This window comes from Pseudomonas sp. ADAK13 (assembly GCF_012935715.1).
Taxonomy (GTDB): Bacteria; Pseudomonadota; Gammaproteobacteria; order Pseudomonadales; family Pseudomonadaceae; genus Aquipseudomonas.
Map to the genome: position 1 here is coordinate 6,327,871 of NZ_CP052860.1, position 57,671 is coordinate 6,385,541.

Sequence of the window (57,671 nt, forward strand, 5' to 3'; positions counted from 1 at the left end):
ACGTGGGACACGTGCGCGGCGTGGCCGCGCGGCACTTGCTGAACAACGGCGCGCGCTGGATTTCCTGCACCGACGCCGACAGCCGCGTGGCTCCCGATTGGCTGGTGGCGCAACTGGCCCTGGGGGTGGACGCGGTGTGTGGCACGGTGACGGTGAACGCCTGGAGCGAAGGCTTCGACCCGGCGGCACAGATCCGCTATCACCAGGCCTATGAGGCGCGGGACGGGCATCGGCATATTCATGGCGCCAACCTCGGCGTGAGCGCTGGTGCGTACGTGCGAGCCGGCGGTTTCGAACCCCTGCCGTGCCATGAAGACGTCGAGCTGGTGCGCCAGCTGGAGCGCTGCGGCGCGTCCATTGCCTGGAGCCACTCGCCCCAGGTGATCACCAGCGCCCGCCTGGATTGCCGCGCCCAGGGCGGCTTTGGGGATTACCTCAAGAGCCTGATGCAGGCCTCCTGAAAAAATAGCGACATCCGGCTATGTAAAAGCGACGATTCGTAACTATCATCAGTATTCCTTGCACGGCAATCCAGGGTTGGAACGCCGTCGCGCCGCAAGCGTCGGTTGCCCGACCCTTGTGTATCAACAAGAGCCGTCCCGACAACGGGGTACGGCCTGCACTACCGATGAACAAGGACGTGACACCCATGAAACCTGCACCGTTAACCGACAGCCGCCGGGGCCCCGCGCAAATCTGGAACAGCGCCCCGCAACTCGCGCAAATCCCTGCTATCAACCCCGCAACCCTGGTGCCCGAAGGCAGCCGCGTAGTCGTCATCGCCCCGCATCCCGGCGACGAAGTGATCGCCTGTGGCGGCCTGCTGCAATTGCTCAGCACCCGCGAATACGCCCTGCAACTGATCTCCATCACCGACGGCAGTGCCAGCCATCCGGGCTCTACCGTGTGGCCGGCCAAGCGCTTGAGCGTGGTCCGTCCCCAGGAAAGTGTCGAGGCGCTGCGACGGCTCGGTGTGCCCCTGCACAGCCTGAAATGGATTCGCGGCGGCTTTGCCGACAACGCCCTGGCCGCGCGGGAACAGCAAATGAGCCAGTTCATTGCGCGCTACCTGCAACCCGGCGACGTGGTGTTCACTACCTGGCGCAACGACGGCAACGACGACCATGACGCCGTCGGCCGCGCCGCCGCCAAAGCCTGCGCGGTCAAGGGCGTGCACCTGCACGAGCTGCCGATCTGGGCGTGGCACTGGCCGGTCCGGGAAACTGCCGCCATCCCCTGGCAACGCGCCCGCAAGGTCAGGCTCGACACCTGGAGCGTCGCCCGCAAGCTGCATGCTGCCCACGCCTATGCCAGCCAATTGGCCGGTGACCCGGAAATCGGCCTGGCGCCGATCCTCGCGCAGGTGCTGCTGGAACGGATGCGCGAACCGTACGAGATCGTGTTCCTGTAGCTGCGGCCTACTCGTCTGTACCTGTTACTTTTCACAGTAGCGGCAATGCCCGTGCGGCGAGGTGGGGTACAACCGGAACCTGGACAGCCATTCGCTCAAGGGGCGGGAGGGCACGATTGGGCTGAAAGTCGATTTCTAAGAAACAACAAATCCTCTATGTGGGAGCCGGGCTTGCTGTGGTGAGCCCGACGGGGGACAAGCCCCCTCACCACAACAAGCCAGCTCCCAAATTTAGCCTTTATCGTCTGGGCATCAGCCTTCCGGCCGCAGGATCAACACACCCAACGGAGGCAGGTTCAACGACAGCGACAACGGCTGCCCATGCTTGGGCTCATCCTCCGTAAACGCCCCGCCACCATTGCCGAAGTTGGAACCGGCATAGGTATCGGCGTCGCTGTTGATCACCTCGCTCCAGCGCCCGGCAAACGGCACGCCGACCTTGTAGGCCTCGCGCGGCACCGGTGTGAAGTTGGCCACCACCAGCACCGGCCGGCCGTCCTTGCTCCAGCGCAGCCAGGCGTAGACGCTGTTGATGGCGTCATCCCCGATCAGCCACTGGAAGCCTTGAGGCGCGTCGTCCTGGTCGTGCAACGCGGGCTCTTCGCGGTACAGGCGGTTGAGGTCGCCCACCAGTTTCTGCACGCCCCGGTGTTCCGGGTATTGCAGCAGGTACCAGTCCAGTTGCTGATCGTGGTTCCATTCACGCCATTGGCCAAACTCGCAGCCCATGAACAGCAGCTTCTTGCCCGGGTGCATCCACATGAAGCTCAGGTAGGCCCGCAGGTTGGCAAATTTCTGCCAGCGGTCACCGGGCATCTTGTCGATCAGCGAGTGTTTGCCGTGCACCACTTCGTCGTGGGAAATCGGCAGGATAAAGCGCTCGGACCACGCATACACCAAACCGAAACTCAGCTCGTTGTGATGATGGGCGCGGTACACCGGGTCTTGCTGGATGTAGTGCAGCGAATCGTGCATCCAGCCCATGTTCCACTTGTAGTTGAAACCCAGGCCGCCCTGTTGGGTTGGCTGGCTCACGCCCGGCCACGCAGTGGATTCCTCGGCGATCACCAGGGCGCCGGGGGCTTCCAGGGCCACCACGTCGTTGAGGTGACGCAGGAAGTCGATGGCTTCGAGGTTCTCCCGCCCGCCATGGCGGTTCGGCACCCATTCGCCGGCCTTGCGCGAATAGTCGCGATACAGCATCGACGCCACGGCATCCACCCGCAGGCCGTCGATATGGAAATGCTTGAGCCAGTGCAACGCCGACGCCAGCATGAAGCCGTGGACTTCGGTGCGGCCGAGGTTGTAGATCAGGGTGTCCCAATCCTGGTGGAAGCCTTCCAGCGGGTTGGCGTATTCGTACAGCGCAGTGCCGTCGAACTGCGCCAGGCCGTGGGTATCGGTCGGGAAATGCGCCGGTACCCAGTCGAGGATCACGCCAATATCAGCCTGATGGCAGGCGTTGACGAAGAACGCGAAATCATCCGGCGAGCCGAAGCGCGCCGTCGGGGCAAATTGCGAGAGGGCCTGGTAACCCCAGGAGCCGCCGAACGGGTGCTCCATGATCGGCATCAGTTCGATATGGGTGAAGCCCAGTTGCTGCACATAGGGAATCAACCGCTCGGCCAGCTCGCGCCACGTGTACTGGCGGGCCACTTCGCCGACTTCATCCAGTTCGCACTGCCAGGAGCCGGGATGCAGCTCGTAGATCGACAACGGCGCGCTGGGCTTTTGCCGCTCGCCACGGGACTGCATCCAGTCGTGGTCCTGCCAGTCGACTTGCAGCGGCGAAGCGACTTTGGAGGCGGTGTCCGGCGGCATCTGCGTGGCGAGGGCCATCGGGTCGGCCTTGAGCGGCAGAATCCCGTGAGCCCCGAGGATTTCGTATTTGTAAGCGGCGCCCGGTTGCAGGCGCGGGATAAAGATTTCCCAGACCCCGGACGGGTGGCGCAGGCGCATCGGATGACGGCGCCCGTCCCAGACGTTGAAGTCACCCACCACCGACACCCGGCGGGCATTCGGTGCCCACACCGCAAAGCGCACGCCCTGGACGCCGTCGACGCTGGTCACCTGTGCACCGAGGCAACTGCTGAGGTCGCGGTGATTACCTTCGGCGAACAGGTACAGGTCCATCTCGCCCAGCAACAGCTGGCTGAAGCTGTAAGGGTCTTCGGTGATCTGTTCACCGCCGGCCCACTGGATCTTCAGCAGGTACGCCTGGCGGCTGCCGAAATGCCCGACAAACAGGCCTGGCACTTGAGTCGCGTCGAGGCTGCCGATGTGCTCGCCGCTGTCCTTGGCCAGTACCTGGACACTCAAGGCTTCAGGCAGGAAGGCGCGAATGAATTGGCCGCCCTGCTCGTCATCATGGGGCCCGAGGATTGAAAACGGGTCATGGTGCTCTGCGCGCACCAGCGCCTCGATGTCCTTGGACGCCGGCATCGCAGTCAACTTTGGCTGCAGCGGTTCTTTGCTTGTAAAACTCATGACGTCTCCCCACCGCGTGCAGTTTTCGACATTGGTTTCAACCCGCTGAGCAGCCCGTGCAAACCTTGCAACGGCACCGGCAACCAGCTCGGGCGATTCTCTGCTTCGTAGGCCACTTCGTACGCGGCCTTCTCCAGGCTGAACAACGCCAGCGCTGCGTCCTGGCCTTTGGCATCCTGCCAGTCATGGCCCAGTGTAGTCGTGGCCGCGTGGTAGGCCTGGATAAATGCCTGTCTGGCCTCATGCAAATAGCGATCCGCGACCCGCTGCCGGGACGCATTGGCTTCAGGCGACTGGTCGACGCCCTGCACATTCACCGCCATGGCCGCCGCGTAATCAAACGAGCGCAGCACACCGCTCACGTCCTTGTACGGGCTGTGTTTGCCGCGACGTTCATGCAGCGGTCGCGCCGGTTCGCCCTCGAAGTCGATCAGGTAGGCATCGCCCTTGACCACCAGTACCTGGCCCAGGTGCAGGTCGCCATGCACGCGAATGCGCAACCCGCCCACCGTGGCTTTCGCCAGGTCCTGAACATGACTGGCAATCGCCTTTTTCTGCTCCAGTAAAGCACTGACCAATGCCTGGTCAGCAGGGTTCAACTGGGTTTGATGCTGTTTGAGCAACTGAAGTGCGCGGTCGATTTGTGCACCCACGTGCCTGGCCCAGCCCTGGCTATCCTTGAGGGAAGTAACCTCGGGTTTGAAGGCCTTGTTAGTGGTCGGCGCGGCCAGCACCTGGTGCATTTCACCCAGGCGCTGGCCGAGCAAGCCGGCGAAGTCCGCCAGTTCGCCAAGAGCGTTGTAGTGCTGCTCCTGCTCGGACATGGCTTCTGCCAGTTCGTCGCGAATCGCCCGCTCCAGGTTGTTCTGGGTCCAGCCCCAGGCATCGCCCTGGTTGCTCAGGTAACCCTGGGCAATCATCAGCAGGTTGTCCTGGCCATCGGCGTCGTGGCGTATCACCGAGCCCAGCAGCGGCGAGATATGTTCGTAGCCGGCTTCCGTCAGGTAGGCGCCCATTTCCAGCTCCGGGTGCACACCCGCGCTGACTTTGCGGATCAGCTTGAGCACCAGGCTGCCGCCCACTACCACCGAACTGTTGGACTGTTCGGCGGCGAGGTAACGCACTTCCGATTCGTCGTTCAATTCCAGTTTGGCCAACTGCGCCGTGGGCTCGAAGCGAATCTCGCCGTCGGTGGAACTGAGCACGGTGTTGGCCTGCAAGCCCTGGATCACCGCGCGGATATAGGTGTCGAGGCTGAACGCGTCCGTCACCAAACCGACCTGGCGCACCCGCCGCACACGTGCAAGCGCCAGTTGTTGCGGCAAGGCGCTGGTGAACTGGTCTTCACCCAGGAAGCCGAATGGCAACTGATAACGGCTGACCTGCCCGGCACTGGTGACTTCAATCTCACTGAGCAACACCGGGTGCTGCGGGTCGCCAAAACGCACGCCGTAGGCGATGTGCACGCTATCAATCGCCGTGTCCTTGCTGGCAAACCAGCGGCGCTTGGGCAGCCACGCCGGCAAGGCATTTTGTTCCAGGGTAGTACGGCATGGCGCTTCGAGCAGTTCTTCCAGGCGCTTTTTCAGCACCAGGGTGGTGAAGTCCGGGATGCTTTGCGCCGGCTCCACGTGCCAGCTCGGCATCTGGTTTTCCGCCGCGAGCACGAACCAGTAGAAGCCATACGGCGCCAGGGTCAGCAGGAAATTCAGCTGGCCAATGGGCGGGAATGCGTTGCCGCCGAGCATCTCTACCGGGACCATGCCGGCGAACGCCGAGAGGTCCAGCTCCGCCGCCTGGGCGCTGCGGGACACGTTGGCCACGCAGAGGATGATCTCGCTCTTGCCATCGGCGCCCGTGTATTCACGGGTATAGGCCAGGATCCGGCGATTGCTCGGCGAGAGCATTTTCAGGCTGCCGCGACCAAAGGCCTTGGACTGTTTGCGCACCGCCAACATGCGCCGGGTCCAGTTCAGCAACGAGTGCGGGTCCTGGGTCTGGGTTTCGACGTTGACCGATTGGTAGCCGTATTGCGGGTCCATGATCGGCGGCAACACCAGGCTCGCCGGGTCGGCGCGGGAGAAGCCGCCGTTGCGGTCGATGGACCATTGCATCGGGGTGCGCACGCCGTCGCGGTCGCCAAGGTAGATGTTGTCGCCCATGCCGATTTCATCACCGTAGTACAGGGTCGGCGTGCCCGGCATCGACAGCAGCAGGCTGTTGAGCAGCTCGATACGTCGGCGGTCACGCTCCATCAACGGCGCGAGGCGGCGGCGAATTCCCAGGTTGATCCGCGCGCGGCGGTCGGCGGCGTAATAATTCCAGAGGTAGTCACGTTCTTTGTCGGTGACCATTTCCAGGGTCAGTTCATCGTGGTTGCGCAGGAAGATTGCCCACTGGCAATTGGCCGGAATTTCCGGGGTCTGGCGCAGAATGTCGGTGATCGGGAAACGGTCTTCCTGGGCCAGCGCCATGTACATGCGCGGCATCAGTGGGAAGTGGAAGGCCATGTGGCATTCGTCGCCGTCGTCGCCCTTCTTGTCACCGAAGTACAGTTGAGTGTCTTCCGGCCACTGGTTGGCTTCGGCCAGCAGCATGCGGTCCGGGTAGTTGGCGTCGATCTCGGCGCGGATCTGCTTGAGGACGTCGTGGGTTTCCGGGAGGTTTTCGTTGTTGGTGCCGTCGCGTTCGATCAAGTACGGGATGGCGTCCAGGCGCAGGCCGTCAATGCCCATGTCGAGCCAGTAGCGCATCACCGACAGCACAGCTTTCATCACCTGCGGGTTGTCGAAGTTGAGGTCCGGCTGGTGGGAATAAAAGCGGTGCCAGAAGTACTGGCCGGCGACCGGGTCCCAGGTCCAGTTGGACTTTTCGGTGTCGAGGAAAATGATCCGGGTGCCGTCGTATTTCTGGTCATCATCGGACCACACGTAGAAGTCCCGCGCGGCCGAGCCGGGCTTGGCTTTGCGCGCACGCTGGAACCACGGGTGCTGGTCCGAGGTGTGGTTGATGACCAGTTCGGTGATCACCCGCAGCCCGCGTTTGTGGGCTTCGGCGATAAAGCGCTTGGCGTCGGCCATGGTCCCGTAGTCGCTGTGCACGCCACGGTATTCGGCGATGTCGTAGCCGTCGTCGCGGCGTGGCGAGGGATAAAACGGCAGCAACCAGATGGTGTTCACGCCGAGGTCGGCGATGTAGTCGAGCTTGGCGATCAACCCGGGAAAGTCACCGATACCGTCGTTGTTGGAGTCGAAATAGGATTTGACGTGAACCTGATAAATCACCGCGTCCTTGTACCAGAGCGGGTCTTTGATAAAGGTGGCAGCCTTGGGTTTCTTCGCCATTGGAAACTCCTGGAAAATTCGTGGGGTCGCTGATCGTTCCCACGCTCTGCGTGGGAATGCCTGTTGCGACGCTCCGCGTCACGCTTGGGGACGCAGAGCGTCCGGGGCTGCATTCCCACGCGGAGCGTGGGAACGATCTCAATCAGCTTCAGGAAACGGTAATGCGCCAGATACCAAACGGCTGGTGCCACGGTTCGATCCGCATCCACTGGGTCTTGCCGTACCAGGTCCAACGGTGGCCGGTCATCAAATCCTCGCCCTGAGTCTGGGCGTCGTCCGGCAAGCCCATCTCCCACAGCGGCAACTCGAAATTGGCCTCCTGGGCGTTGAACGGGTCGAGGCTCACGGCAACCAGAATACAGTTGCTGCCGTCCTCGCTGCGTTTGCCGAAGTACAGGATGTTGTCGTTCCACGCGTTGTAGAGCGTCAGCCCGAGGTGCGTCTGCAGCGCCGGATTTTGTCGGCGGATGCGGTTGAGCTGGGCGATCTCGGCAATGATGTTGCCCGGCGCCGTGAAGTCCCGTGGGCGGATCTCGTATTTCTCCGAGTCCAGGTACTCTTCCTTGCCTGGCACCGGGGCCGCTTCGCACAGTTCAAAGCCGGAATACATGCCCCACAGGCCGGAACCCATGGTGGCCAGCGCGGCACGGATCAAGAAGCCAGCGCGGCCGGACTCATGCAGGAAACCCGGGTTGATGTCCGGCGTATTGACGAAGAAGTTCGGCCGGAAGCACTCGCGCCACGGGGATTCGTTCAGTTCGCTCAGGTACTCGCTCAACTCGGCCTTGGTGTTGCGCCAGGTGAAGTAGGTGTAGCTCTGGGAGTAACCGACCTTGCCCAGGCGCGCCATCATCGCCGGGGTGGTGAAGGCTTCGGCGAGGAAGATCACCTCCGGGTACTTGGAACGCACATCGCTGATCAGCCATTGCCAGAACGGCAGCGGCTTGGTGTGGGGGTTGTCGACGCGAAAGGTCTTCACGCCCTCTTCCACCCAGCCGACCACGATGTCGCGCAATTCGACCCACAGGCTGGGGATAGCGTCCGCGGCGTAGAAGTCGACGTTGACGATGTCCTGGTACTTCTTCGGCGGGTTCTCGGCGTATTTGATCGTGCCGTCGGGCCGCCAGTTGAACCAGCCCGGATGCTGCTTGAGCCAAGGGTGGTCCTGAGAGCACTGGATGGCAAAATCCAGGGCGATTTCCAGGCCATGTTCGGCTGCGGCCTTGACCAGGTTACGGAAGTCTTCGCGGGTGCCCAGTTGCGAATGGATGGCCTCGTGGCCGCCTTCTTCGCTGCCGATGGCGTACGGGCTGCCCGGATCATCCGGCCCGGCGGTCAGGGAATTGTTCTTACCTTTTCGATGGCTGCGGCCGATGGGATGAATCGGCGGGAAATACAGCACGTCAAAGCCCATGTCATGGATCATCGACAGCCGTGAGTGCACATCGTTAAAGGTGCCATGGCGCGCAGGATCGTCGGTGATCGAGCGGGGAAACAGCTCGTACCAGCTGGCAAACTGCGCCGCCTCGCGCTCTACATCAATCGGGTATACGGCACTGATGCTCAAATAGGCGCGGTGGTCGGCCTGGGTCATCAGGTGTGCACTGTCTTCGTGCAGGAACAGCGCGACTTGCTCGGTTTCCAGCAGGCCGGAGAGTTCGTGGTGCAGCAGCATCAGGCGGTCGCGCAATTCGTTGTCGCTGCGCTCGGCGGCTTGCAGCACCTGGCTGCGGCCTTCCTGCAATTCCAGGCTGACGGGCACACCGGCCTCGTGTTTCTTGCTCAATTCGTAGCGGAAGCTGGCAAACGTGTCGATCCAGGCTTCGATGCAATACTCATGCGGGCCCTGGGTGGTCACGGTGAACGCACCTTCCCAGCCGTTGTTGCCAACATCGGTCATTACCACGCTGTGCCAGCTTTCTTCACTGCGCGGGCGCCAGCGGATCAGCACCGCGAGCTTGTCGTGGCCGTCGGCAAACACCTTGCTGGCGACCTGGACGCGCTGGCCGACCACAGCCTTGACGGCAAACTCGCCGCCATCGATGACCGGGGTGGTGCTTTCAATCGCAATCCTTGGCAGCAACAGTGCCTGGGACAGCGGTAACGTAGAGGTTGAATCATCGTGCGTCAGTGTTTCAGCAGTCATCGAGCATCTCCCCTTAACGCCCAGTGGACGCTCTTGTGCCTGATCCAAATTCTGAAACGGCACCGCTCTCCCTGAGCAGGGCCGTATAGGTTCCGAGCGTGCCGGCGGATGAAAAGTTCAGGTGGATATGTCGCCATCGGGCGGGGAATCAAATCCGTCGCCCGATTGTCCACCGATAGAGCAAAGCACAAAGGAGGCCACACCGATGAATATCCCGATCCCGGCTGAAACCCCGGACCCGAACATTGACACGCCCACCCTGCCACCGACCGAACCGGACCCGATTCCCGAGCAGGAACCGCCTGGCACTCAGCCACCACCGGTGGAGGAACCGCCGACGACCATGCCACCGGTGATTGTGTAAACCCTGGTATGAACCACAGGGGAGCGCCATGCTCCAGAGGGCTGGCAGCATGGCAAACCCTCCCCACCTCACCTGATATACGAAACTTCCCACACCTCACAGGGACACTTCTTAGTGCTCCCCCGCTCTACGGACATCAGTCTTGTCACGCAATGGCCCCGGTACCTGGCGGCCTGGCAACCCTTAACGCGAGACAAGACCATGTCGATAAGCACAACTCAGCCGTCCGGCAGTACGGCATACCAACAAATCGAAGACTTTAAGCACCGGGATGATCGCGGGGGCGACATAGAGCGTAATGGCTTGAAGTCCAAGACCTCGGAGCAAGCGACCCAGACGTTGACGCGTTCGCATAAGGGCTTTAATGACAAGAACAGCGATGGCACGACACGGGTCACTTATTCATTTGTGCCTGCATCCAAAAAGCCTCAGGGCGAACAAGGCAACTATCAGGGCGTTAGCAACATCGATGAAAAACAGCAAACCCAGACCCGGGATGCTTTGAATACTTGGTCAGATGTCACCAACCTCAAGTTTGTCGAAGGGCCCAAAGACAAGGACAGTGAAGGCCACATTGCCTTTGGCAGTTTTAACAAGACGAAAATCAACAAAGAGTTCAAGCCGTTTGCCCCCCATACCGTCCACCCGAATGCCAGCGACCCGAATGCCCAAATCTGGACAAAACCCAAGGACACCGAAGGCCCCGCCGGCAAAGCCATCCTGATCCACGAGATCGGTCACGCAATAGGCCTCGACCACCCAGGCAACTATGGCAAGGAGTACCGGGAGAAAAAGCTCGGTTATAAGGAAGATTCAAAAACCCACTCCATCATGAGCACCTATCACCACGGCAATCCGCCGCAGACACCGATGATTGACGACATCGCGGCCATGCAGGGCAAATACGGCGCCAATTACGAAACCCGCAAAGACGACACGACCTACGGTTTCAACTCAAATGCCAATCGCGCCGCCTTCAGGCTCAACTCGGAAAAGGACACGATGAGGGTCGCCATTTGGGACGGCGGTGGCAAAGACACGCTGGACTTCTCCGGCTACAAGACAGACCAGAAGATCAACCTCAACGAAGGTACTTTTTCCAATGTAGGCGGGGCGGATCGAAACGTGGGGATCGCTTATGGCGCGGTCATCGAAAATGCCACAGGTGGCCAGGGCAACGACTTGATACTCGGCAACGACGTTGCCAATGAACTCCATGGCGGCGCCGGCGATGACGTGATAGCGGGCGGCAAAGGGGCCGACACGTTATGGGGCGGCAAAGGTTCCGATGTCTTTGTCTATGGCAACGTAAGCGAATCGAGTTGGCCCACGGACCCCGACCAGATCATGGACTTCGAGAGCGGCAAAGACAAAGTGGATATATCGGGCATTCGCCAGGAGCTGGGGTTGCCGCTCAGGCAGGTGGAAGTGCAGGCTGGCACTTTATACGCCGGAGAATATTCCATTGCGTACGACCCGAAAGAAGACATCAGCACATTGCGCGTGCGCGGCAAGCACGCGGGAGAGAGCCTGATGGTGCATGTCCATGGGCGATTGCAACCTGGCGATATCGTGACCTGAACCAAGGCGACGGATTGAGCCAGAGCAACCTCAACGCAAGGCCGGGCTCCAGCTAATCCTTCTCCAGCAACCTGACGATCCTTGGCATCACGCTGAACACCATCAGCGCCAGCACCGTACTCAACACCGCCGTCGACTCACGCCCCATCCCGGCCGCGACGCCAATGGCGGCGGTCATCCAAAGGCCGGCGGCGGTGGTCAGGCCTTTGACGTGCTGGCCCTCCTCGTCTTCCTTGCCCTTGAGGATGGTACCGGCGCCGAGAAAACCAATGCCCGCAATCACACCTTGCAACACGCGGCTCATGGCGTCGGCCTGGGAGCCGGACAAATTCGGCACCAACACGAACAGCGCTGCCCCCATGGCCACCAGCATATGGGTGCGCACCCCGGCGGCCTTGCCCTTCTGTTCACGTTCAAAACCCAGAATGCCGCCCAGAATGGCCGCAATCAGCAACCGCACGGTGATCTGTGTCAGTTGCCGGGCATCGCCAATGTCGGCAAATTCAGCTTGCAGGGTTTGCCAGACTTCATGCCACCAGGCGTCCATGGTCGTGTCCTTTCAAGGGTCGATACGGGATGGACAACGCCGACCGTCAGTCAGTTGCGCAGAACCATTCATCCACGGGCAACGCCTAACCCTCAATATCCCTGGAAAAGGACAGCACCATGCCCGTACGTATCGAAAACCAGACCTGTTACTTCAAGGTCGATGAGCACGGCGACGAACAAAGCCTCCCCGCCACCGATGTCACGGTGATTACCGACAGCGCCAAGTCCATGTCAGCCGTGGAGTTGAACGGCGATCGCGTCTACATCACCGAAGCAGAAGCCGACGCATTGACCGTCGCAGGTGCCACCGACGGCCGTAAGCATCTGAAGGCCACCGACGGTGATTCGGTGATTTGATTGACCTGGATCATCCCCCCCGCAAAAGTGCTGCACCCCACGCGCCACAGGGTGCAGCACATTGTCGCAGGCGCGCATCAAAGGCCCATCTGATCCGCTTTTAATCGCCATACCTGAGCCTGTTATGCAAACAGAGCGCCGGTCATAGTTCATCTGCCTGATGGAGGCTGATGAGCGAAAGACCATGAGCGATAGAATCCCCGTCCGAACCGTAGAAATGTATGAGCCTGCGCATCCAAAGAAGATGAAGGCCACCTCCAGCGACAACCTGATTCACACCCGCAGCTTCACGGGCCTGTTCCGAACCTTGCGCGTGGTGGGCGCGGGCTTCCTGTTCCTGGCGTTTTTCGGCACCGTGTGGCTGAACTGGGGCGGACGCCAGGCCGTTCTGTGGGACCTGGCTGAAAGCAAATTCCACATTTTTGGCGCCACGTTCTGGCCCCAGGACTTCATCCTGCTGTCGGCGCTGTTGATCATCTGTGCGTTCGGCCTGTTCGCGATCACGGTGTTCGCAGGCCGCGTGTGGTGCGGCTATACCTGCCCGCAAAGCTCGTTTACCTGGCTGTTCATGTGGTGCGAAAAAGTCACCGAAGGCGAGCGCAACCAGCGCATCAAGCTGCAAGCCGCGCCCTGGAGCTTGAACAAGCTGGCCAGGCGTTCGGCCAAGCACACCCTGTGGCTGGGCATCAGCGTGCTGACCGGCCTGACGTTTGTCGGCTACTTCACGCCGATCCGCCCCTTGGCCGAAGAACTGCTGACCTGGCAGATGGGCGGCGTGAGCCTGTTCTGGGTGCTGTTTTTTACCGGCGCCACCTACCTCAACGCCGGCTGGCTGCGCGAAGCAGTGTGCATGCACATGTGCCCGTATGCGCGGTTCCAGAGTGTGATGTTCGACAAGGACACCCTGACCATTTCCTATGACGTGGCCCGTGGCGAGCACCGCGGCCCGCGCAAACGTGATGTGCAACCGGCGGACGTCGGCCTGGGTGACTGCATCGACTGCCAACTGTGCGTGCAGGTATGCCCCACCGGCATCGACATCCGCGACGGCCTGCAAATGGAATGCATCGGCTGCGCCGCGTGCATCGACGCCTGTGATTCGATCATGGACAAAATGGGCTATGCCCGCGGCCTGGTCAGCTATACCTCGGAGCATCAGTTGCAAGGGGGCAAGACCCATCTGCTCAGGCCGCGACTGATCGGCTACAGTGCCGTGTTGCTGGTGATGATCGGGGCGTTGGTGGTGGCCCTGGTCGTACGGCCGATGGTGTCGCTGGACGTCACCAAGGACCGCGGGATGTTCCGCGAGAACAGTGAAGGCCTGATCGAGAATATCTACAGCCTCAAGGTCATCAACAAGACCCAGCAGCGCCAGGATTACCGCCTGGAGCTGGTAGATGCAGACGGCTTCCAGTTGCAGGGCAAGACCGACATCAGCCTGGCGCCCGGGGAAATCACCGATGTGCCGGTGTCGGTGGCGATGACCGCAGAGAAGCCGGTCAGCAGTTCCCAGACCATCCGTTTCAAGGTAACGGACGTGGATGAGCCATGGGTTTACAGCGCGGCGGATAGCCGGTTTGTGGCGCCGTTGAATCGTTAAAAACCGGGTTTCAGAAACACTGGAGATCAAATGTGGGAGCGAGCAAGCCCACTCCCACCTTTTGATCTGTGTTCAATCAGCAAAATCTGTTCAAAGCACTAGGCCCCAATGAAACGCTACGAAAAATTCGCCGACGACATCGCAGAACTGATCCGCTCCGGCGTCCTCGGCCCGGGCCAGCGCGTGCCTTCGGTGCGCTACGCCAGCCAGACCTATGGCGTCAGCCCGTCCACGGTGTTCCAGGCCTACTACCTGTTGGAGCGTCGCGGGCTGATCCGCGCCCGGCCACGCTCCGGGTACTTCGTCAACACCCATGCGCCGAGCCCGTTTTCCGAGCCGGCGGTGAGTGCCCACGTGCACGAGACCACCGAAGTGGACGTCAGCGAACTGGTGTTCTCGGTGCTCGACTCCATCAAAGACCCGCAAACCGTGCCGTTCGGCTCGGCGTTCCCCAGCCCGACGCTGTTCCCGCTGCAGCGCCTGGCCCGCTCACTGGCCAGCGCCAGCCGGGAAATGGACCCACGCATGGTGGTCACCGACATGTCGCCGGGCAACCCGCAGCTGCGCCGGCAAATCGCCCTGCGTTACATGGTCGGCGGGCTGATGCTGCCGATGGAAGAACTGTTGATCACCAACGGCGCCCTTGAGGCGCTGAACCTGTGCCTGCAAGCCGTGACCGAACCGGGCGACCTGGTAGCCATCGAAGCACCGGCGTTCTATGCCAGCCTGCAAATACTGGAACGCCTGAAACTCAAGGCGGTGGAAATTCCCGTGCACCCGCGCGACGGCATTGACCTCAAGGTGCTCGCCCAAAGCCTGGAACGCTACCCGATCAAGGCCTGCTGGTGCATGACCAGCTTCCAGAACCCCATGGGCGCAACCATGCCCGAGGCAAAAAAACAGGAACTGGTGGAATTGCTGCGCAGCCATCAGGTGCCGCTGATCGAAGACGACGTGTACGCCGAGTTGTACTACGGCCAACAGGCTCCGAAACCGGCCAAGGCGTTCGACACCGAAGGCCTGGTAATGCATTGCGGCTCTTTCGCCAAAAGCCTGGCCCCCGGCTACCGCATTGGCTGGGTCGCCGCCGGGCGTTACGCACAGAAGATCGAGCGCCTGAAGCTGATGACCTCGCTGTGCGCCTCAATGCCGGCCCAGGCGGCGATTGCCGATTACCTGCAACACGGCGGCTACGACCGGCACCTGCGCAAGTTGCGGTATGCGCTGGAGGAGCAGCAAAGCGCCATGCTCGCCGCCATCGCGCGCTATTTCCCGGCGCAGACACGGGTCAGCCAGCCGGCAGGCGGTTATTTCCTGTGGCTGGAGTTGCCGGAGCAGACCGACTCATTGAAGTTGTTCCAGATGGCGTTGGCCCAGGGCATCAGCATCGCGCCGGGACCGATTTTTTCGCCGACGCAGCGCTTCAGGAACTGCATTCGTCTGAATTACGGCAGCCCTTGGGATGAGTCGTGTGAAAAGGCGATGGAAACGCTGGGGAAGATTGTACGTTCGTTTTAAAGCCTTGGAACCAAACAGGGTGCCGGACCACACAGGAGCGCGGCATTTCGTTGAACAGGAAATGTCCGTTCTCTGGTTCAAATCAAAGGTAATCGATGAAGATCTCCCCTCCAGCCGGCCTGAGGCTGCTACCGATCCCTCCCAACTACATGCGTGCCGCAGAACAAGGCCAGGTACGTGAGATGACCGGCCCAATGGGTCTGCCTGTCGGCGACCTTCGTTCGGCAGAAAGGATCATCGAACAGAGTCTGGTGCTAAGCGGTTTCCTTCGGCGTTACGATCACCTGGCCATAGGCGATGACCTCAAACGGCAAGTCGGCGACTGGACCGAAGCCAATCCGGATCCAGACTCACGCGCCGATGCCGCCTACAACCTGGACAAAGTGCTGCGGTTCATTGACAACCTCGACGACCGCAAGCTGAACGCCAGTCACACTCGAAACGGGGTGGTAGATGGCTTTTCTGACTCAGGCTATAGCACCCAGGACAACTCGGAGGCCAGGCTACTCAGCGAGTTCTCGAACAGGGGCTACACAGTGCTGCGTTGGGCCGGCTACTGAGCTACTGAGCGTGTGGCAAGGGCTTGCCCCTGCCACAACGAGCCCAGACCTAGCGACCGCCCGCCAGGTCAATAAAGGTCCCGGTGGCATAGGACGCCTTGTCCGACAGCAGCCAGATAATCCCTTCCGCGACTTCTTCAGCACGCCCGCCACGGGCCATGGGAATCCCGGGCTCCAGCTTGCTGACCCGGTCCGGGTCGCCGCTCAGGGCATGGAAGTCGGTGAAGATGAAGCCGGGACGCACACCATTGACCCGAATCCCCTCACCCGCCACTTCCTTGGATAACCCGAGGGTGAAGGTGTCGAGCGCGCCCTTGGAAGCGGCGTAGTCGACATATTCCCCCGGCGAACCCAGACGCGCGGCGGCCGACGACACGTTGACGATGCTGCCGCCCTGCCCGCCATGCTTGGGCGACATGCGCAACAGCGCATGCTTGGCACACAGAATCGGCCCCAACACGTTGGTTCTGAGGGTTTTCAGGATGCGGAACTCGGACATCTCATCGACCCGCGACTTGTGCCCGACGGTACCGGCGTTGTTGACCAGCGCGGTCACCCGGCCCAATTCGGTATCGACCCGGTGGAACAAGCCGATCACTTCGTCTTCGATGCTGACATCGGCCCGTACCGCAATGGCCTGGGCGCCGAGGGCGCGCACTTGCTCAAGTACGCGGTGGGCAGCGTCCTCATCGGCCTGGTAGTTGATGCAGATGCGGTAGCCCTGGGCAGCGGCCAGCAACGCCGTGGCAGCGCCAATCCCACGACTGCCGCCGGTGATGACGACGACTTTATCCATGTGTAAGGTCTCCTGATTCAACGTGAGCTGATGGATCCAATACTACCTGCGCCCCGCAGGTTTTGCATGGGCTCACGTCACCGAATGCGCACGCACCACCTGCTCGGCACTCTGGATGTCGGCCATGAACCCCTCGGCCGGCAACGGATGCCCCAGCAGATACCCCTGCAACGAATCGCAGCCCAGCCGTGTGAGGAAACTCTGCTGTACGTCGGTCTCCACGCCTTCGGCCACAATGCGCAGGCCCAGGGCCTGGCCGAGGGCGACGATGGCCGAGACAATCGCCGCGTCGTCGCTGTCGTGCTCGAGGTCGCGGACAAACCCTCGGTCGATTTTCAGCTCATTGGCCGGCAGGCGCTTGAGGTACATCAGGCTCGAATAGCCGGTGCCAAAGTCATCGATGGACAGGTCGACGCCCATGTCCGAAAGCTTCTGCAACACTGTCATGCTCGCATCGGCATCGCTCATGGCGGTGGTTTCGGTGATTTCCAGGGTCAGGCTGTTGGCCGGCAACCGGTGACGCTCCAGGGCATTGGCAACGCTCTTCACCAACCCGGCATGGCAGAACTGCAACGCCGACAGATTCACTGCAATGCGCCAATCGTGGTAGCCCTGGGCGTACCACACCTGCATCTGGCGACAGGCTTCGTTGAGCACCCATTCGCCGATGGGGATGATCAGCCCGGTCTTTTCCGCCAGTTCGATAAACTTGTCCGGCAACAACAGGCCCTGTTGCGGGTGTTCCCAGCGCAGCAGCGCTTCGGCACCGACCGGGCGGCCGCTGATGGCGTCGAACTTGGGCTGGTAGTACAACCGGAACTGCTCGTGCTCCACAGCGTTGCGCAAATCCTGCAGCAGTTGCAGTTGCTTGCGCGCGTTGGTGTTCATCGAGACGTCGAAAAAGCTGTAGCCGTTCTTGCCCATGCCCTTGGCGTGATACATCGCCGCGTCGGCGTTCATCAGCAGTTCCTGAGGCGTGGCGCCGTTGCCGGGGAATAGGGCGATGCCGATGCTGGCGGAGATTTTCAGCTCGTGCTCGGCGACGCGGAACGACTGGTTGATCAAGCCCACCTGGCGCTCGGCCAGGCGCAACGCATCGTCAGGCTGACCCAATTGCACCAGCAACACGAACTCGTCACCGCCGATACGGGCCAGGGTGTCCTGGCTGCGCAAGTCTTCCCGCAGACGCAGGCCCACTTGCTGCAACAACTGGTCGCCCATGTGGTGACCGAAAGCGTCGTTGACCGGTTTAAAGCCGTCCAGGTCGATAAACATCAGCGCGAAGCAACCGCCCTCTTCGTTCACCCGCTGTATCGCTTGTTGAATCCGGTCGGCAAGCAAGGTGCGGTTGGGCAAACCGGTGAGCATGTCGTGCAGGGCCAGGTGGGTCAGTTCCTGGTTGGCTTGGGTCAGCGAGTCCGCCAACACTGCGGTGCGGGCTTCCAGGCGTGCGTCCAGCAGAGACGTCAGCAGCGCAATGATCAAGACCGCCAGGGTGGTCACCAGCACCAGGTTGTCCAGGCCCTTGCCACTCAAGCCGTTCAGGGCCGCGCCGCAAAAACTGCCATCGGCGAAACGCGCAGCCGCCATGCCGGTGTAGTGCATGCCAACGATCGCCACGCCCATCACCATCGCCGCGCCGCCCCGGGCCAAACGCACGTAAGGCGTGTTGCGCCGCAGGTTGAAGGCAATCCACAAGGCCGCCGCCGAAGCCCCCACGGCAATCAGCAACGAGGCGGTGAACAGCGTGGGGTCGTAGTCGATACCGGGCGTCATGCGCATGGCGGCCATCCCGGTGTAGTGCATGGCGCTGATGCCGGCGCCCATGATCAAGGCGCCAAACCCGAGCTGCCAGGCCGGCAAACGCGGTTGACTGACCAGCCACAGGGCAAAACCGCTGGAAAGGATTGCGATCAGCAATGACAGCGCCGTGATCTCGATGTCATAACCCAGGCTGATCGGCAGGCGAAAGGCGAGCATGCCGATAAAGTGCATCGACCAGATACCCACCCCCATCGCCAGCGCGCCACCGCCCATCCACAGGTAGACGGCACGCCCTTTGGCCGTGGCAATGCGGCCGGTCAGGTCCAGCGCGGTATAAGACGCAAGGATCGCGACAAACAGGGAAATCAGGACGAGGGCGGGGGAATAACTACCGGTGAGCATGGGACTTCTCGTGACCAATGGGCCGAACGGCATCCGTGCCGGGCTGAAAAGTCAGGGATTGTAGCGAGATTAATTCTTGTACACCTGAAATATTGTCGTATAGCCATCATTCAAAATTTGACGCCAATCGGCTGGCTCAAAAACAGCGTAAAACCCTGTGGGAGCGGGCTTTCTCGCGAAGGCGCAGTGCCAGTCAACGATGTATCAACCGACCCACCGCTTTCGCGAGCAAGCCCGCTCCCACACAAGCCCGAACACCTGCCAGACCGGTGCCTATTTCTTGTCGCTCAACTGCATCTGCCCATCCCAGCCACCGCCCAATGCAGCGATCAGTTGCACACTGGCAACCAGCCGGGTTTGCAGCAGGGTCAGCACCGTGCGCTCGTTGCTCAGGGCCGTGGCTTGCACGGTGACCACATCGAGATACGCGATCAAACCGGCCTTGTATTGGTTCTGGGTCAGGCGCAGGGATTCCCGGGCGGCGTCGAGGGCCTCGTTACTGACCACCGCCTCGTCTTCCAGGACCTTGAGCTGGACCATGTAGTTTTCCACCTCGCGAAAACCGTCGAGTACGGTCTGGCGGTACTTGGCCACGGTTTCGTCATAGGACGCTTCGGCGCGGTCGACTTCGGCCGAACGCTGGCCACCGTCAAACAAGGTCATGGCGAGTTTCGGCCCCACTGACCAGAAGCGGTTCGGCAGGCTGATCCAGTCGGCGTAGGTGCTGCTGGAATACCCACCGGCCAGGCTCAGGGTCAGGTCCGGGTAGTAGGCGGTCTTGGCCACGCCGATATTGGCGTTGGCGGCAATCACCGAGCGCTCAGCCTGGGCGATGTCCGGGCGGCGCTCCAAGAGTTGCGACGGCAGGCTCACCGGAATCTGCGGCAGGGCCGGAATGTCCTTGCTCACCGCCAGGTTGAAGTTGGCCGGCGGCACACCGATCAGCACGGCGATCGCGTTTTCCAGCTGCGCGCGCTGCCAGATCAGGTCGATCATGCTGGCCTGGGTGCTTTTCAGCTGGGTCTGGGCCTGGGCGATGGCGTCCTTGCCCGAGACACCGGCGCGGTATTGGTTCTGGGTCATTTGCAGGGAGCGCTGGTAGGTGTCTACCGTGGCTTGCAGCAAACGGGTCTGTTCGTCCATGACCCGCAGTTGCAGGTAATCCTGCACCAGTTCCGACTGCTGGCTCAGGCGCATTGCCGCCAGGTCCGCGGCGCTGGCTTCGGCACTGGCTTCATTGGCTTCCAGGCCCCGGCGCAATTTGCCCCAGATATCGGCTTCCCAGCTCACGCCCAATTGGGTGTTCAGGGTGTCGCGGATACCGCTGCTGGAACTGCTCAGGCTGGCGTTACTGCTGCCAGTGCCCTGGCTGGCCCGGGTTTTGGTGGCACTGAGGTCGACGGTCGGGAAGAACGCCCCACGGGCACTGCGCACCTGAGATGCAGCCTGGCGATAGCGCGCCTCGGCCTGGGCTACGGTCTGGTTGGAACTGTTGAGTTTTTCTACCAGCTCATTCAACTGCCGGTCGCCGTACAACTCCCACCAGGCGCCACGGGCCAACGAGTCGCTGGGGGCTGCCTGACGCCAGCCCTGGGCTTCCTTGTACTGGGCCGGCTCGGTCAACTCGGGGCGTTTGTAATCCGGGCCGACGGCGCAGGCGCTGAGCATCACGCCGCACAGGGCCAGGCTCAGCAGCTTGGAGCCGCGCGTCAAGGCCAGGCGTTGCACAGCGGGAAACGTTGAATCGGTCATAGCGCAGTGTCCAGGGCAGCATCGGTACGCACTCCGCGCCAACCGTTGAAACGGTGGCGCAGGCGGTCGAGATAAAGGTAAACCACAGGCGTGGTGTAAAGGGTCAGGATCTGGCTCACCACCAGGCCGCCGATAATCGTCAGGCCCAGGGGCTGGCGCATTTCCGCGCCTTCGGCGGTGCTCAGCAGCAGTGGCAAGGCGCCGAGGATCGCGGCCAGGGTGGTCATCAGGATCGGCCGCAACCGCACGAGGCAGGCCGCGCGAATCGACTCCAGCGGGCTCATGCCGTCGTGGCGCTCCAGTTGCAGCGCGAGGTCGATCATCAGGATCGCGTTTTTCTTCACCACCCCGATCAACAGGAACAACCCCAACAGCGAGATCAGGCTGAACTCGCCCCCCAGCACGTAGATCGACAGCAGTGCACCCACACCTGCCGAAGGCAAGGTCGAGAGAATGGTCAGCGGGTGGATGTAGCTCTCGTAGAGGATCCCCAGCACCAGATACACCGCCACCAGCGCGCCAAGGATCATGAACGGCTGGCCTTTTTGCGTGGCGGCAAAGGCGTCGGCGGTACCGGACATCTTCGCGATCACGTCTTCCGGCAGGCCGACCTTGGCAATCGCCCGCTCGATGGCGGCCGTGCCCTGCTCTACCGTGACGCCGGGGGACATGTCGAACGCAATGTTTTCCGACGCGAACTGACCTTCATGGCGCACGGTGTCATCGGCCAGGCTGTTTTCGTAGTGCGCAATGGTCGACAGCGGCACCCGCGCGCCGGTGGAGGTGATGACCTGCACTTGATTGAGGGTGATCGGGTCCTGGGCGTATTTCGGGTTGACCTCCATCACCACCTGATACTGGTTGAGGCTGTCATAGATCGTGGAAATCTGCCGCTGGCTGTAGGCGTTGTTCAGCACCGCCGTGACCATGCTCATGTCGATGCCCAGGCGCTTGGCCTGGTCACGGTCGACAATCAGCGTCACCTGCGCGGCGCCGCGACCCTCGCGGGCATCGATGGCGGTCAGCTCCGGCAACTCGCGCAACGCGGCGACCACTTTCGGGTACCACAGGCGCAAGGCGGCCAGGTCACCGCTTTGCAGGATGTAGGAATACTGCGCAGTGGTCTGGTCGCGGCTGCCACCAAATTGCAGGTCCTGGTCGGCCATCAGGAACAGCCGCCCGCCCGGCACCAGCGGCACGTCTTTACGCAAACGCTCGATCACTCCCTGGGCAGAAATCTTGCGCTCGCTGATGGGCTTGAGCCGCACCAGCATCACCGCGTTGTTGGTGCCGTTGTTGCCGCCGATAAAGCCGGCCACGCTCAGCACCGCGGGGTCCTTCAGCACGGCCTGGCGGAAGATCTCCATCTTCGGCTGCATCACGCCAAACGACAGCCCGTCATCACCGCGCACAAAACCGATCAACTGGCCGGTGTCCTGCTGGGGCATGAAGGTTTTCGGCACTACGACATACAGGGCCACGTTGACCCCAATGGTCACCAACAGGCTGAGCAGGGTCAGGCGCCGATGGCGCAGCACCCAGTCGAGGCTGCGGGCATAACCGGCGACCATGCGCGCGTGGGCCTTCTCGCTCCAGCGCTGCAAACCGGTTTCCTGCCCCGGGACGTGGGGCTTGAGCCACCGGGCACAGAGCATCGGGGTCAAGGTCAGCGACACCACCAGCGAGACGATAATGGCCGCCGCCAGGGTGATGGAAAATTCGCGGAACAAACTGGTGACGATCCCGCCCATGAACAGGATGGAGAGGAACACGGCCACCAGCGATACGTTCATCGACAGCAAGGTAAAGCCGACTTCCTTGGCCCCCAGGTACGCCGCCTTCATCGGCGGCACACCCTCGTCGATATGCCGGGAAATGTTCTCCAGCACCACGATGGCATCGTCCACCACCAGGCCGGTGGCAAGGATCAACGCCATCAGCGACAGGTTGTTCAGGGAAAACCCGAACAGGTACATCACGGCAAACGTGCCCACCAGGGACACCGGCACCGCCAGGGTAGGAATCAACGAAGCACGGAAGTTACCGAGGAACAGGTACACCACCAGGATCACCAGCGCCACGGCGATCAGCAACGTCATCTCGGCTTCGTGCAGGGTCGCGGTGATCACGGGCGAACGGTCCATGGCCAGGTTCAGCTTGACGCTGGACGGCAACACCGCCTGCAACGCTGGCAACTGGGCCTTGATCTGCTTGACCGTCTCGATGATGTTGGCGTCGGACTGGCGGTTGATCACCAGCAGCACCGCCGAATCATTGTTGAAGAAGCCGCTGTTGTAGCGGTCTTCCACGCCGTCGCTGATCTTGGCCACATCCCCCAGGCGCAGGGCCGCGCCGTTCTGGTAGCGAATCAGCAGCGGCTCATAGTCCTTGGCTTTTTCCAGCTGGTCGTTGGCCTGGATCTGCCAGTTGCGCTCGCTGTCTTCCAGGGAGCCCTTGGGCCGGCGCACGTTGGCATTGGCAATGGTGTTGCGCACATCGTCCAAAGCCACGCCGTACTGGTCGAGGGCCTTGGGTTCAAGTTCGATACGCACGGCGGGCAAGGAGCTGCCGCCGATCTGCACTTCACCTACGCCCGGCACCTGGGACAGGCTCTGGGACAGGATGGTCGAGGCCAGGTCGTACAACTGGCCCTTGGGCAATACGTCCGAGGTCAGGGACAGCACCATGATCGGCGCCTGGGACGGGTTGATCTTTTTATAGGTGGGCATGCTGCGCATGCCGCTGGGCAGCAGGTTGCGCGAGGCGTTGATGGCGGCCTGCACTTCCCGGGCGGCGCCGTTGATGTCGCGGTTGGAGTCGAACGCGAGAATCACCCGGGTCGAACCCTGGCTCGACGAACTGCTCATGGTGGTGATGCCGGAAATCGCGCCGAACGAGCGTTCCAGCGGCGTCGCCACCGTAGAGGCCATGACCTCGGGGCTGGCCCCGGGCAGGCTGGCCGAGACCACGATCACCGGGAAGTTGATCTGCGGCAACGGCGACACCGGCAGCAAGTTGAACGCCACGCCGCCCAGCAACATGATCGCCAGGCTCAGCAGCATGGTTGCTACCGGCCGGCGAATGAAAGGTCCGGACAGGTTCATGACTCAACCGGCTCCAGGCGCACGGGTTCTTTGCGCCAGCGACGCCCCAGGCGGTCGAAATACAGGTAGATCACCGGTGTGGTGAACAGGGTCAGCACCTGGCTCACCAGCAACCCGCCGACCATCACCAGGCCCAGGGGCTGGCGCAACTCTGCACCGGAACCGGTGGCGAGCATCAACGGCACGGCACCGAACAGCGCGGCCAGGGTGGTCATGAGGATCGGCCGGAAACGCAACAGCGCCGCTTGATAGATCGCGGTTTGCGGGTCCAGGCCCTGGTTGCGCTCGGCGTCGAGGGCGAAGTCGATCATCATGATCGCGTTCTTCTTCACGATGCCGATCAGCAGGATGATGCCGATAATCGCGATCATCCCCAGGTCGTTGCCACTGAGCAGCAAGGCCAGCAAGGCCCCTACCGCTGCCGACGGCAAGGTCGAGAGAATGGTGATCGGGTGGATGTAGCTCTCGTAGAGCACCCCCAGCACGATGTACATGGTCACCACCGCCGCCAGGATCAGCAGCAAGGTGCTCGACAGCGACGCCTCGAACGCCTGGGCCGCGCCCTGGAACTGGGTCTGCACGCCCACCGGCATGCCGATGTCTTTCTGGGCCTGGTTGATCAGCTCCACACCCTTGCCCAGCGCCACGCCGGGGGCCAGGTTGAACGACATCATCACGGCCGGGAACTGGCCGATATGCGCGATCGCCAACTGTGCCTGGCGCTGTTCCACATGGGCCAGGCTCGACAGCCTTACCTGGCCGCCGTCGGTGGTTTTCACGTGGATCTGGTTCAGGGCGGCCGGGCCGAGGGTTTCGCCCGACTGGGCCTGCAACACCACGCGGTACTGGCTGGCCTGGGTATAGATGGTGGAAATCTGCCGCTGGCCGAAGGCGTCATACAGCGCATCGGTGATGGTCGATACCGTCACGCCAAGGCGCGAAGCGGCGTCGCGGTCGATCACCAGGTACACCTGCAGGCCTTTGTCCTGCAGGTCGCTGGCAACGTCGGAGAGTTCCGGCAACTGGCTGAGGGCGTGCACCAGCTTGTCGCTCCACAGGGCCAGCAACTCGGCGTCCGGCGAGGACATGCTGAACTGGTATTGGGTACGACTCACGCGGTCTTCAATGGTCAGGTCCTGCACCGGCTGCATGAACAGGCGGATGCCCACCAGCTTGTCCAGTTGCGGCTGCAGGCGCGTGATGATCTGCGCCGCGCTCAGGTCCCGTTCGCCGTGGGGCTTGAGGTTGATCAGCAGGCGGCCACTGTTGAGGGTGGCGTTATCACCGTCCACCCCGATATAGGAGGACAGGCTCTCCACCGCCGGGTCTTCGAGGATGATCTTCGCCAACTCCTGCTGGCGTTGGCTCATGGCCGCGAAGGAGATCGACTGAGGCGCTTCGGAAATACCCTGGATCACACCGGTGTCCTGCACCGGGAAGAAACCCTTGGGCACCACCAGGTACAGCACCACGGTCAGGCCCAGGGTGGCGATGGCCACCAGCAAGGTCAGCGGCTGGTGCTTGAGCACCCACTGCAACTTACGCCCGTAGGCTTCGATCAGCCAGTCGATCCAGGCGCCGCTGGCCTTGTAGAAGCGGCCCTGTTCTTCTTCCTTGGGTTCACGCTTGAGCAACCGCGCGCACATCATCGGCGTCAGGGTCAGGGACACCACCAGGGAAATCAGGATCGCCACTGCCAGGGTGATGGCGAACTCACGGAACAAACGCCCGACCACATCAGCCATGAACAGCAGCGGGATCAATACGGCTATCAGCGACAGGGTCAGGGAAATCAGGGTGAAGCCGATCTGCTTGGCGCCCTTGAGCGCAGCCGCCATCGGCGTCTCGCCCTCCTCGATATAGCGGGAAATGTTCTCCAGCATCACGATGGCGTCGTCCACCACAAAGCCGGTGGCGATGGTCAGGGCCATCAGCGTCAGGTTATTGATGGAGAAGCCGGCCAGGTACATCACCCCAAAGGTGCCCACCAGGGACAGTGGCACGGCGATGGACGGAATGAGGGTCGCGCTGAAGCGGCGCAGGAACAGGAACGTCACCATCACCACCAGGGCGATGGCGATCAGCAATTCGTGTTGCACGTCCTTGACCGAGGCACGGATGGTCTGGGTACGGTCAGTCAGCACCGTCACGTCCAGGCCCGCCGGCAGGTTGTCGGTGATGCTCGGCAACAGCGCCTTGATCCGGTCCACCACCTCGATGACGTTGGCCCCGGGCTGGCGCTGGATGTTCAGCAACACCGCCTGGTTTTCGTTGGCCCAGGCCGCAAGGCGTTCGTTTTCGGCACCGTCGACAATCTGCGCCACATCCTTGAGCCGCAACGGCGCACCGTTGTTGTAGGCCAGGATCAGCTCGGCGTATTCCTTGGGCGAGACCAACTGGTCGTTGGCGTCGAGCATCGACACCCGCGTGGGGCCGTCGAAGTTACCCTTGGGCTGGTTGACGTTGGAGGCGGCGATCAGGGTGCGCACGTCCGACAGGTTCAAGCCGTTGGCCGCGAGGGCCTCGGGGTTGACCTTGATCCGCACGGCCTGGCGCTGGCCGCCGGCAATGCTGACCATGCCGACGCCGCTGATCTGCGCGATCTTTTGCGCCATGCGTGTGTCGACCAGGTCATTGAGCTTGGGCAACAGCATGGTCTTGGAGGTGATGGCCAGGGTCAGCACCGGGGTATCCGCCGGGTTGACCTTGTTGTACACCGGCGGTGCCGGCAGGTCCTTGGGCAGCAGGTTGGTGGCGGCGTTGATCGCGGCCTGTACCTGTTGCTCGGCGACGTCCATGTTGATGTCGAGGTTGAACCGCAGGGTCAGTACCGAGGCGCCGCCGGAACTGGTGGACGCCATCTGGGTCAGGCCGGGCATTTGCCCGAACTGACGCTCCAGGGGCGCCGTCACCGCGCTGGTCATCACGTCCGGGCTGGCGCCGGGGTACAGGGTCATCACCCGGATGGTCGGGTAGTCCACCTGGGGCAAGGCCGAGACCGGCAACAGGCGGTAGGCGATCACGCCGGCCAAAACAATGGCCAGCATGCTCAGGGTAGTGGCTACCGGGCGAAGGATGAACAGCCGCGAGAGGTTCATGCGCCGCCCTTTTGCGCCTTGCCGGCATCAGCCGGGCCTTGCTGCGTCTTGGCTGCCGGCTGGCCCTGGAGGTGTTCGGTCGGGGTGGTCGGCACTTCACTGCTGTCGTTGACCACTTCGATTTCACTGCCGTCCTTCAGCCGGTCGGTGCCTTCCAGCACCACGCGGTCGCCGGCGGCAAGGCCTTGCTTGATCACGGTGTGGTCGCCGTCGGAATCACCGATCACCAGCGGACGTACCTTGACCTTCTTGTCGCCATCCAGCACGTAGACAAAGGTGCCGGTGTTGCCGAACTGAATCGCCGCCGACGGCGCCAGCACCACGTTATGCAGGGTGTCGGCCAGCAGGTGCACGTTCACGAACTGGTTGGGGAACAGTGCCTGGTCCTTGTTATCGAACCGTGCCTTGAATTTCAGGGTGCCGGTGGTGACGTCGATCTGGTTGTCCAGGCTCTGCAACACGCCACTGGCCTTGAGGGCCACATCGCCACGGTCCCAGGCTTCCACCGGCAGCTTGTTACCGGCGTGATAACGCGCCAGTACGGTTTCCAGGGTGTTTTCCGGCAACGTGAAGACCACGCTGATCGGCTGGGTCTGGGTGATCACTGCCAGGAAGGTGGTGTCGTTGGCCGCCACAAGGTTGCCCACGTCCACCTGACGCAGGCCGACACGCCCGGTGATCGGGGCGCGGATCTTGGTGAATTCGAGGTTGAGCTTGGCGTCATCCACCGCGCCCTGGTTGGTCTTGACCGTGCCCTGGTACTGCAGCACCAGCGCTTCGGCGGTGTCGAGGGTTTGTTTGGCGATACTGTCCTGGGCGTACAGGTCGCGATAACGCTGCACGTCGACCTGGGCGTTTTTCAGCTGCGCCTGGTTTTGCAGCAACGTGCCCTGGGCCTGGAGCAAGGCATTCTGGTAACTGCGCGGGTCGATTTCCGCCAGCAGGTCACCGGCCTTGACCATCTGCCCTTCTTCAAAGGCGATCTTGACCAGCTCTCCCCCTACCCGGCTGCGCACATTGATGGTGTTCAATGCGGTGACCGTGCCCAGTGCCTTGTAATACACCGGGAACTCACCCAGCACCGCAGGCGCCACGCGCACCGGCACCGGGCCGGTAGAACCACCAAAGCCCGGACGCATCATGCCCGACTTGCCGGCATGCCCGGCGGGCTTCTTCTCGGCGCTGTCTTTGTGGCTGCCAGGCCAGAATTTCCAGCACAGGCCGGCAATGACCAGCAGCACGAGGAGGCCGAACAGCCAGCGGCGGGAGTGACGAGGGGTGGATTGCATGGAGTGATCAACCATTGGGCGCGAGAGCTTCTTCTTTGGGAGGCTGAAAGATAAGCACTGGGGCGCGTTAAGAAAAGCGCCTTTACCGGCTATTTACCTTGGATTACAACTTTTAACTTCTTTGCTTAGTCCATTCGCTATCTGACTAAGCCTCTGAAGCACAAATAAAAACGGCCTGGACTAGGCCAGGCCGTAATACTGCATCACGCGTGTTACTGCAAAACGACAGTAATGCGTAGTAACAGTTACTTCAAAACAGCCAGGGCTGCTTCGTAGTTCGGCTCTTGGCCGATTTCGCTGACCAGCTCGCTGTGCAGCACGTTGTCATTTTCGTCCAGCACCACGACGGCACGGGCGGTCAGGCCGCGCAGCGGGCCTGCGGCGATCGCAACGCCGTAGTCAACGGCAAAGCCGGCGTCGCGGAAGTCCGACAGGTTCTTCACGTTTTCCAGGCCTTCGGCGCCGCAGAAGCGTGCCTGGGCAAATGGCAGGTCAGTGGAAATGCACAGCACCACGGTGTTGTCCACGCTGTTGGCCTGGGCATTGAACTTGCGAACCGAAGTCGCGCAAGTCGGGGTATCGATGCTTGGGAAGATGTTCAGCACTTTGCGCTTGCCGGCAAAGGTAGCCAGGGTCGCGTCCGACAGATCGCCAGCAGTCAGGGTAAAGGCTGGCGCTTTGGCGCCGACTTGTGGCAAGTCGCCGTCGACCTGGATAGGGTTGCCTTTATGGGTAACTTGAGCCATGAACGGAATCCTTCTAGTGGTGGTAGTGAAACGAATTTCAGGTGCCGAAGTTAAACACAAAGTTCGATTGGCACCTATGGCCGGACGCAAATTGTCATGGAGCGGGACTCAACGCCCCGCCGCCACGAACCCCCGTTGCAAATCCTCGATCAACGCCTCCACATCCTCCAGCCCCACATGCAGACGCACCACCGGGTTCAATCCACGGTCGGCGACGCTCTGGCGATCCTGGGTGTCGGCCAGGGTCACCAGGCTCTCAAAACCGCCCCAGGACGCACCCAGGCCAAACAGCTGCAAGCCGTCGATAAACCGTTCGACGTAACCGGCATCCGCGCGGGTGAGTTCAAACGACAGCAAACCGTTACTGCCGCTGAAGTCGCGCTTCCACAGCACATGGCCAGGGTGCTCGGGCAAGGCCGGATGAAACACCCGCTTGACCTGCGGCTGCGCCTGCAACCATTGGGCAATCTTCAGCGCCTGGCGCTCGTGCACGTCCAGCCGGGAAGCCAGGGTGCGCGCGCCACGCAGGATCAGGTAGGCATCGTCGGCACTGACCGCATTGCCAAAGGTGTCGCTCATTTTCGCCAGGGCCGGCCATGCTGCTTCGCTGGTGCAGACACTGCCCATCATCACGTCACTGTGGCCGCCGAGGTATTTGGTCAGGGCCATGATCGAGATGTCGGCGCCCAACGCCAGCGGCCGGTACAAGTAGGCCGAGCCCCAAGTGTTGTCCACCGCCAGCAGAATCCCGCGCGGCTTGCACAGTGCGGCTATCGCGGGCAGGTCACACAGTTCATACAGCAGCGAACCCGGCACTTCCGCATAGACCATTTTGGTGTTGGCCTGTAACTGCGCTTCCAGACCGCTGCCGTCCGGGGTGAAGTAGCTGACTTCGATGCCGAATGGCTGCAGGAACTCGCGGGCCAGCTTGCGCACCGGGGAATACACCGCGTCGGTGATCAGTACATGATCGCCGGGTCGCAGGTAGGCCAGGAACGTCTGCGCCGCAGCGGCGAGGCCGGTGCCATACAGCCGCGTGCGATAGCCGCCTTCGAGTTCGGTGACCAAATCTTCCAGGGCGAACGCGGTGGGGTTGCCACGCGCGCCGTAACTCAGGACACGCTCGCTGTCGCGCCGGGAACGCGCGTCACGCATCTGGGCGAGGTTGTCGAACAGCACGGTGCTCAAACGGGTGATGGGGACGTTCACCGCCCGGCCGCCATTGCCGCCTTCGGTACGTGCCGCATGAATCAGCCGGGTGCGCACGCGCGATACGGGCGCCAATGGTTTGAGGCTGGCGATTTCCGCCTCGCTCATCTGCGCCAACAAGCCGATTTCCCAGGCCAGGTATTGGCGGGCGGCATCCTTGTTGCCGCTATGGCGGTCGTGGGTGAAGAACAGGAAGTCGATGCACTGATTATCCGCTGGGGTCTGCGCATCCTCGATCACCGGCAAACCGGCTGCGACCCAGGCGGCATAGCCGCCGTCGAGCACGTGCACCTCTTCGCCCAACCCCAGCGCGGCAAACGCGGCCAGCGCCGGGTCATCCGCCAGCAGCACCAACGGCCGCGCACCGGCGGCCAACAACGAGCGAATCGACCAGCGCGAACCGGCAATCCGGCCCTTGCGATGGATCATGCTCGGGCGCAGGTCCACCAGGTCCACGGCATCGTCTTTCAGGGCATCGGCCAGCGCCTGCACCGAGATCAATGGCAACGCCTTGAACGGCACAGCCTGCCTGACCGGTAACGCCAGGCCACTCTGGACACCGTCCTTGAGCACATACGCCTCATGCCCCAATTGCCGCAGCCAGCTGGCGACAATCGGCGCACGCACGCCGTCGCTGTCTACCAGCACCACCCGCGCCTGACGCACGCCGATGTACAGGTCGGTGGACTGAATCAGCTGCCCGCCTGGGGTATGTTGCGCCCCCGGCAAACTGCCGGCGGCAAACTCTTCGGCGGTGCGTACATCACACAGGAACAGGCTGCGGGAAAGATCTTGCGCCCACTGGCGAACCTGATCCGCCCCAACAGTGACCACCCCTGCCCGCGCAGCCAATTGCCGGGCAGCCTCGCGCTGCTGCACCAGATCAGTGGAGACCTGATCGGCATACCGCCGGGTGCTGCCATGCTCCAGCTTGAAGTCCGCCAGGTACCACCCCTGAGTGCCGTTTTCCAGCGCATAGACCGGGTTCTTCACGCCGAGGTTGATCAGCGTCTGGGCGCCGATAATGCTGCGGGTACGACCGGCGCAGTTGACCACGATCGGCGTGGTCTCATCCGGCACCAGGTCGTGCACGCGGTAGCCCAGTTCACCGTTGGGGCAGCAGATGGAACCGGGAATGGTCATCTTGCGGTATTCATCGAACGGCCTGCCGTCCAGCACCACCAGCGGCTCGCCCTTGGCCTGCCAGTCCGCCAGTTGGTGCGCGGTGACGTGGGGCGTGTGGCTGGCCTCTTCCACCAATTCGCCAAAGGCTTTTGACGGCACATGCACCCCGGCAAACAGTTGCAGGCCCGCCGCCTGCCAACCGTCCGCGCCACCTTGCAGCACATGCACATGGCGGTAGCCCAGCGCCTGCAAGCGCAACGCCGTACGCGCAGCCACCTCGCCGCCGTCCTGGTCGTAAATCACCAGGCGCACCTGAGGATTCGGCGCCAGGCGCTGCACCTCCAGCTCCAGGCGGCTATAGGGCAGGTTCACCCCGTGGAACAGGTGGGCCTCGCCGTATTGGCCGTGCTCGCGTACGTCAAACAGGGCGATTTCCTGGCCGTCGAACAGCCATTGTTGCAATTGCCCGGGTGTGATGGTCTGGCTCATGAAAGTCCCGCAAAAAAGAGATGAATTACTGCAAGGCCAACGAGCGCTCGCCAGCGGCCACTTCACGCCCCTTGGCATAGGCCCGCTGGACCGCCGGGCGTGCCTTGATCCGCAAGCGCCAGGCCTGGATGTTCGGGTAGTCCGCCAGGTCCTGGCCTTGGCGCAGGGGCTGGATCCACGGGAAGATCGCCATGTCGGCCACCGAATACTCGCCCGCCACGTACGGCACCTCGGCCAAGCGTTGCTCCAGCATCCGATACAGGCGCGTGGCTTCGGCGTTCAGCAGGTCCAGGGCGAAGGGAATCGGTTCCGGCGCCTTCTCCTTGAACAGCTGCAACTGGCTCAGGTACGGGGTGATATGCCCCACCTGCCAGAACAGCCACTCCTGGACTTTCTGGCGCTCGGCGGTACCGGCGGGCGGCAGGAAACGCCCGGCCTGGTCGGCCAGGTAATTCAGGATCGCCCCGGACTCGAACAGGCTCAGTGGTGCTTCAAGGCTGTGGTCGACAATCGCCGGAATCCGCCCATTCGCGCTGATGCGCCGGAAGCTTTCCTGCTTCTGCGCGCCTTCACGGATGTTCACCGGAATCAGGCGGTACTCTGCTTCCAGCTCTTCAAGCAGGATGCCGACTTTCAGGCCATTGCCGGTGGGCCAGTAATACAGGTCGATCATGCGTAGGCCTTGATCGACGGGGCCATCTGCGAGGCGTTGTAGTTAAGAATCCGGCCGTCGGCTTCAACGCCATAACGGCCATTGAGGGACTCCAGCGGCAAGCCATACAGGTGGAAGTGCAAGGTCGGCTGCTCACCCTCGACGAGAATCCCGTGCAGGTCTTCACCGAGGAACGAGATGGAAGTACCCGGCTGCACGATGACTTCTTTCTCAAGGGTCAAGGTGGTGAAGCCTGCGTCACGTCCTTCATCGTTGCGGCCATAGACGTAGTTGATCTCCTGGCCTTCAACGGCACTGATGATCGCCCAGGTTTCATGGTTGTGGGGGATGGTGCTTTTGCCCGGCAGCAGCGAGTTCAGGTACAGGGTCGGTGTGTCGCCATCGTCGTTCAGGCGATAACGGAAGGCAGTACTGCCCTGCCCCGGCACCGGTGCGGGGAATTCGCTGAAGTTGAACAGGTCCCGGCGCTCGGCCAGGGTTTCCAGCAGCCCGACGATTTCCACCAGGGCCGCGCGGTCTACGCCACGCTGGTTGATGACGCGGATCTGCTGCAGGAAGTCTTCGATAACGGCGGCACGGTTTGCGGTACTCATGACGAGGTTCCTCTTATTAGACAGACAGGGTGTAGCGGCTCAGGTTGGTCAACAGGTACGGATCGTTGGCGATCGGCGGACGGCGGCCCGGATCGCCCAAGGCATGGCGCAGGAATTCCTGGGTGCGTTCACTGGTGGGGCGCTGGAAGATTTGCTCGGCGCTGCCGTGCTCGACGATCACGCCGTTTTCAGTGAAGTAGACGATGTCGCTGATCTCTTCGGCGAAGCGCATCTCGTGGGTCACCAGCACACAGGTCATGCCCTCTTCGGTCAGCTCACGAATCACCGTCAGCACTTCGCCGACGGTTTCCGGGTCCAGGGCCGAGGTCACTTCATCGAACAGAATCAGTTCCGGGCGCATCGCCAACGCGCGGGCAATCGCCACCCGCTGCTGCTGCCCGCCGGAAAGTTGGCCGGGATAGGCATCGGCCTTGTGCTCCATGCGCACCTTGGCCAACAGCGCCCGCGCGTCTTTCTCGGCGTCGGCGCGGTTGCGGCCGAGCACCTTGCGCGGGGCGATCACCAGGTTTTCCAGCACCGACAAATGCGGGAACAGGTTGTACTGCTGGAACACAAAACCGACGCGCTTGCGCAACTCGATGCGCTGGGCTTCCTGGGTCAGGGTATCGACCCGGGTTTCGCCGACGCGGATGGTGCCGCGCTGGGGCTGCAACAGGCCGGTGATGCAACGCAGGATGGTCGACTTGCCCGAGCCCGACGGGCCGATGATCGACACCGCCTGGCCGCGATGCACATCAAGGTCGATGCCCTTGAGCACCCGGTTGTCACCGAACGACAGCTGCAAGTCCCGCAGGCTGACCAGGGGTTCAATAGAAGGCATAACGGCGCTCCAGGCGTTGGGTCAAACGGGAAATCGGGTAGCAATAGGCGAAGAACAACACCAGCAAGCTGAGGTAGATCACCACGGTAAAGCCGGTCATGTTCACGGTGTTGCTGGCGATCTGCGCGGTGTCGATCACGTCGTGCACGCCCACCAGCGAAGCCAGGGCGGTGCCCATGGTGACCACCGCGTAGAGGTTCATCCACGGCGGCAACATGCGCTTGAAGCACTGGGGCAGGATGATCGAGCGGAAGATCTGGCCACGGGTGAACGCCAGTGAACGCGCGGCTTCCCACTGGGTACTGGGGATCGAGCCGATGGCACCGCGAAAGATCTCCGCCACGTTGGCGCTGGCCGGCAACGCGAGGCCAATGGTCACCTTGACCCAGTCGGGGAACGACACATAGCTGCTGCCGATATGGATCTCGAACGGGAACACGTAGGTGGTGAAATAGATCAGCACCAGCCACGGCGCGTTGCGGAAAAACTGCACCCAGACCCGCGCCGGCAACCGCAGCAGGCGCAAGGGCGACATGGCCAGCGCGCCCACCATCAGGCCCAGCAGCGAGCCGAGTCCGATCGCCACCAGGCTGATCAGGATGTTCTGGCCGAAACCGCTGACCAGTGCCGGCGACCATTGCAGCAACGCCGACAGCACCGGGAATGAATCAATGGCCATAGCCGGGCATCCTCAGGCGCGCTTCCAGCCAGCGCCCCACACAATTGACGGTAAAGCTCAGCAAGCCGAAAAAGCTCAGGATCAAAATCATCAGTTCCAGCACGTTGTCGCTCTGGGTCCAGATCATGATCGAGGCGTAAGTGATATCGCCCACGGCAATGGCCGAGGCCACGGCGGTCATTTTCACCAGGTCGATCAGGTTGTTGATCAGCGACGGCAACGCAAAGCGCAAGGCCAACGGCAACTGCACGTTCCACAGCAGCTGGCGGCTGCTGAAGGCCAGGGAACTGGCGGCTTCCAGCGTCACCGCGGGCACCGCCTCGATGCCGGCGCGCAGGGCTTCGGCGTGAAACGCGCCTTTATGCAGGGAGATCACGATCACCACCCAGGCAAACGGCGTCAGCGGGTTGGCTGCGCCGACCGCCTGGGTCAGCAGCATGTTCAACACCAGGAACGCGCAGTACAGCTGCACCAGGGTCGGGGTGTTGCGGGTGACTTCGATAAACACCCGCGCCGGCTTGGCCAGCCATGGGTTGCCCGAGGTCAGCAGCGCCGCCAGGCTGATCCCGGCCAGCAGGCTGCCGACGATGGTGAACAGGCACAACAACACGGTGGTCAACGCGCCCTGCGCCAGGGTGCCACGCTGATAGGCATCCAGCAGGAAGTTGTAGTTGAGGCCGATGCCGGCGGCCCAGTGCACAAACATCTCCAGCCAATGACTCATTCGACGCCCCGCAACTTGCCGCAGGCGACCGCGATACGGCGGCCGGCCTCGGCCACGCTGTCAGTCGCCGTGGCGATGGACAGGCGAAACCACGGCGACAGGCCATAAGCACTGCCCGCCACACCGGCGACGCCCTCCTCCAACAAGTACGCGACGACATCGCCGTCATCCTTCAACGGCTGACCGTCCGGGCGGTAGCGGCCGAGCAGACCGGCGCAGCGCACAAACACGAAGAACCCGCCTTGAGGCTCAAGCACCTCCAGGCCGTCGACGGTGCCGAGGGCCATCATCAGCAGGTCCCGACGCAGTTGATAGGCCGCCACCTGCTCGACCAAGAAGCCCAGCCCGCCGGTGAAGGCGGCCAACGCGGCGGCCTGCCCGACGGAAGACGCACCGGAGGTGGATTGGGATTGCACCACCGCCATGGCGTTGGTCAGGGTCTGCGGCCCGGCGCCGAAGCCGATGCGCCAGCCTGTCATGGCGTAGGTCTTGGACACGCCGCCCACCAACAGGCAGCGGTCCTGCAAATCCGGCGCGACGTTCAGCAGGCTCTGGGCCGGGCGACCGTCGAAGCGGATGTGTTCGTAGAGTTCATCCAGCAGCACCAGCACCTGGGGATGGCGACGCAACACCTCGGCCAGCGCTTGCAGTTCAGCTTCGCTGTAGACAGCACCGCTTGGGTTGCCCGGGCCGTTCAGGATCAGCCAGCGGGTGCGCTCGTTGATGTGCTGCTCGAGTTGCGCCGGCAGCAACTTGCAGCCCTGCTCCAGCCCGCACTCGATAAACACCGGTTCGCCACCGTTGAAGCGCACGCTGTCGGGGAACGACGGCCAATACGGCGTGGGTACCAGCACTTGATCGCCGTCGTCGAGGGTGGCGGCGAAGGCGTTGAAGATGATCTGTTTCGCGCCGTTGGCGATCACGATGCTGGGCAGCGAATAGTCGAGGTGGTTTTCTTCGGCCAGCTTGCGCTGCACCGCCACGCGCAAGGCTTTTACCCCGGGTGTCGGCGTGTATTTGGTGGCGCCCGCGGCGATGGCGGCGTAGGCAGCTTGCTTGATGTGCTCCGGGGTATCGAAATCCGGCTCGCCGGTGGTCAGGTCAAGAATGTCGCGGCCGGCGTCACGCAGTTCCGTGGCGCGGGACTTGGCTGCCGCGTTGGCCGACAGCGACACCCGCTGCACGCGCCTGGACAGGCGAACGGTCATGGCTGCACCTCCAGGACTTTGCCCGGGTTGAGCAGGTTTTTCGGGTCGAGGGCGCGTTTGATGCGGCGCATCAGGTCCAGCTCCACCGGGCTTTTGTAGCGGCCCAGCATGCCGACCTTGCGCTGGCCAATCCCGTGCTCGGCGCTGATAGAGCCGCCGTGGGCGTGGGCGCTGTCGTGCACCAGCAGGCTCAGTTCGGCGTAGTTGCGCATGTGCTCATCCACCGTCGAGTCCAGCGGATGGGCAACGTTGTAATGCAGGTTGCCGTCCCCCAGGTGCCCGAAGGTGAAGTTGCGCACCCCGGGAAAATGCGCCTGCAACAGCGCATCGGTATGGGCGACGAAGGCGACGATTTGCGAGATGGGCACCGAGATGTCGTGCTTCATATTGCGCCCGGCGCGCTTCTGCGCCTCGCTCATGTTTTCGCGCAGCAGCCACAGGGCTTCGCTTTGCGCCAGGCTTTCGGCGATCAGTGCATCGGCCAGTAATGACTGTTCGAAGGCTTCACCGAGGACGGTTTCGAAGGCTTCACGGGCGTGGGCTTCGCCGTGGTTATCCGACAGCTCCAACAAGGCGAACCAGGGCTGGCTGGCTTTCAGGAACGGTTGCGGGCCTTCGGGAAACTGTTCGCGCAGCAGCGCCAGGCAATCGGCGCTGAGCAGTTCGAACGCAGTGAGATTCGCACCGAAACCGGCGCGGGCATGGGACAGGAATGCAACCGCCTGGGCCAGCTCATCAAAGGCCAGCAGCGCAGTAGCCTGGGCCTTGGGCAACGGGAACAGCTTCAGTGTCGCGGCAGTGATAATCCCGAGGGTGCCTTCGCTGCCGACGTACAAATCCCGCAGGTCATAGCCGGTGTTGTCCTTGCGCAAACCGCGCAGGCCGTTCCAGATTTCGCCTTCGGCGGTCACCACTTCCAGGCCCAGGGTCAGCTCGCGGGTATTGCCATAACGCAGCACGGCAGTACCGCCGGCATTGGTGCCGAGGTTGCCCCCAAGGGTGCAGCTGCCTTCGGCGCCCAAGCTCAGCGGAAACAGTCGGCCGGCTTCACGGGCCACATCCTGGACGTTTTGCAGGATGCAGCCGGCTTCGACGGTCAGGGTGTCGTTATCGGTGTCGATCACGCGGACCCGGTTCATGCGGTCGAGCAACAGCAATACCGCGCGGCCACTGGCGTCCGGTGTGGCGCCTGCCATCAGGCCGGTGTTGCCGCCCTGGACGACAATGGGCGCCTCCAGGGCCACACACGCACGCACCACGGCGGCGACTTCTTCGGTATTGGCCGGGTGCACCACCGCGACTACCTGACCGGTGTAGCGGCCCTGTTTGTCGGTGAGGTACTGGGCAGCCTCGTCACTGCGCTGCACGTGGGCGGTGCCGAGCAGTTGTTGCAGGGTGGCAAATAGCGGTTCACTCATGGCTGTACTGCTCATGCAAATCACGCAGGGCTTGGGACGGCGCCATGCCGGTGCGTTCGCCGAGCGCAATCAACCAGCCGCTGCGGTGCCAGTCGCGCACGATGGCGTCGAGCCTGGCCTGGGTATCGTGTTCGCCCTTGCGGATCCAGATCACCGATTTGGAAGGGATCAGATCTCCCGGCAACGGGATCTCATAGCCGGACCATTCGGCATCGTCCAGCAACGCGTGCATGGTCGGGCTGACGTGCACCGCCGCCACGCAGCCATTGCCACGCAACGACAACAGGGATTCAGACTGGCTGCGGAACGCCTTGATCTGCGCGCCGTAGGTTTCCTGCAACGGCTTGATGAAGTTGCTGCCCTGGGACACGCACACCGGCTTGTCCTTGAGGTCGGCCCACTGGGTGATGCCGGCGCCTTTGCGGATCAACGCCGCGCCGCCGACTTCTTCATAGGGCGTGGGCACGTAGTCGAGAATCTCGGCGCGCTCGTCGGTGTACTGCATGTTGGCAATCAGCACATCGACCTTGCCTTGCTGCAGGAACTGCACGCGGTTGGGGGCCAGTACCGAAACGGTCTTGGTCTCCACACCCAGCGCCTGTCCGAGGCCCTTGGCCAACTCCACGTTGTAGCCCAGGTGTTCGCCGGTCTTGGGGTCGATGGTGCCAAACGGCGGGCCGCTGAGAATCACGCCGACGCTGATGGTGTGGCGTTGCTGGATCTTGTCGAGGGTGGCGTCGGCGTGGGCCAGGCTTGCGCACAGGGCCAGGCCGAGAACGGTCAGGGATTTCAATCGCATGCTCAGGCGCCCTTGAACTGTTTCTGCAACTCCACCAGCGCCGGGGAAGCCGGGGTGATGTGGTTGCGGGTCTGGGCGTCGATCAGCCAGCCGCTGCGGTGCAGTTCCTTGACGATCGGGTCGAGTCTGGCCTGGGTGTCGCTCTCGCCACGGCGAGTCCAGATCACCGACGGTGCGGGATTCAACTCGGGGCTGAGGGTGCGGTAATCCTTCCATTCCGCGCTGTCGTTGATCAGCGGGTTGACCAGCGTGGAGTCATGCACGGCGGCGACGCAGTTGTTGCCACGCAGGGCCAACAGGGATTCGGAGGAGCTTTTGAAGGCCTTGATCTGCGCGCCGAGCTCGGTGAGCGGCTTCACGTAGCTGCTGCCCTGAGAGGTGCACACCGGCTGGTCCTTGAGGTCTGCCCAGCGGGTGATCTTGCTGTCCTTGAGCACCGCTGCGGTGCCGCCGATCTTGTAGAACGGGGTCGGCACGAAACCGAGGATGTCGCCACGCTCGGCGGTCCACTCCATATTCGCGATCAGCAGGTCGACCTTGCCCTGTTGCAGGAACTGCACGCGGTTGGCCGGCAATACCGGCACCAGTTGCACTTCGGCGCCCAACTGACGGCCCAGCTCGTTGGCCAGGTCGACGTTCAAGCCCTTGGGCTTCTGGGTAGTAGGGTCGATACCGCCAAACGGCCCGCCGGAGAGCAGCACGCCGACCACCAGCACATGGCGCTGCTGGATCTTGTCCAGGGTCGCATCGGCCTGAGCCACCACGCTGCCGCCCAGGGCAATCAATGCGCCCAGGACCACAGGCAACCTTCGTTTTACCGCCGCGCGCACAAAACCCATGGAACTCCCCTCATTAGCGATCGGCGTACCCCGACCTGATGTGGGGGCATGCTAGGGAGAGTGCCGGGGTAACGGAAATTCAAATATCTAATATCGTTATAACTTCCCGTATATGGACGCGCTGCTTTTTGGCCATATACTCGAAATCATTAGCTCTCGTAAAAATTCGACGCGACAAAACATAAACATCTGTAATGTTTATCTTCGCACCCTTGATATAAAAAACGCCCTGGAATGGCCATGTCGACCCTCGATCTCGAACTGCTCCGCACCTTTATTGCCGTGGTCGACCACCACAGCTTTGCCGAAGCCGGCACCCATCTGGCACGCACGCAATCCTCCGTCACCCAGCATATGCAGCGCCTCGAACAGCAAGTGGGGGTCAGCCTGTTTGAGAAACGCGGCCGGCAAAAACAGCTGACGGAACCCGGCTTGCAGTTATTGCGGCATGCGCGGCAGATGCTGTCGCTGAATGACGAGGCGCTTAATTCCCTGCGGGAAAGCAGCCTCAGCGGCGTGCTGCGCATCGGCTCGCCCCATGACATCGCCGACACCATCCTGCCGCCGATCCTCAGCCACATCGCCCGTTCGGCGCCGCGCCTGCGCCTGGAAATCGACGTGGGCCGCAGCCCGTTCCTGATGGATGACTTGCACCGGGGCAAGGTCGACATGGTGATTTCCACCCGCGCCGACGCCAACCTGGAAGGCTTTGCGTTGCGCACTTCGCCGGTGTGGTGGATCTGTTCGGCGCAATACATTCATTCGCCGAGCGAACCGCTGCCGCTGATTCTGGTGGATGAGCCGAGTATCTATCGACGTTATGCCCTGGAGGCGCTGGAACGGGCGAATATCCCGTGGCGCCAGGCGTATCTGGCGTCGAACCTGATCGGGATCAAGGCCGCCACCCGCGCAGGGCTGGGCGTGACCCCACGGAGTATGGAAATGCTCGGGCCGGACATGCGGGTATTGGGGGAAAACGATGGGCTGCCGAGGATGCCAGAGGTGACGTATTACCTGTGGATCCGCCCGAACACGGCGAACCCGATTGCGCGCAAGGCGTATGACTTGATCAGGGCCAGCCAGGGGCTGGCACTGGGGTGACGGTTATTGCTGGGTCAATTGGGTCCACAGCGCCGGGGCGCCGGCAGATTTGGCGATCGCCTCCAGACGCGCCGCGTGTTCGGCCATGTCCTGCTCACTGGCGCGAATGATCGTGGTGGGCTGGCGATCTGCTGGCAGGCGGCGGATTTCCGAAGGGCGATTGCCCGAGCCTTCTGCCGAGCCGTTGCCATCCGACGCGTTGCCGGCCAGGGACAGGCTGGTCTGGCCACCGGTCATGGTCAGGTAAACGTCGGCGAGAATCTCGGAGTCGAGCAAGGCGCCGTGGAGTTCACGACCGGAGTTGTCGACGCCATAGCGTTTGCACAATGCATCGAGGCTGTTGCGCTGGCCCGGGTGACGCTCACGCGCCATCATCAGGGTATCGAGGATCGAGCAGTGCTGGGTAATGTCAGCCCGATCGGTCTGGCCCATCAGCGCAAATTCGTTGTTGATGAAGCCAACGTCGAACGCCGCGTTATGGATGATCAGCTGCGCGCCGTTGATGAACTCGAAGAACTCATCGGCCACTTCGGCAAACCGCGGCTTGCCCACCAGGAATTCGTTGGTGATGCCGTGGACGCCGATGGCGCCTTCATCACTTTCCCGATCCGGTTGCAGGTAGACGTGGAAGTGCCGGCCAGTGAGGCGGCGGCCCATCAGTTCGACGCAGCCGATTTCAATGATCCGGTGGCCGTCGGTCACCGGCATGCCGGTGGTTTCGGTATCGAGTACAACAGATCGGATGGCCATCAGGGTTCAGCTCTCAACGGTTTGGTACATTTCAAGGGGCGGGATCTTAACACGTCAGCCGGCATCAGCTCTGCTTGTAGCCGCGCACGTCATCCACGCCACGGTTGGCCAACTGGTCGGCCCGCTCGTTACCCGGGTGGCCGATGTGCCCGCGCACCCACTTCCAGGTGATGTTGTGGCGGTTGCATTGCTCATCAAGCAACTGCCACAGGTCGGCGTTTTTCACCGGTTCCTTGGCGGCGGTCTTCCAGCCGCGCTTCTTCCAGTTGACCATCCACTCGTTGATGCCTTTCATCACGTACTGGGAGTCGGTCACTAGCAACACGTCACAACGACGCTTGAGCTCTTCAAGGCCGCGAATCGCGCCCATCAGCTCCATGCGGTTGTTGGTGGTGTTGGCCTCGCCGCCCCACAGTTCCTTCTCCACGCCCTTGCACACCAGCAAGGCGCCCCATCCGCCGGGACCGGGGTTGCCCTTGCAGGCGCCATCGGTGAAGAGTTCTACGCTATCGGTCATTTCACTATCCATCAAAGCGGGATCCATCAAAGCGGGTTGCCGATAATCGACCGACAAGGGCCCGAGGTCGAGAGGCTCGACCTGAAATCAAAAAAGGTAGGTTTACTGCTCGCTCTGCTTGCGATTGACCTTGGCCATCGGCATCGGCACCAGCTTGCCCATCGGTTCGCGGCGTACCTGGCGCACCGGGCGCAGGCCAACGACGATCTTGCGCGCCACCAACAGGTAGAAACCACCACCGGACAATTGCCAGGCACCGGCCCTGCGCTCCCAGCCGGCCAGCCGGCCCTGCCACTTGGCAGACGCAAGCGGCGGACGATAGCACCCGAAGCGGCGTTTCTCCAGCGCAAAGCCCAGCAGGTTCAACCAGTCGCCCACCCGCGACGGCGAGATACAGCGCGCCTGGCGCAGCCCGTCGTGGGCGAACACGTGGCGCAAACCCCAACTGCTCCAGGGGTTGATACCGATGATCAGCAAATGGCCACCTGGGCGCACACTGCTGGCCGCTTCACGCAGCAAACCGTGGGGCGACAGGCAGAAATCCAGCCCATGCTGCAACACCACCACGTCGGCGGCATGCTCGCTCAACGGCCAGGCCTGCTCCTCGCACACGATTTCAACACCCGGCAACGGCGCCCCCAGGCGCACATTGCGTTGCACCTGAGGCGCCGACGGCGGGGTTTGTGCCGACGGACCGTAATGCACCAGGTAACCGCCAAAGAACCGGCCCAGCTCGTCTTCGAGCATGCGCCGCTCCTCATCCAGCAAAAATTGCCCGATAGGCCCGGACAGCCATTCACGGGCGGCACCGATCAGTGCCAGCCACTCGGGGTCGGCCTGGGCGAACGCTTTATCAGTCATTGCATTCTCCAACTCGCCAAGAAGTTCTAAGATGCACCAATGTGTTCAGCTTGGCGAATCAAAGAATGATACAGATCAGTGCCCTGCCCGCCTTCACCGATAACTACATCTGGTTGTTACAGGATCAGCCGAACAAGCGCTGCGCCGTGGTCGACCCCGGTGATGCCGCGCCCGTGCTGGCTTGGCTCCAGCAGCACCCCGACTGGACCCTCAGCGACATCCTGGTGACTCACCATCACCATGATCATGTCGGCGGCGTCGAGCAACTTAAACGTGTTTCGGGCGCCACGGTCTACGGCCCGGCCAATGAAAAGATCCCGGCGCGGGACGTCGCACTCCAGGATAACGACCGGATCAACGTGCTGGGCTGGGACTTCCAGGTGTTTGCCGTACCCGGCCACACCCTCGGCCATATCGCCTTTTATCACCAGGGCGTGCTGTTCTGTGGTGACACCCTGTTCGCCGCCGGTTGTGGCCGCCTGTTCGAAGGCACCCCGCAACAAATGCACACCTCCCTGGAGCGCCTCGCGGCATTGCCGGCGAACACGCTGGTGTACTGCACCCACGAATACACACAAAGCAACCTGAAATTCGCCCAGGCCGTGGAACCGCATAACGCGGATATCGCCGAACGGGTGGAGAACGTCCGGCAACTGCGGGCCAACGGCGAGATGACGCTGCCCTCGAACCTGGCCCTGGAAAAACTCACTAACCCTTTTTTGCGCACCTCTGAAACATCCGTTAAAGAAAAAGCGGACGAACGGAATGGCCGGGATAACCGGGCCGGGAGCGAGGTGTTTGCTAGCTTGAGGTCTTGGAAAGATACGTTCTAAGCGCGCGGAATTTAGTACGGAATTTCTGAATGGTTGACCGCAACCCAAGCGCTTTCTAGAATCGCCCGACATTTTTGCCCGGAACTTACTTCCAGCCAATGTCGTCATCTATTCGTAAAACCAACCATTCAGACGCATTGACCCGCCTGGCTCAAGCCGTGGCGGTGGCTGTGTCCGCTACTCTGGCGGGCTGCCAATCGACTAATTTTGCCGCACAATCCACCGTGCAACCCAAGCCAAACCTTACCGCCAAGATCAAGCAAAAACCCCTTTGGCTATCAGAGAAGCCAAGCCCGGAAGTGCCCCAGGATGTCTGGGAACGCATGCGCCGGGGCTTTCAATTGCAGGACGGGTTAGGCGTCAACCCGCGCATTGAACAGCAACGATTGTGGTTTGCCAGCAACCCTTCCTTTCTTGAGAACGCCGGCGAACGCGGCAGCCTCTACATTCATTACATCGTCGAACGCCTTGAAGAGCGCAACATGCCCCTGGAGCTGGCGCTGCTGCCAGTGATTGAAAGCGCCTACAACCCGATGGCCTATTCCCGCAGCGATGCGGTCGGCCTGTGGCAGTTCGTTCCCGCCACCGGGCGCTACTTCAACCTGCGCCAGACCCGCGCCTACGACGGCCGCCGCGACATCACCGCCTCCACCACCGCCGCCCTGGACTACCTGACACGTCTGCATGACATGTTCAACGGCGACTGGCTGCTGGCCCTGGCGGCTTACAACGCAGGTGAAGGCACGGTCAGCCGGGCCATCGAGCGTAACGAGAAGCTCGGCTTGCCGACAGACTACTGGAACCTGCCACTGCCCCAGGAAACCAAGGACTACGTGCCGAAGTTCCTGGCGCTGTCCCAGGTGGTGCTGGCCCCCGAGGCATACGGTGTCAACCTGAACCCGATTGCCAACACGCCGTACTTTGAAGTGGTAGAAATCAAAACGAGCATGGACCTGTCACGGGTCGCCGCGCTGGCCGAGATTGACGAAGACGAACTGTTCCAGCTCAACCCCGCCCTGAAGCAGCGCACCACCCTGGACGGCCCGCAGCATTTGCTGGTGCCCACCTCCAAGGCGCAGTTGCTGGCCAGCAGCCTTTCGGCGATGAAGCCGGAAGAATTGCTGAGCATGCGCCCGAAAAAGCCGGTGTTCGACGACGTTGAGCACAAGGCCATTGCCGGTCGCACCCGCAACTACAAGGTCCGCAGCGGCGATAACCTGACGCTGATTGCCAAGGCCAACAAGGTCGATGTGCATGATTTGCAGCGCTGGAACAAGCTCAATGGCCAGGCGCTGAAGGTCGGCCAGACCCTGGTGATGCAGGACACCCGCAAGCTGGTGGCCAAGGCCGACAGCAAGAAGCCGGTGCAATACAAGGTCAAGAAGGGCGACTCGCTGTACATCGTCGCCAAGCGCTTCAACGTCGAGATGCAACATCTCAAGCGCTGGAACCCGCGCACTGGCCAGGCGCTGAAGCCCGGGCAGATGCTGGTGGTTTCCGGGCCACGCTAAGCAGCAAATACAGGGGGGAACGGGCGACCGTTCCCTCTTTTTTGTTCACCCTCCTTATCACCCCCCAAGCCTGTAGTCTTCCTCCCACGGCACCAGCCTTTTTCCAATCGGAACAAGCTGTTACTGTACGGCTCATAAAGCCCAAGCCGCCTGGATCGGATCTCTGACTTGAAGCGTCCCCTCCTTCTACTAATAAGTCTGGCCTTGAGCTTTTCCGCGAACGCGACCATTACCGAGAGCCACGGTTATGCGCAGTTCGGCGTGCTCAAGTACCCGGCCAAATTCACCCACTTCGACTGGGTAAACCCTGCAGCGCCAAAAGGCGGCACACTGCGGGTGATGGCGTTTGGCACGTTCGACACCCTCAACCCTTATACCTTCAAGGGCTCAAGCCCGGTCTCCACCGCCAACTTCCTGCAATACGGCGTCAACGAGCTCAATGAGCCGCTGATGGTCGGCACCGGCCAGTACGCCCCGTCCGGCGATGAACCGACGTCCAGCTACGGCCTGATTGCCCAATCGGTGGAATACAGTGAGGACCGCAGCTGGGTAGTGTTCAACCTGCGCCCTGAAGCACGCTTCCACGATGGCAAGCCGATTACCGCCTACGACGTGGCGTTTTCCTATCGCACGCTGCTGACCGAAGGCCACCCGCAGTACCGCACCAACCTGCAGGAAGTCGCCCGGGTCGACATTCTCAATCGGCATCGCATTCGTTTTGTGTTCAAGCGTGCCGGCAACCCGTTGCTGATCCTGCGCCTTGGGGAGCTTCCGGTATTGCCCCAGCATTACTGGAAAAACCGTGACTTCAAGGCCACCACCTTCGAGCCGCCGCTGGGCAGCGGGCCTTACCGCATCACAAAGGTCTCGCCGGGACGCCAGCTGGTGTTCGAACGGGTCAAGGATTACTGGGGCAAGGACCTGGCGGTCAACCGTGGTTTCTATAACTACGACAAGGTCGAGGTGGAGTTTTACCGTGACAGCGACGTGGCTTTCGAAGCGTTCAAGGCCGGCGAGTTCGATATCTATATCGAGCACCAGGCGAAGAACTGGGCCAATGGCTATAACTTCCCGGCGGTCAACCGTGGCGATGTGATCAAGGCGCAGATCGCCCACCAGATTCCGACCCAGAGCCAGGGCCTGTTCATGAACAGCCGGCGCCCGACCTTCAGCCAGGCCAAGGTGCGCGAAGCCCTGGGCTTGATGTTTGATTTCGAGTGGACCAACCGCACCCTGTTCAGCGGCGCCTATAAACGCACCCTCAGCTACTACCCCAACAGCGAATTCTCCGCCACCGGCGTGCCCACCGGTCATGAGTGGCTGATGCTCTCACCCTATCGCGATCAACTGCCGGCCAACCTGTTTACCCAACCCTTCAGCCTGCCCCAGACCGACGGTCGCGGCATCCCCCGGGACACCCTGCGCCGCGCCCTCGCGTTGCTGGCCGACGCCGGCTGGAAGCTGTCCGGGCAACGCCTGCTCAACAGTGACGGCCAGCCGCTGCGCCTGGAGATCCTGCTGGTGAATCCGAACCTGGAGCGCATCCTGCAACCCTATGTCGAGAATCTGACCAGCATCGGCGTCGATGCCCGCTTGCGTACGGTAGACCGCGCACAGTACAAACAGCGCCTCGATCAATTCGACTTCGACATGATTCTGATGACCCTCAACCAGACCCTCAGCCCCGGCCTTGAGCAGTGGCAGTATTTCCACTCCAGCCAGGCGGCGGTCAAGGGCAGCAAGAATTACGCAGGCATCGCCAACCCGGTGGTCGACCATCTGCTGGACCAACTGCTGGCGGCGCAAACCCGCGAAGAACAATTGGCCGCCGGCCGGGCGCTCGACCGCGTCCTGCTGTGGCAGCACTACAGTATTCCCAACTGGTACCTCAACTATCATCGCCTGGCGTACCGCAACCGGTTCGCCTTCGTCACCACGCCGCCCTACAGCCTGGGCCTGAGCGCGTGGTGGCTGAAAGCTTCGGAGAAAGCCCAATGATACCTTTGCGTACTGTGATCCTTGGCAGCCTGTTGTTGTGCGGCGCCGCCAATGCGGCCCCGCAACATGCCCTGACCCTCTACAACGAACCACCCAAGTACCCCGCCGATTTCAAGCATGTCGACTACGTCAACCCGGATGCCCCCAAGGGCGGCACCTTCCGCGAGTCCAGCATGGGCGGCTTCGACAGCCTCAACCCGTTCATCAGCAAGGGCGTGCCGGCCGACAACATCGGCCTGATCTACGACACCCTCGCCCAGCAAAGCCTGGACGAACCCATCACCGAATACGGCCTGGTAGCCGGCAAGATCGAAAAGGCCCCGGACAACAGCTGGGTGCGCTTCTACATTCGCCCCGAAGCGCGCTTTCACGACGGCCACCCGATCCGCGCCGAAGACGTGGTGTTCAGCTTCCAGACGCTGATGAAAGACGGCTCGCCGATCTACAAAACCTACTACGCCGACGTCGATGAGGTGGTCGCCGAAGACCCGCTGCGCGTGTTGTTCAAGTTCAAGCGCACCAATAATCGCGAACTGCCGCTGATCCTCGGGCAACTCACGGTATTGCCCAAGCATTACTGGGAGACCCGGGACTTTTCCAAGGGCAACCTGGAGATTCCATTGGGCAGCGGCCCGTACAAGGTGGCCGAGGTCAAGGCCGGGCGTTCGATCCGCTACGAGCGGGTCAAGGATTACTGGGCCAAGGACCTGCCGATCAACAAGGGCTTCTACAACTTCGATTACCGCGTCACCGATTACTACCGCGACAACACCGTGGCCCTTGAAGCGCTGAAGGCCGGGCAGTTCGATTACTGGCTGGAGATCAGCGCGAAAAACTGGGCGAACGCCTACAACACCCCCGCCGTCGCCCAGGGCCGCCTGATCAAGGAAGAAATCCCCAACGGCAACCCCACCGGGATGCAGGGCTTCGTGTTCAACATCCGTAAGCCGATGTTCCAGGATGTTCGGGTACGCAAGGCCATCAGCCTGCTGCTGGACTTCGAATGGAGCAACAAGCAGCTGTTCAACGGCGCCTACACTCGCAGCCGCAGCTATTTCGAAAACTCCGAGATGGCCGCGACCGGCCTGCCCGGCCCGGACGAACTGGCGATTCTTGAGCCGCTGCGGGACAAGATCCCGCCCCAGGTGTTTACCGATGCCTTCGAGCCGTCGAAGACCGACGCCAGCGGCATGATCCGCACCCAGCAACGCGAGGCTTATCAGTTGCTGCAAGAGGCCGGCTGGAAGATCGTCGATGACAAGATGGTCGACACCACGGGGAAACCGGTGACCATCGAGTTCCTGCTGGCCCAGACCGAGTTCGAACGCATCCTGCTGCCGTTCAAGCGCAACCTGGCCGACCTGGGGATTGACCTGGTGATTCGCCGGGTGGATGTCTCCCAGTACATCAACCGCATCCGCTCGCGGGATTTCGACATGGTGGTGGGCGGCTTCCCGCAGTCCTCCTCGCCGGGTAACGAGCAGCGTGAGTACTGGAAGTCGTCCAGCGCCGACAAACCCGGCAGCCGCAACTACATCGGCCTGAAAGACCCGGCCATCGACCAACTGGTGGAAGAACTCATCGACTCCGACTCGCGCAAGAGCCTGGTGGCCCACGCCAAGGCCCTGGACCGCGTGCTGCAGTTCGGCTACTACGTGATTCCCAACTGGCACATCAAGACCTTCCGCGTGGCCTATTGGGACCACCTCGGCCACCCGAAAGTCTCACCGCGCTATGACGTCGGCACCGCCACCTGGTGGAGCAAACCCGACGCCAAACCTGCGGTAACCCTGGACACCAACCAGACCGCCGATCCGGCGAGCGGGGGCGACTGAGATGCTGGCCTATATTGTTCGCCGACTGCTGCTGATCATCCCGACCCTGTTCGGCATTTTGCTGATCAACTTTGTGATCATCCAGGCCGCCCCCGGTGGCCCGGTGGAGCAGATGATCGCCAAGCTGGAAGGCTTTGAAGGCGCCACCAGCCGTATCGCCGGTGGCGGTGCCGAAGTCTCGGTGGCCGGCTCCAGCTACCGCGGTGCCCAGGGCCTGGACCCGGCACTGGTGAAGGAAATCGAGAAGATGTACGGCTTCGACAAGTCGGCGCCGGAACGCTTGTGGATCATGGTCAAGAACTACGCCCGGCTGGATTTTGGCGACAGCTTCTTCCGTGATGCCAAGGTCATCGACCTGATCAAGGAAAAGATGCCGGTGTCCATCTCCCTCGGGCTGTGGAGCACGCTGATCATGTACCTGGTGTCGATCCCGCTGGGCATCGCCAAGGCCACGCGACACGGCAGCCATTTCGACGTGTGGACCAGTTCGGCGATCATCGTCGGCTACGCGATCCCGGCGTTCCTGTTTGCGATCCTGCTGATCGTGGTGTTCGCCGGCGGCAGTTACTTCGACTGGTTTCCGTTACGCGGGCTCACCTCCAACAACTTTGACGAGTTGAGCTGGGGCGGCAAGGTCCTCGATTACTTCTGGCACCTTGCGCTGCCGGTGACCGCGCTGGTGATCGGCAACTTCGCCACCATGACGCTGCTCACCAAAAACAGCTTCCTCGACGAGATCAACAAGCAATACGTGGTCACCGCCAAGGCCAAGGGCCTGACCAACCACCGCGTGCTGTACGGCCATGTGTTTCGCAACGCGATGCTGCTGGTGATTGCCGGCTTCCCGTCGGCCTTTATCGGCATCTTCTTTACCGGTTCCTTGCTGGTGGAAGTGATCTTTTCCCTCGACGGCCTGGGCCTGATGAGCTTTGAAGCGGCGATCAACCGCGATTATCCGGTGGTGTTCGGCACGCTGTTCATCTTCACCCTGCTGGGGCTGGTGGTGAAGTTGATCGGCGACCTCACCTACACCCTGGTCGATCCGCGCATCGACTTCGCCAGCCGGGAGCATTGAGATGAATCTATCCCCCCTCAATCGTCGCCGGTTCGAGCGCTTCAAGGCCAACAAACGTGGCTGGTGGTCGCTGTGGCTGTTCCTGATCCTGTTCGGCCTGAGCCTGGGCGCCGAGTTGATCGCCAACGACAAGCCACTGGCGGTGCATTACGACGGCGAATGGTATTTCCCGGCCCTCAAGCGCTACCCCGAGACCACCTTCGGCGGTGAATTCCCGCTGGAAGCCAACTACAAAAGCCCCTATATCCAGGAGCTGCTCAAAGCCAAGGATGCCTGGACGTTGTGGGCACCGATCCCGTTCAGCTACCAGAGCATCAACTACGACCTGAAGGTTCCGGCCCCGGCCCCGCCGTCGCGGGACAACCTGCTGGGCACCGATGACCAGGGCCGCGATGTGCTGGCGCGGGTGATCTACGGCTTCAGGATTTCCGTGCTGTTTGCGCTGACGCTCACCGTGCTCAGTTCGATCATCGGCGTTATCGCCGGCGCGTTGCAGGGTTTCTATGGCGGCTGGGTCGACCTGGCCGGCCAGCGGTTCCTGGAAATCTGGTCCGGCTTGCCGGTGCTGTACCTGTTGATCATCCTCGCCAGTTTCGTGCAGCCCAATTTCTGGTGGCTGCTGGGGATCATGCTGCTGTTTTCCTGGATGAGCCTGGTAGACGTGGTGCGCGCCGAGTTCCTGCGCGGGCGTAACCTGGAATACGTGCGGGCGGCCCGGGCGCTGGGGATGCAGAATGGCGCGATCATGTTCCGGCATATCCTGCCCAACGCCATGGTTTCGACCATGACCTTCATGCCGTTCATCCTGACCGGTGCCATCGGCACCCTCACCGCCCTGGACTTCCTGGGCTTCGGCCTGCCCGCCGGCTCGCCGTCCCTGGGCGAACTGGTGGCCCAGGGTAAATCCAACCTGCAAGCGCCGTGGCTGGGTATGAGTGCCTTTGCCGTGCTGGCGATCATGTTGAGTTTGCTGGTGTTTATCGGCGAGTCCGCTCGCGATGCCTTCGACCCGAGGAAATGAGATGAATCAGGACAATCTGATCGAAGTCCGCGACCTCTCTGTCGAGTTCGTCGTAGGCAACAGCCACCAGCGGGTGGTGAACAACGTCAGCTTCGATATCAAGCGCGGCGAAACCCTGGCGCTGGTGGGCGAAAGCGGCTCGGGCAAGTCGGTGACGGCGCACTCGATCCTGCGCCTGCTGCCCTACCCGCTGGCACGCCACCCTTCGGGCACGATCCAGTACGCCAACCACGATTTGCTGACGCTCAAAGAAAAGACCCTGCGGCATATTCGCGGCAACCGCATTGCGATGATTTTCCAGGAGCCGATGACCTCGTTGAACCCGCTGCATTCCATCGAGAAGCAGATCAACGAAGTGCTCGGCCTGCACAAGGGGCTGACCGGCAAGGTCGCCACCCGACGCACCCTGGAGTTGCTCGAACTGGTGGGCATCCCCGAACCCCACAAGCGCCTCAAGGCCCTGCCCCATGAGCTGTCCGGCGGCCAACGCCAGCGGGTGATGATTGCGATGGCCCTGGCGAATGAGCCGGAGTTGCTGATTGCGGACGAGCCGACCACGGCACTCGACGTCACGGTGCAGTTAAAGATCCTGGAGTTGCTCAAGGAACTGCAGGCGCGCCTGGGCATGGCCTTGCTGTTGATCAGTCACGACCTGAACCTGGTAAGGCGCATTGCCCACCGGGTATGTGTGATGCAAAAAGGCTGCATCGTTGAACAGGCCGAGTGCGAAACCCTGTTCCAGTCGCCCAAACATCCATACACCCAGGAACTGCTGGCGGCAGAACCCAGCGGTGGCCCTGCCACCAATGAAATCGGCCCGCCGTTGCTGGAAGTCGAGGACCTAAAAGTCTGGTTCCCGATCAAGAAAGGCTTCTTGCGCAGCACCGTCGACTACGTCAAGGCGGTGGACGGCATCAACTTCAGCCTGCCCCAGGGCCAGACGCTGGGCATCGTCGGTGAAAGCGGCTCGGGCAAATCCACTCTGGGCCTGGCGATTTTGCGGCTGATCGCGAGCAAAGGCGGCATTCGGTTCGAAGGCCATCAGATGGACAAACTGAGCCAGCAGCAGGTGCGCCCGCTGCGCCGGGAAATGCAGGTGGTGTTCCAGGATCCGTTCGGCAGCCTGAGCCCGCGCATGTGCGTGAGCGAGATCGTCGGCGAAGGCCTGCGCATCCACAAGATGGGCACTGCGGCCGAACAGGAAGCAGCGATCATCGCCGCGCTCAAGGAAGTAGGCCTGGACCCGGAAAGCCGGCATCGCTACCCCCACGAATTCTCTGGAGGTCAACGCCAGCGCATCGCGATCGCCCGGGCCCTGGTGCTCAAGCCCCGCCTGATCTTGCTGGATGAGCCCACCTCGGCCCTCGACCGCACCGTGCAGCGCCAGGTGGTAGAGCTGCTGCGCCACCTGCAAACCAAGTACAACCTGACCTACCTGTTCATCAGCCACGACCTGGCGGTGGTCAAGGCCTTGAGTCACCAGTTGATGGTGGTCAAGCACGGGCAGGCGGTGGAGCAAGGGGATGCACCTGCGATTTTCGCCAACCCCCGGCATGCCTACACGCGGCAATTGCTGGAGGCGGCGTTTCTGGTGCCCGCCACCCCGCAGTAACCTCTTCGCACGTGCCCCGGGTGCTCCGGGGCGCGGCTACATAAGTACCGACTGCATGCGGTTCACGCTGTTGATACTGCTCGACTTCATCTATCACACAGTGAAGTCACCATGCCCCCACCAGAACCCGTTTCACCTCCGACGTTTCGCCCAACCTACACGCCGGAATTCATCAGCGACGAGGACGTCGTCGCCTACGCCCATGCACTGATTGGCGAGCAGCGAGATCGAGAGTATGGCGGTTATATCTTCAAACGCGGCGAGCGGTTTATTGCCACAACGCCCTTGAGCGGTTCGACTTTCAGTTTCACACCGGCCGAGGTTTATCCCAGGACCGCAGCCGGACACCCAACACGGCCCCGCCACTTGGACTTGGTGGGCATTTATCATTCCCACCCCGACGTCCTCACCGACCCGCTGGAAATCAACTCCTTTTCCACCGGCGACATTTATGCGGCCATCAAGCTCTACGAGCAGACACCGGGAGCAGCCTGTTACTTGTCTAATCCGGACGGTTCGCTGCTCAAGTTTACCCCCACGGACTCCGACCTGACCCAGGCCCTGCTGCTGCGCGTCACCCCCAAGGAACCCAACGGCAAGATCAGCCCCCTGAGCGAGGAGCTGGCTGCCGGGACGGCCAGCCGGTTGAGCTTCGTTCAACAAGTGGCCGGCGCCGGACGCCTGCAAGTCATCCGTGCCAGCCAACTGTGGCGTTTTGTGGGCGACGTTTCGCCCAAATGGCAACCGCTGCACCAAGGCAACGACTTGATCAATGCCGAGCGCCTGGGGCCGTCTTTCCTCAAGCCGGAAGAAGCACTGAACTGGTTACTGCAACACCTGCCCCACTCAACCACCCATACACTCAGCGCGGGCCTGTTGCTGACCCACACCCATGAGAAACATGTGGTGCCCACCTACCCACTGGCAATCAATGACCCGGGCTTTGCCATCGAGAGCCTGTTGCCGGGCAATGATGTGGGAGTGGTGGAGTTGCCAACGGACTACACCATCAGCGGCGTCTACTTCGCACCGTTGCGCAACCGCTCCGACAGCAGCGTCCTGGCTCTGAACGGCAAGGGTCTGTTTGTCTCGCCCGAATTGATATTCGCCCTGTTGTCAAAACTGCTCCAGCACCCCGACCTGTCCGCCTACTTCTACACCCTGGAAGCGACACTTTTTCAATACACCTCCCTGGGCACCCCGGAAGAAAAACACCTTCTCGACGTCCTCATCCCGTTCGGCGGCAGCCGCTGCCAGGTGCATCGCACCCTGGCCAATGGCACCCTGAGCCCCGAAGCGTTCATTCGGCAAGTGGCAGCGGCGGGCGAATTACGCGTACTGCACCCTCATGGCTCATGGACCCGCCACGGCCGGATCCCGGCCGACTGGGCACCTGCAACCCCCACCCTGATCAATGATCGCTCCCTCACGCCAGTCATGCGGCAACGCTTTATCGACGCCGACGACGCTGTGCACGCCATGACCCAAGAGCTTGAAGCCTACGATCTGGCCATCATCGGAATTGTTCTAGAGAACCGGCTACATGACACTTACGTCACAAGCATCGGACTGTCCGGGAGTACGCTTGACTACCACTACATCGGGCCCTTTTCCCCGCAGGCCTCTCGACGCCCGGCGCTGCCCCAAGGCTATGTGCCGCGAGGGATTTACTTCCGTCCCCGGCACTCGGATCTCACTCCAACGCCGGAGCCCTATCCGAACGCCGGCACTTTTTTCCACCCGCAGGCCTTTGAGTTTTTCTTCCAGCTCAGGGCCTATGGCCTGGATATAAGCGAGGCCTACTGGGCGAGCACCGAGGGCGCCTTGATCAAGTACACCTCACGCAACTCCATTGAAGAGTTTGTATTTGGCGGCATGATGGTCCCCGCAACGCCTGACAGTGCCAGTCAGATACAGAACGACCTGAATGCAGGGGACCTTTCCCTGGAAATTTTCATTTCCACCTGGGCGCAAGCCGGAGAGCTCTCCGTACTGCGCACCGATTCGTATTGGCCGCAGCGCGGCGTGTATGTTCCCACCGCGCCCGGTTGGTTCGAAACTCAGGACTGATTCAGCCCTCAAAAGTCCGTAGAGGCCGACAGCCCCCGCCAGGTACTCAGCTCCTGCTGGACATAGGCCAGCTTGGCCTCGGTCACCCGCAAGGTATCGGTGCCCAATGCCAGGCGCAGCGGTGGCTGTTCAGCCTCCACCAGCTTGAGCATGGCCACCGCCAGCTTGTCCGGGTCGCCGGGCTGCTGCTGGTTGTAGACCTTGGCCAGTTTGCGCACCTCGCCCGAGGTGGCGGCGTAGTCCTCGATGCTCGCCGGCGACTCCACCAGGGAGTTGCTGTCGAGGAAGTCCGTGCGGAAATACCCCGGTTCAACCACGGTGACCTTGATGCCCAGCGGGGCGAGTTCGCCATGCAATGCTTCGCTCAAGCCTTCGACGGCAAACTTGGTGGAGCAATAAACCCCATACCCCGGCGCCGACTGGAAGCCGCCCACCGACGAGATATTGATCACATGCCCGCTGCGCGCCTCGCGCATAAAGGGCAACACGCCGCGTGTGACGTTAAGCAGGCCGAACACGTTGGTTTCATACAGCCGACGAATCTCATCGGCAGACGCCTCCTCCACCGCGCCCAACAAGCCGAAACCGGCGTTATTGACCAGCACATCGATACGCCCGAAGTGTTCGACAGCGGCGCGGGCCACTTCAGCGGCCAGGGATTCGTGGGTCACATCCAGTTGCACCGCCAGCAGGCCAGGTTGCTCGCCAAATCGCTCAATCACCGCTTGAGCATTACGGGCGGTCGCCACTACCGCGTCGCCGTGGGCCAGCGCTGCCGCGACGATTTTTGCACCGATGCCCCGGGAAGCCCCGGTCACCAGCCAAACACGCTTGAAGGAATGTGCCGTTGTCATGATCCGTACCTGATGGAGTGAAAGTGAAGCCAAGGTACGCCGCCGCATTAGCCTGAAAAACCCTCTCGTGCTACAAGCACTATGAAACTGAACTTCATAATGGAAATCCGATGAACCTTGATCCGTTCAATGGCTTGACCGAATTTCTCGCCGTCGCCGAATTGAAGAACTTCACCCAGGCCGCCGCACGCCTCGGGGTCACACCGACGGCTGTCAGCCATGCGGTCAAAACCCTGGAGAAACGCACGGGCGTGGTGTTGTTTCAGCGCACCACGCGGCGGGTGGCGCTGACCGAAGCCGGGATGACGCTTTACAGCCGCTTGCGCCCCGCCGCCGGGGAAATCGACGAAGCCCTGGCGGCCCTCAGCGGCTACCGCGACCGGCCCATGGGCACCCTGCGCCTGACGGTGCCGCGCCTGTCGGGCAAGCTGTTGATCGAGCCGTTGATCCCACGTTTTCGTGAGGCGTTTCCGGATGTGGTGCTGGACATTTCCCTGGACGACGCCACCGTGGACCTGGTGACCGAGGGCTTCGATGCCGGGATTCGACTGGGGGAATCCATCGACAAGGACATGGTTGCCGTGCGCCTCACACCGGATCTGAACTGGTCGGTGGTGGGCGCTCCCGACTACTTCGCCAAGGCCGGTAAACCGGCGACGCCCGAGGAGCTGACTGCCCATCAAACCATCGGCTATCGCTTCCTGACCGCCGGTACCGCGCACCGCTGGGAATTTGAGCGGGCGGGCCGGGAATTCACCGTCGGCGTTCAAGGCGGGCTGATCGTCAATGATCGCAACCTGATGATCGCCGCCGCCCGGGCCGGCCAGGGCCTGGCTTATGTGAGTGACTTTGAGGTGATGGACGACCTGGCCGCAGGCACGCTGGTGCAAGTGCTGCAATCCTTTGTGCCACCCAGCAGCGGGCTGTACCTGTATTTTCCCGCCCGAACCCAGAGCCAGCCGAAACTGCGGGCCTTTATCGACCTGGCGACCGCCTGGGTCGCCGAGCAGCGCATTGGCTAAGCCAGTGCAAAAGCAAACCAATATCATTTGCACCGTGCCCGGCCCTTTGGTTTAATCGCGACCAATTCTTATTTACCCCAAGGCTTTTGCGCCAGATGGATACTGTGTCGACCTCGCCCTCCTCGTTCAGCGACCTCTATGGCAATCACCATTCCTGGCTGCTGGGGCTGCTGCGCAGGCGCCTGAGCAATCGCTGGGATGCAGCGGACCTGGCCCACGACACCTTTATCCGGGTGCTCAAGCGCCCGCCCGCCGAGGCCGACGAGACCCGGGAGCGCTCCTACCTGGCCACCGTCGCCCGGGGCCTGTGCATCGATCACTGGCGCCGTCGCCAACTGGAACACGCGTGGCTGCAAAGCCTCGCGGATCGGCCGGTGGCGTTGCAGCCGTCGCCGGAGCAACGGGCAATCATTGTCGAAACCTTGTACGAAGTGGACGCCATGCTCGCGCGCCTGCCTCACAAGGTCCGCGAAGCGTTCCTGCTCGCGCAGTTGCAGGGCCTGCCCTACAAGCAGATCGGCATTCAGCTCGGGGTGGGCGAACGCATGGTGAAAAAGTACATGGCCCAGGCACTGCTGCATTGCGCAGTGCTGGAAGCGGAGCTGGACGGGATGCTGGTGGAATGAACGGCCCCGGAAAACTCAGCCACGCCAGCCTGGAACAGGCGGCCCAGTGGTACGTGCGCCTGCAGGATCAGCCAGACGCGACCCAGCACTGGCAGGCATGGCTTGGACAAAGTCCCGAGCACCAGGCCGCCTGGGGTTATGTAGAGCGGGTCAGCCAGCGCTTTGCGCCGCTGGCCGAACAAGCCCATGGCGCCAGCCGCGCCCTGCGCAGTTCCCGGCGGCAAACCCTCAAGACGCTTCTGGTGCTGTGCGCCGGCTCGACACTGGCCTGGGGCGCCTGGCGCAACACCACCCTGCCCCGGCGGGTGGGCGGCTGGCGTGCCGATTACGCCACCGCCGGCGGCGAAACCCGCGAGGCCGTGCTGGAGGACGGCAGCCGCCTGTGGCTGAACGCGTTGAGTGCCCTGGATGTGCGTTTCGACAGCGTGCAGCGCTTGCTGCACCTGCGCTTCGGTGAAGTGCTGATCGAGACCGCCAGGGACCCAGGCCGTCCGTTCCTGGTGGAGACCGAACAGGGCCG

The 57,671-nt window shown here is 62.1% G+C and carries 45 protein-coding genes (2 of these 45 only partly in view); 20 read left to right on the forward strand and 25 right to left on the reverse strand.

What is annotated here, in order from left to right:
* Positions 1 to 461: the 3' portion of a glycosyltransferase gene (locus tag HKK54_RS29225; RefSeq protein WP_169388733.1), read on the forward strand. Its footprint begins 199 nt before the window's first position; only the last 461 of its 660 coding nucleotides appear in the window; its start codon lies beyond the left edge, outside the window; the stop codon is at positions 459 to 461.
* Between the two features lie 188 nt (positions 462 to 649).
* Positions 650 to 1,411 carry a PIG-L deacetylase family protein gene (locus HKK54_RS29230; RefSeq protein WP_010171616.1) on the forward strand — a complete coding sequence of 254 codons (762 nt, stop codon included), beginning with the start codon at positions 650 to 652 and terminating at the stop codon, positions 1,409 to 1,411.
* Between the two features lie 252 nt (positions 1,412 to 1,663).
* On the opposite strand, the gene glgB is transcribed toward HKK54_RS29230, so the two are convergent.
* From glgB to HKK54_RS29245, 3 genes are all read right to left on the reverse strand, one after another.
* The gene (gene glgB / locus HKK54_RS29235; protein ID WP_010171620.1) at positions 1,664 to 3,898 is read right to left on the reverse strand and encodes a 1,4-alpha-glucan branching protein GlgB; all 2,235 of its coding nucleotides are present in this window, start codon (positions 3,896 to 3,898) and stop codon (positions 1,664 to 1,666) included.
* Entirely contained in the window at positions 3,895 to 7,242 is a 3,348-nt protein-coding gene (treS, locus tag HKK54_RS29240; RefSeq protein WP_169388734.1) for a maltose alpha-D-glucosyltransferase, read from the reverse strand. The genes glgB and treS overlap by 4 nt, the downstream gene beginning before the upstream one ends.
* Positions 7,243 to 7,390: 148 nt before the next feature.
* Positions 7,391 to 9,388 (reverse strand): alpha-1,4-glucan--maltose-1-phosphate maltosyltransferase, encoded by a 1,998-nt coding sequence (locus HKK54_RS29245; protein ID WP_169388735.1) that lies wholly within the window; start codon positions 9,386 to 9,388, stop codon positions 7,391 to 7,393.
* A gap of 205 nt (positions 9,389 to 9,593) precedes the next feature.
* On the opposite strand from HKK54_RS29245, the gene HKK54_RS29250 reads away from it, so the two are divergent.
* Together HKK54_RS29250 and HKK54_RS29255 are read left to right on the forward strand one after the other, a co-directional pair.
* Positions 9,594 to 9,752, forward strand: coding sequence for a hypothetical protein (locus HKK54_RS29250; RefSeq protein WP_010171624.1), 159 nt, complete (start codon positions 9,594 to 9,596; stop codon positions 9,750 to 9,752).
* A gap of 201 nt (positions 9,753 to 9,953) precedes the next feature.
* Positions 9,954 to 11,333, forward strand: a complete 1,380-nt coding sequence (locus tag HKK54_RS29255) for a M10 family metallopeptidase C-terminal domain-containing protein (RefSeq protein WP_169388736.1) — start codon at positions 9,954 to 9,956, stop codon at positions 11,331 to 11,333.
* Between the two features lie 52 nt (positions 11,334 to 11,385).
* Here the strand turns inward: HKK54_RS29255 and HKK54_RS29260 are convergent, their stop codons facing one another.
* The gene (locus HKK54_RS29260; RefSeq protein WP_010171626.1) at positions 11,386 to 11,880 is read right to left on the reverse strand and encodes an MgtC/SapB family protein; all 495 of its coding nucleotides are present in this window, start codon (positions 11,878 to 11,880) and stop codon (positions 11,386 to 11,388) included.
* A 119-nt stretch (positions 11,881 to 11,999) separates the two neighbouring features.
* Here HKK54_RS29260 and HKK54_RS29265 point away from each other — a divergent pair, with 119 nt between their 5' ends.
* The 4 genes from HKK54_RS29265 (at position 12,000) to HKK54_RS29280 (ending at position 15,917) form a co-directional block, all read left to right on the forward strand.
* Positions 12,000 to 12,239, forward strand: a complete 240-nt coding sequence (locus HKK54_RS29265) for a DUF3203 family protein (RefSeq protein WP_010171627.1) — start codon at positions 12,000 to 12,002, stop codon at positions 12,237 to 12,239.
* 184 nt (positions 12,240 to 12,423) lie between these two features.
* Positions 12,424 to 13,839, forward strand: a complete 1,416-nt coding sequence (ccoG, locus tag HKK54_RS29270; protein ID WP_029615939.1) for a cytochrome c oxidase accessory protein CcoG — start codon at positions 12,424 to 12,426, stop codon at positions 13,837 to 13,839.
* A 108-nt stretch (positions 13,840 to 13,947) separates the two neighbouring features.
* Positions 13,948 to 15,357, forward strand: a complete 1,410-nt coding sequence (gene mapR, locus HKK54_RS29275; RefSeq protein WP_010171629.1) for a GntR family transcriptional regulator MpaR — start codon at positions 13,948 to 13,950, stop codon at positions 15,355 to 15,357.
* A 95-nt stretch (positions 15,358 to 15,452) separates the two neighbouring features.
* Positions 15,453 to 15,917, forward strand: a complete 465-nt coding sequence (locus HKK54_RS29280; protein ID WP_237151019.1) for a hypothetical protein — start codon at positions 15,453 to 15,455, stop codon at positions 15,915 to 15,917.
* A 49-nt stretch (positions 15,918 to 15,966) separates the two neighbouring features.
* Here the strand turns inward: HKK54_RS29280 and HKK54_RS29285 are convergent, their stop codons facing one another.
* From HKK54_RS29285 to HKK54_RS29365, 17 genes are all read right to left on the reverse strand, one after another.
* Positions 15,967 to 16,713: an SDR family oxidoreductase gene (locus HKK54_RS29285; protein ID WP_169388737.1), complete on the reverse strand. Its 747-nt coding sequence runs from the start codon at positions 16,711 to 16,713 to the stop codon at positions 15,967 to 15,969.
* Positions 16,714 to 16,785: 72 nt separating this feature from the next.
* Positions 16,786 to 18,879: a putative bifunctional diguanylate cyclase/phosphodiesterase gene (locus HKK54_RS29290; RefSeq protein WP_169388738.1), complete on the reverse strand. Its 2,094-nt coding sequence runs from the start codon at positions 18,877 to 18,879 to the stop codon at positions 16,786 to 16,788.
* A gap of 273 nt (positions 18,880 to 19,152) precedes the next feature.
* The gene (locus HKK54_RS29295) at positions 19,153 to 20,631 is read right to left on the reverse strand and encodes an efflux transporter outer membrane subunit (RefSeq protein WP_010171637.1); all 1,479 of its coding nucleotides are present in this window, start codon (positions 20,629 to 20,631) and stop codon (positions 19,153 to 19,155) included.
* Positions 20,628 to 23,735, reverse strand: coding sequence for an efflux RND transporter permease subunit (locus HKK54_RS29300; RefSeq protein WP_169388739.1), 3,108 nt, complete (start codon positions 23,733 to 23,735; stop codon positions 20,628 to 20,630). Before HKK54_RS29300 ends, HKK54_RS29295 begins: the two co-directional genes overlap by 4 nt.
* The gene (locus tag HKK54_RS29305) at positions 23,732 to 26,833 is read right to left on the reverse strand and encodes an MdtB/MuxB family multidrug efflux RND transporter permease subunit (protein ID WP_010171642.1); all 3,102 of its coding nucleotides are present in this window, start codon (positions 26,831 to 26,833) and stop codon (positions 23,732 to 23,734) included. The genes HKK54_RS29300 and HKK54_RS29305 overlap by 4 nt, the downstream gene beginning before the upstream one ends.
* Positions 26,830 to 28,137, reverse strand: a complete 1,308-nt coding sequence (locus HKK54_RS29310; RefSeq protein WP_169388740.1) for an MdtA/MuxA family multidrug efflux RND transporter periplasmic adaptor subunit — start codon at positions 28,135 to 28,137, stop codon at positions 26,830 to 26,832. Before HKK54_RS29310 ends, HKK54_RS29305 begins: the two co-directional genes overlap by 4 nt.
* Before the next feature lie 230 nt (positions 28,138 to 28,367).
* On the reverse strand, positions 28,368 to 28,868 hold the full coding sequence (tpx, locus tag HKK54_RS29315) for a thiol peroxidase (protein WP_010171646.1): 501 nt from the start codon (positions 28,866 to 28,868) through the stop codon (positions 28,368 to 28,370).
* Between the two features lie 108 nt (positions 28,869 to 28,976).
* Positions 28,977 to 31,691: a cystathionine beta-lyase gene (gene metC, locus HKK54_RS29320; protein WP_169388741.1), complete on the reverse strand. Its 2,715-nt coding sequence runs from the start codon at positions 31,689 to 31,691 to the stop codon at positions 28,977 to 28,979.
* A gap of 25 nt (positions 31,692 to 31,716) precedes the next feature.
* Entirely contained in the window at positions 31,717 to 32,364 is a 648-nt protein-coding gene (locus tag HKK54_RS29325; protein ID WP_169388742.1) for a glutathione S-transferase family protein, read from the reverse strand.
* A complete protein-coding gene (locus HKK54_RS29330) occupies positions 32,361 to 32,957 on the reverse strand; it encodes a cysteine dioxygenase (protein WP_169388743.1) in 597 nt (198 codons plus the stop codon). The genes HKK54_RS29325 and HKK54_RS29330 overlap by 4 nt, the downstream gene beginning before the upstream one ends.
* Before the next feature lie 16 nt (positions 32,958 to 32,973).
* Entirely contained in the window at positions 32,974 to 33,798 is an 825-nt protein-coding gene (locus HKK54_RS29335) for an amino acid ABC transporter ATP-binding protein (RefSeq protein ID WP_003207489.1), read from the reverse strand.
* The gene (locus tag HKK54_RS29340) at positions 33,785 to 34,477 is read right to left on the reverse strand and encodes an amino acid ABC transporter permease (RefSeq protein ID WP_169388744.1); all 693 of its coding nucleotides are present in this window, start codon (positions 34,475 to 34,477) and stop codon (positions 33,785 to 33,787) included. Before HKK54_RS29340 ends, HKK54_RS29335 begins: the two co-directional genes overlap by 14 nt.
* On the reverse strand, positions 34,467 to 35,201 hold the full coding sequence (locus tag HKK54_RS29345; RefSeq protein ID WP_029615941.1) for an amino acid ABC transporter permease: 735 nt from the start codon (positions 35,199 to 35,201) through the stop codon (positions 34,467 to 34,469). Before HKK54_RS29345 ends, HKK54_RS29340 begins: the two co-directional genes overlap by 11 nt.
* A complete protein-coding gene (locus tag HKK54_RS29350; RefSeq protein WP_169388745.1) occupies positions 35,198 to 36,409 on the reverse strand; it encodes an aminotransferase class I/II-fold pyridoxal phosphate-dependent enzyme in 1,212 nt (403 codons plus the stop codon). Before HKK54_RS29350 ends, HKK54_RS29345 begins: the two co-directional genes overlap by 4 nt.
* Complete coding sequence (locus tag HKK54_RS29355; protein WP_169388746.1) at positions 36,406 to 37,827, reverse strand: FAD-binding oxidoreductase; 1,422 nt, start codon at positions 37,825 to 37,827, stop codon at positions 36,406 to 36,408. Before HKK54_RS29355 ends, HKK54_RS29350 begins: the two co-directional genes overlap by 4 nt.
* On the reverse strand, positions 37,820 to 38,626 hold the full coding sequence (locus HKK54_RS29360) for a transporter substrate-binding domain-containing protein (protein ID WP_169388747.1): 807 nt from the start codon (positions 38,624 to 38,626) through the stop codon (positions 37,820 to 37,822). Before HKK54_RS29360 ends, HKK54_RS29355 begins: the two co-directional genes overlap by 8 nt.
* Before the next feature lie 2 nt (positions 38,627 to 38,628).
* A complete protein-coding gene (locus HKK54_RS29365; RefSeq protein ID WP_169388748.1) occupies positions 38,629 to 39,465 on the reverse strand; it encodes a transporter substrate-binding domain-containing protein in 837 nt (278 codons plus the stop codon).
* Positions 39,466 to 39,705: 240 nt separating this feature from the next.
* Between HKK54_RS29365 and HKK54_RS29370 the strand changes: the two genes are divergently transcribed.
* The gene (locus HKK54_RS29370; RefSeq protein ID WP_442962316.1) at positions 39,706 to 40,566 is read left to right on the forward strand and encodes a LysR substrate-binding domain-containing protein; all 861 of its coding nucleotides are present in this window, start codon (positions 39,706 to 39,708) and stop codon (positions 40,564 to 40,566) included.
* Between the two features lie 3 nt (positions 40,567 to 40,569).
* On the opposite strand, the gene dnaQ is transcribed toward HKK54_RS29370, so the two are convergent.
* From dnaQ to HKK54_RS29385, 3 genes are all read right to left on the reverse strand, one after another.
* Complete coding sequence (dnaQ, locus tag HKK54_RS29375) at positions 40,570 to 41,310, reverse strand: DNA polymerase III subunit epsilon (protein ID WP_169389386.1); 741 nt, start codon at positions 41,308 to 41,310, stop codon at positions 40,570 to 40,572.
* Positions 41,311 to 41,380: 70 nt separating this feature from the next.
* On the reverse strand, positions 41,381 to 41,833 hold the full coding sequence (rnhA, locus tag HKK54_RS29380; protein WP_010171667.1) for a ribonuclease HI: 453 nt from the start codon (positions 41,831 to 41,833) through the stop codon (positions 41,381 to 41,383).
* Positions 41,834 to 41,935: 102 nt separating this feature from the next.
* Positions 41,936 to 42,694, reverse strand: a complete 759-nt coding sequence (locus tag HKK54_RS29385) for a class I SAM-dependent methyltransferase (RefSeq protein WP_010171669.1) — start codon at positions 42,692 to 42,694, stop codon at positions 41,936 to 41,938.
* A gap of 65 nt (positions 42,695 to 42,759) precedes the next feature.
* Between HKK54_RS29385 and gloB the strand changes: the two genes are divergently transcribed.
* The 8 genes from gloB to HKK54_RS29425 all read left to right on the forward strand — a co-directional run bounded on the left by gloB (position 42,760) and on the right by HKK54_RS29425 (position 54,649).
* Positions 42,760 to 43,527: a hydroxyacylglutathione hydrolase gene (gene gloB, locus HKK54_RS29390; RefSeq protein WP_169388750.1), complete on the forward strand. Its 768-nt coding sequence runs from the start codon at positions 42,760 to 42,762 to the stop codon at positions 43,525 to 43,527.
* A gap of 98 nt (positions 43,528 to 43,625) precedes the next feature.
* Entirely contained in the window at positions 43,626 to 45,038 is a 1,413-nt protein-coding gene (locus tag HKK54_RS29395) for a lytic transglycosylase domain-containing protein (protein WP_010171672.1), read from the forward strand.
* Positions 45,039 to 45,206: 168 nt separating this feature from the next.
* A complete protein-coding gene (locus tag HKK54_RS29400; RefSeq protein ID WP_169388751.1) occupies positions 45,207 to 47,036 on the forward strand; it encodes an extracellular solute-binding protein in 1,830 nt (609 codons plus the stop codon).
* Positions 47,033 to 48,871, forward strand: coding sequence for an extracellular solute-binding protein (locus tag HKK54_RS29405; RefSeq protein ID WP_169388752.1), 1,839 nt, complete (start codon positions 47,033 to 47,035; stop codon positions 48,869 to 48,871). The genes HKK54_RS29400 and HKK54_RS29405 overlap by 4 nt, the downstream gene beginning before the upstream one ends.
* A gap of 1 nt (position 48,872) precedes the next feature.
* Positions 48,873 to 49,946 carry a microcin C ABC transporter permease YejB gene (locus HKK54_RS29410; protein WP_003207463.1) on the forward strand — a complete coding sequence of 358 codons (1,074 nt, stop codon included), beginning with the start codon at positions 48,873 to 48,875 and terminating at the stop codon, positions 49,944 to 49,946.
* A gap of 1 nt (position 49,947) precedes the next feature.
* Positions 49,948 to 50,967, forward strand: a complete 1,020-nt coding sequence (locus HKK54_RS29415) for an ABC transporter permease (protein ID WP_169388753.1) — start codon at positions 49,948 to 49,950, stop codon at positions 50,965 to 50,967.
* A 1-nt stretch (position 50,968) separates the two neighbouring features.
* Positions 50,969 to 52,579, forward strand: coding sequence for an ABC transporter ATP-binding protein (locus HKK54_RS29420; RefSeq protein WP_169388754.1), 1,611 nt, complete (start codon positions 50,969 to 50,971; stop codon positions 52,577 to 52,579).
* Positions 52,580 to 52,690: 111 nt separating this feature from the next.
* On the forward strand, positions 52,691 to 54,649 hold the full coding sequence (locus HKK54_RS29425) for a DUF4329 domain-containing protein (RefSeq protein ID WP_169388755.1): 1,959 nt from the start codon (positions 52,691 to 52,693) through the stop codon (positions 54,647 to 54,649).
* Positions 54,650 to 54,657: 8 nt separating this feature from the next.
* Here the strand turns inward: HKK54_RS29425 and HKK54_RS29430 are convergent, their stop codons facing one another.
* A complete protein-coding gene (locus HKK54_RS29430) occupies positions 54,658 to 55,503 on the reverse strand; it encodes an oxidoreductase (RefSeq protein ID WP_169388756.1) in 846 nt (281 codons plus the stop codon).
* 110 nt (positions 55,504 to 55,613) lie between these two features.
* Here HKK54_RS29430 and HKK54_RS29435 point away from each other — a divergent pair, with 110 nt between their 5' ends.
* The 3 genes from HKK54_RS29435 to HKK54_RS29445 all read left to right on the forward strand — a co-directional run.
* Entirely contained in the window at positions 55,614 to 56,525 is a 912-nt protein-coding gene (locus HKK54_RS29435; protein ID WP_169388757.1) for a LysR family transcriptional regulator, read from the forward strand.
* Positions 56,526 to 56,620: 95 nt separating this feature from the next.
* The gene (locus HKK54_RS29440; RefSeq protein WP_169388758.1) at positions 56,621 to 57,151 is read left to right on the forward strand and encodes a sigma-70 family RNA polymerase sigma factor; all 531 of its coding nucleotides are present in this window, start codon (positions 56,621 to 56,623) and stop codon (positions 57,149 to 57,151) included.
* Positions 57,148 to 57,671: the 5' portion of a FecR domain-containing protein gene (locus HKK54_RS29445; protein ID WP_010171691.1), read on the forward strand. The gene runs 436 nt beyond the window's last position; only the first 524 of its 960 coding nucleotides appear in the window; the start codon lies at positions 57,148 to 57,150; its stop codon lies off the right edge, out of view. Before HKK54_RS29440 ends, HKK54_RS29445 begins: the two co-directional genes overlap by 4 nt.

Excerpts from the sequence above, each read along its gene's own strand:
- HKK54_RS29230 (WP_010171616.1), top strand. The coding sequence starts at position 650 with ATGAAACCTGCACCGTTAACCGACAGCCGCCGGGGCCCCGCGCAAATC.
- glgB (WP_010171620.1), bottom strand. The coding sequence starts at position 3,898 with ATGAGTTTTACAAGCAAAGAACCGCTGCAGCCAAAGTTGACTGCGATG.
- treS (WP_169388734.1), bottom strand. The coding sequence starts at position 7,242 with ATGGCGAAGAAACCCAAGGCTGCCACCTTTATCAAAGACCCGCTCTGG.
- HKK54_RS29245 (WP_169388735.1), bottom strand. The coding sequence starts at position 9,388 with ATGACTGCTGAAACACTGACGCACGATGATTCAACCTCTACGTTACCG.
- HKK54_RS29250 (WP_010171624.1), top strand. The coding sequence starts at position 9,594 with ATGAATATCCCGATCCCGGCTGAAACCCCGGACCCGAACATTGACACG.
- HKK54_RS29255 (WP_169388736.1), top strand. The coding sequence starts at position 9,954 with ATGTCGATAAGCACAACTCAGCCGTCCGGCAGTACGGCATACCAACAA.
- HKK54_RS29260 (WP_010171626.1), bottom strand. The coding sequence starts at position 11,880 with ATGGACGCCTGGTGGCATGAAGTCTGGCAAACCCTGCAAGCTGAATTT.
- HKK54_RS29265 (WP_010171627.1), top strand. The coding sequence starts at position 12,000 with ATGCCCGTACGTATCGAAAACCAGACCTGTTACTTCAAGGTCGATGAG.
- ccoG (WP_029615939.1), top strand. The coding sequence starts at position 12,424 with ATGAGCGATAGAATCCCCGTCCGAACCGTAGAAATGTATGAGCCTGCG.
- mapR (WP_010171629.1), top strand. The coding sequence starts at position 13,948 with ATGAAACGCTACGAAAAATTCGCCGACGACATCGCAGAACTGATCCGC.
- HKK54_RS29280 (WP_237151019.1), top strand. The coding sequence starts at position 15,453 with ATGAAGATCTCCCCTCCAGCCGGCCTGAGGCTGCTACCGATCCCTCCC.
- HKK54_RS29285 (WP_169388737.1), bottom strand. The coding sequence starts at position 16,713 with ATGGATAAAGTCGTCGTCATCACCGGCGGCAGTCGTGGGATTGGCGCT.
- HKK54_RS29290 (WP_169388738.1), bottom strand. The coding sequence starts at position 18,879 with ATGCTCACCGGTAGTTATTCCCCCGCCCTCGTCCTGATTTCCCTGTTT.
- HKK54_RS29295 (WP_010171637.1), bottom strand. The coding sequence starts at position 20,631 with ATGACCGATTCAACGTTTCCCGCTGTGCAACGCCTGGCCTTGACGCGC.
- HKK54_RS29300 (WP_169388739.1), bottom strand. The coding sequence starts at position 23,735 with ATGAACCTGTCCGGACCTTTCATTCGCCGGCCGGTAGCAACCATGCTG.
- HKK54_RS29305 (WP_010171642.1), bottom strand. The coding sequence starts at position 26,833 with ATGAACCTCTCGCGGCTGTTCATCCTTCGCCCGGTAGCCACTACCCTG.
- HKK54_RS29310 (WP_169388740.1), bottom strand. The coding sequence starts at position 28,137 with ATGGTTGATCACTCCATGCAATCCACCCCTCGTCACTCCCGCCGCTGG.
- tpx (WP_010171646.1), bottom strand. The coding sequence starts at position 28,868 with ATGGCTCAAGTTACCCATAAAGGCAACCCTATCCAGGTCGACGGCGAC.
- metC (WP_169388741.1), bottom strand. The coding sequence starts at position 31,691 with ATGAGCCAGACCATCACACCCGGGCAATTGCAACAATGGCTGTTCGAC.
- HKK54_RS29325 (WP_169388742.1), bottom strand. The coding sequence starts at position 32,364 with ATGATCGACCTGTATTACTGGCCCACCGGCAATGGCCTGAAAGTCGGC.
- HKK54_RS29330 (WP_169388743.1), bottom strand. The coding sequence starts at position 32,957 with ATGAGTACCGCAAACCGTGCCGCCGTTATCGAAGACTTCCTGCAGCAG.
- HKK54_RS29335 (WP_003207489.1), bottom strand. The coding sequence starts at position 33,798 with ATGCCTTCTATTGAACCCCTGGTCAGCCTGCGGGACTTGCAGCTGTCG.
- HKK54_RS29340 (WP_169388744.1), bottom strand. The coding sequence starts at position 34,477 with ATGGCCATTGATTCATTCCCGGTGCTGTCGGCGTTGCTGCAATGGTCG.
- HKK54_RS29345 (WP_029615941.1), bottom strand. The coding sequence starts at position 35,201 with ATGAGTCATTGGCTGGAGATGTTTGTGCACTGGGCCGCCGGCATCGGC.
- HKK54_RS29350 (WP_169388745.1), bottom strand. The coding sequence starts at position 36,409 with ATGACCGTTCGCCTGTCCAGGCGCGTGCAGCGGGTGTCGCTGTCGGCC.
- HKK54_RS29355 (WP_169388746.1), bottom strand. The coding sequence starts at position 37,827 with ATGAGTGAACCGCTATTTGCCACCCTGCAACAACTGCTCGGCACCGCC.
- HKK54_RS29360 (WP_169388747.1), bottom strand. The coding sequence starts at position 38,626 with ATGCGATTGAAATCCCTGACCGTTCTCGGCCTGGCCCTGTGCGCAAGC.
- HKK54_RS29365 (WP_169388748.1), bottom strand. The coding sequence starts at position 39,465 with ATGGGTTTTGTGCGCGCGGCGGTAAAACGAAGGTTGCCTGTGGTCCTG.
- HKK54_RS29370 (WP_442962316.1), top strand. The coding sequence starts at position 39,706 with ATGTCGACCCTCGATCTCGAACTGCTCCGCACCTTTATTGCCGTGGTC.
- rnhA (WP_010171667.1), bottom strand. The coding sequence starts at position 41,833 with ATGACCGATAGCGTAGAACTCTTCACCGATGGCGCCTGCAAGGGCAAC.
- HKK54_RS29385 (WP_010171669.1), bottom strand. The coding sequence starts at position 42,694 with ATGACTGATAAAGCGTTCGCCCAGGCCGACCCCGAGTGGCTGGCACTG.
- gloB (WP_169388750.1), top strand. The coding sequence starts at position 42,760 with ATGATACAGATCAGTGCCCTGCCCGCCTTCACCGATAACTACATCTGG.
- HKK54_RS29395 (WP_010171672.1), top strand. The coding sequence starts at position 43,626 with ATGTCGTCATCTATTCGTAAAACCAACCATTCAGACGCATTGACCCGC.
- HKK54_RS29405 (WP_169388752.1), top strand. The coding sequence starts at position 47,033 with ATGATACCTTTGCGTACTGTGATCCTTGGCAGCCTGTTGTTGTGCGGC.
- HKK54_RS29410 (WP_003207463.1), top strand. The coding sequence starts at position 48,873 with ATGCTGGCCTATATTGTTCGCCGACTGCTGCTGATCATCCCGACCCTG.
- HKK54_RS29415 (WP_169388753.1), top strand. The coding sequence starts at position 49,948 with ATGAATCTATCCCCCCTCAATCGTCGCCGGTTCGAGCGCTTCAAGGCC.
- HKK54_RS29420 (WP_169388754.1), top strand. The coding sequence starts at position 50,969 with ATGAATCAGGACAATCTGATCGAAGTCCGCGACCTCTCTGTCGAGTTC.
- HKK54_RS29425 (WP_169388755.1), top strand. The coding sequence starts at position 52,691 with ATGCCCCCACCAGAACCCGTTTCACCTCCGACGTTTCGCCCAACCTAC.
- HKK54_RS29430 (WP_169388756.1), bottom strand. The coding sequence starts at position 55,503 with ATGACAACGGCACATTCCTTCAAGCGTGTTTGGCTGGTGACCGGGGCT.
- HKK54_RS29435 (WP_169388757.1), top strand. The coding sequence starts at position 55,614 with ATGAACCTTGATCCGTTCAATGGCTTGACCGAATTTCTCGCCGTCGCC.
- HKK54_RS29440 (WP_169388758.1), top strand. The coding sequence starts at position 56,621 with ATGGATACTGTGTCGACCTCGCCCTCCTCGTTCAGCGACCTCTATGGC.